Raw genomic sequence first — 44,512 nt, 5'->3', positions numbered from 1 at the left:
CGACAAAGTCCTGGCCGTCACTTGATCCCATGCAAGGTTGGGGGCCGGGGTGACCCCTCATGGCAATAGATGGGTTACCGCCGTGAGGGGTCACCCCGGCCCCCAACCGTCCAAGCGCAAGCAAGCCGCCGACCCCACAAACGCAAAGATCCCGCGCCCGTTAGACGGGAACGCGGGATCAATGGGAGAACCCCGGAGAATCAGGGATTGTCGGTAGCCTCAGCCGTAAGGAGGCCAGCGTTGATCTCGCGCATGGCGATCGACAGCGGCTTCTCCTGCGGCGTCGTCTCGACCAGCGGCCCGACGTACTCGAGGAGGCCCTCGCCGAGCTGGCTGTAGTAGGCGTTGACCTGGCGGGCGCGCTTAGCCGCGAAGATCACCAGCGAGTACTTCGACGAGGTCTTGTCGAGCAGCTCGTCGATCGGCGGGTTGGTGATTCCTTCGGGGTTCGCGATGGTTCCCACAGTCTCTCAAATCCTTAGTGTTCTGGGGCTTGCGCGGGCGTCAGAAATGACGAACCGAGCAATCCTACCAGTTCATCGGCCGCCCGCTCGACGAAGTCGTTGACGACGGTGCGGTCGAACTCCTTCTCGGCCGCCAACTCCTCGTCTGCGTGGGCCAGCCGGCGGCGGATGGTTTCCTCGTCGTCGGTGCCTCGTCCGATGAGCCGGCGCTTCAGTTCTTCGACGCTGGGTGGGGCCAGGAAGACGAGCTGGGCGTCGGGCATCGAGGCCCGCACCTGCCGCGCGCCCTGCAGGTCGATCTTCAGCAGGACCGGCTGGCCCTGGCTGATCCAGCCCTCGACCTGGGCGCGGGGCGTGCCGTAGAGGTTCCCGGCGAACTCGGCCCATTCGAGCAGCTGACCGCCGTCGATCAGTCGCTGGAAGTCCTGCCGGCTCACGAAGTAGTAGTGCTCGCCCTCGGTCTCGTAGTCGCGCATCTTCCGGGTCGTCACGGAAACGGACAGCTTGATCCAAGGCGAGCGCGCCCGGATCAGCTCGATCACGCTGTCCTTGCCGACCCCGGAGGGGCCGGACAGGACGGTGAGGCGGGCTGCCGGGCGCGCGTCGTCATCCATGCTCACAGGCTCATTCAACACGAGCCCATGAGTCAGTTCGCAGCGAACTCCCCCAGGAGGGCCTTGCGCTGCTGGTCGCCGAGACCGCGCAGCCGGCGGCTGTCAGCGATCTTGAGCTTCTCCATGATCTGGGTCGCGCGGATCTTGCCGATGCCCGGCAGCGCCTGAAGCACGGCCGAGACCTTCAGCTTGCCGACGACCTCGTCCTCCTCCGCGCGGTCAAGCACAGCGGCGAGGGTGGTCTTGCCGGACTTGAGCTGTTCCTTCAGCTCAGCCCGAGCCTTGCGTACTTCCGCGGCCTTCTCCAGCGCGGCAGCGCGCTGCTCGGGGCTCAGTGACGGGAGCGGCACCAGTTCTCCTCAGGTCCCTATCGCGGCGGCGGTAAAAAGCCGCCGCTTCTGTGAAACGTGGTGTGCCAGGGAACCAAAGGGGCATGTGGTTCCCGGCGCCGGGAAAACTAGCGGTCAACGGCGCTTTCGGCAACGTGGGGGTACCCCCGATCCGCCTGTCCTACTGCCTGATAAGCAGGCGCGTTTCACCCGAGAGCGGTCTCACAGTCGGCCGCGGCGCGCTCTGCGGCGGCCCGCAACTCGACCACTGAAGGTCCCGCGGCGAGAACTTCCCGTGAGTACGACGGCAGCACGTTGCGCAGGCTTTCGCCGAAGACGGACCGCAGGTCGGAGGGGGTCGCGCCCTGCGCGCCGAGCCCCGGAGCGAGCAGCGGACCGTTCACTCGGGACAGATCGTGGCCGGTATCGCCGATCGTCGCTCCGATTACGAGCCCGACGCTCCCGAGAGGCTCCGCACCCACATTGAGCTGGGAAATCTCGTCGATCACAGTCTGTGCCACGGTCCTTTTGTCCGATGCGACAGCATGCTGGACGGAGGGTCCCTCCGGATTGGACGTCAGGCCCAGAACGAAGACGCCTCCGCCGTTGGCGGCCGCGACGTCGAATGCCGGCTGCAACGAGCCGACTCCGAGGTAGGGACTCACAGTAATCGCGTCAGCACACAGAGAACTGGCCGGATCGAGGTAGGCGCTCGCGTACGCGGCCATCGTCGAGCCGATGTCGCCGCGCTTCACGTCGAGAAGGACGAGCGCACCGGCCTCGCGGGACTGTCGGATAGTTGACTCAAGAATTCCGATGCCACGTGACCCAAATCTCTCAAAAAACGCGGACTGTGGCTTCAGCACCGCCACCCGATCGGCCAGGGCCTCGACCACCGTACGGGCGAAGCGTTCCAGGCCGGCGATGTCGTCGGAGAGGCCCCACCTGGTCAGCAGGGCGGCGTGCGGATCGATCCCGACACAGAGCCGGCCCCGCTTGTCCATGGCCTCCGCGAGGCGCTTGCCGAAGGTCTCCATGCGGCTCCCTCTTTCGTGAAAGTCGGTCAAGTGGTCAGTCAGGTTGCCGCCACCGCGGCGGCGATCCCCGAGGTGATCAGGGCGACGTCTTCGGGCCCGGTCACAAAGGGGGGCATCGCGTAGATCAGGTCGCGGAACGGGCGCAGCCATACGCCCGCCTCGACGGCCGCTGCCGTCGCCGCGCCCATGTCGACGGGATGGTCGAGCTGGACGACCCCGATCGCGCCCAGGACGCGCACGTCGGCGACGCCCGGGGTGCCCCGCAGCGGCTCCAGCCCCGCTCGAAGTCCGCTTTCGATCACCCGTACGCGGGAAGCCCAATCGCCCGACCGCAGGAGGCCCAGCGAAGCGTTGGCCACCGCGCAGGCCAGCGGGTTGCCCATGAAGGTCGGGCCGTGCGCGAGCCCGCCGCCCTCTCCCGCCGAGATCGCCTCGGCGACCTCGGACGTGCACAGGGTGGCGGCCAGCGTCAGATAGCCGCCCGTGAGCGCCTTGCCGACGCACATGATGTCGGGCGCCACCCCGGCCAGGTCGGCCGCGAAGAACGATCCGGTGCGCCCGAACCCCGTCGCGATCTCATCGAAGATCAGGAAGATGCCGTGCGCGGCCGTCACATCGCGCAGGACGCGCAAGTACGAGGGATCGTGGAACCGCATACCCCCGGCGCCCTGCACGACCGGCTCGACGATCACAGCGGCGATCTCGTCGGCGTGCCTCTCCACCGTCTCGACAAGCGTCGCCGCGTAATCCGCATCGAACGAAGCCGGGGGCGGCGGCGCGAAGATCTGCGCCGGCAGCACCCCGGTCCACAGCGAGTGCATGCCGCCGACCGGGTCGCAGACGCTCATCGGGTGGAACGTGTCGCCGTGGTAGCCGCCGCGCCACGTCGCGAGCCGGCGCCGGCCGGGCCGCCCGAGGGCGAGCTGGGCCTGCAACGCCATCTTGATCGCCACCTCGACCCCGACCGAGCCGGAGTCGCAGAGGAAGACGTGCTCGAGTCCGTCGGGGGCGAGCTCGACCAGGGTGGTGGCGAGGCGGATCGCGGGTTCATGGGTGAGCCCGCCGAACATCACGTGGCTCATCCGCTGCGACTGCTCGATCAAGGCGGCGTCGAGCACCGGGTGGCGGTAGCCGTGGATGGCCGCCCACCACGACGACATGCCGTCGACGACCTCGCGGCCGTCCTGCAGCCGGAGCCGTACGCCCTGCGCGCTCTCGACCAGGTAAGGCTCGCTGCGCCCGGGCATCGGCCCGTACGGGTGCCAGACGTGCGCCCGGTCGAGAGCGAGCAGGTCGCTCACCGGGAACGCGCCACCCCTCGTACGAGGGAAGGCCCGTGATAGATGAAACCGCTGTAGAGCTGGACCAGCGTGGCGCCCGCGTCGAACAGCCGGGTGGCGTCGTCGGTGCACATGATCCCGCCGACCCCGATGATCGGCAGCTTGCCGTCGGTCTCGGTGTGCACGAAGTGGACGACTTTGCGGGCCTTCTCGGTGAGCGGCGCCCCGGAGAGCCCGCCCGCCTCGGTCGCACGCGGCTGATCGGCGGCGGCCAGACCCTCGCGGGCCAGCGTGGTGTTGGTCGCGATCACGCCGGCCGCGCCGTGGCTGAGGCAGACCTCGAGCAGTTCGGCGATGGCCGGCTCGGTGAGATCGGGGGCGATTTTCACCAGTACGGGGGTCTCGCCGCGCAACGCGCCCAGCAGATCCGCGACCGCGTCCTTGTCCTGCAGCGTCCGCAGCCCGGGCGTGTTGGGCGACGAGACGTTGACCGCGATGTAGTCCGCGTACGGGTGCAGCAGGCGGTACGAGGTCAGGTAGTCCTCGACGGCCTCACCCAGCGGGGTGACCTTGGACTTGCCGAGCGACACACCCAGCGGGACCCCGATGGGGCCCAGCGCTCGCAACCGCTCGGCCAGCGCGGCCGCCCCGGCGTTGTTGAAGCCCATCCGGTTGATGATCGCCTCGCTGTCGCGCAGGCGGAACAGGCGCGGCTTGTCGTTGCCGGGCTGCGCGTGCGCGGTGACCGTGCCGACCTCGACGAAACCGAACCCGAGGGCGGGCCACGCCGGCAGGGCGACGCCGTTCTTGTCCATCCCGGCGGCCAGGCCGACCGGGTTGGGGAACCGCACACCGAACGCCTCGACCGGGCGGTCGGTCGCGTAGCGGGCCCGCATCAGCGAGCGGACCGGGGCGGGCAGCCCGGCCAGGCGCCCGAGCGTGAACTCGTGCGCCTTCTCGGCGTCGCCGCCGCCCACCCGGAACAGGACCGGGCGGACGGCGGACTCGAACAAGGTCACTTCGTGCCCCGCAGGACGGCGTGCAGCTCCTGCAGCGGACGCACGGTCATGTCGCCGCGCATCAGCGCCTCGATGCCCATCACCGCGGCCGCCGCGCCCGGCACCGTGGTGATGCTCGGGATGTCGGCGGTGACGGCCGCGCTGCGGATCTCGTAGCCGTCGTTGCGGGCGTGCGCGCCGGACGGCGTGTTGATGATCATCGCGATCTCACCGGCCAGGATGAGCTCGACCGCGTTCTTGCCGGGGCTCTCGTAGTGCTTGGGCACGATCTCGCAGACCACGCCGTAGCGGCGCAGCACCTCGCCGGTGCCGGCGGTGGTGACGATCGTGAAGCCGAGGTCGGCCAGCCGCTTGATCGGGAAGACCATGGCCCGCTTGTCGCGGTTGGCGACCGAGACGAAGATCTTGCCCTTGGTCGGGAGCGACCCGTAGGCGGCGGCCTGCGACTTGGCGAACGCCTGCCCGAAGCCGGCGTCGATGCCCATCACCTCGCCGGTCGACTTCATCTCGGGGCCGAGCAGGCTGTCCACGCCCTGACCGGCCGGGGTGCGGAACCGCTTGAACGGCAGCACCGCCTCCTTGATCGCGATCGGGGCGGTGTCGGGCACCGTGCCGCCGTCGCCCTCGGGCAGCAGCAGGCCCTCGGCCCGCAGCTCGGCGATGGTCGCGCCGAGCATGATGCGGGCGGCCGCCTTCGCGAGGGGGACCGCGGTCGCCTTGGAGACGAACGGGACGGTCCGCGACGCGCGCGGGTTGGCCTCGAGGACGTACAGCGTGTCGTCCTTCAGGGCGTACTGCACGTTGAGCAGGCCGCGCACCCCGACCCCGCGGGCGATCGCCTCGGTGTAGCGGCGCACCTCGGCCAGGTGCGAGCCGGCCAGGGTGATCGGCGGCAGCGAGCAGGACGAGTCGCCGGAGTGGATGCCGGCCTCCTCGATGTGCTCCATCACGCCGCCCAGGTAGACCTCGCCGGTCTCGTCGCAGAGCGCGTCCACGTCGATCTCGATCGCGTCGTCGAGGAACCGGTCGACCAGCACCGGGTGATCCGGTGAGATCTCGGTGGCCCGCTCGATGTAGCCCTTCAGCGTCGCCTCGTCGTAGACGATCTCCATGCCGCGGCCGCCCAGCACGTACGACGGGCGGACCAGAACCGGGTAGCCGATCGTGTCGGCGATCGCCTTGGCCTCGTCGAAGCTGGTCGCGGTGCCGTGGTCGGGCGAGCGCAGGCCGGCCCGGCCCAGCACCGCGCCGAACAGGCCGCGGTCCTCGGCCAGGTCGATCGACTCGGGCGAGGTGCCGACGATCGGGACGCCCGCCGCCTTGAGCCGGTTGGCCAGGCCGAGCGGGGTCTGACCGCCGAGCTGCACGATCACCCCGACGACGCCCGGGCCGCCGGCCGCCTTGCCGCTGCTGTCCTCGGAGTGGAAGACCTCGTACACGTCCTCGAACGTCAGCGGCTCGAAGTAGAGCCGGTCGGCCGTGTCGTAGTCGGTCGAGACCGTCTCGGGGTTGCAGTTGACCATGACGGTCTCGAAGTTGACCCCGCGCAGCGCCATCACGGCGTGCACGCAGGAGTAGTCGAACTCGATGCCCTGGCCGATGCGGTTCGGACCCGAGCCGAGGATGAGCACCTTGGGCCGGTCCGACGGCGCGACCTCGGTCTCCTCGTCGTAGGTCGAATAGTGGTACGGGGTGTCCGCCTCGAACTCGGCGGCGCAGGTGTCCACGGTCTTGTAGACCGGGCGGATGCCGAGCCGGTGCCGCAGGGTCCGCACGCCGTCCTCGCCCGCCAGCTCGGGGCGCAGGGCGGCGAGCTGCTTGTCGGAGACGCCCGAGCGCTTGGCCCGGCGCAGCAGCTCCCCGTCGAGCACGGGGGCGTCGATGATCTCCGCGCGGAGATCGACCAGCGCCTTGATCTCGTCGAGGAACCAGGGGTCGATGCGGCCGCTGGCCTCGTGCACCTGCTCGACCGTGGCGCCCAGCCGCAGCGCGCGCTCGACGGTGTAGAGGCGGCCGTCGTGCGGGACCCGCAGAGCGGCCAGCGCGTCTTCCACCGAGTCCGATTTATCCGATGCGGTCCAGAAGCCCGCCGCCGACGTCTCCAGCGAGCGCATCGCCTTGTTCAGCGCCTCGGCGAAGTTGCGGCCCAGCGACATGGCCTCGCCGACCGACTTCATCGTGGTGGTCAGCTCGGGGTCGGCGCCGGGGAACTTCTCGAACGCGAACCGCGGGATCTTCACGACCACGTAGTCGAGGGCGGGCTCGAACGCGGCCGGCGTCTTCAGCGTGATGTCGTTCGGGATCTCGTCGAGGGTGTAGCCGATGGCCAGCTTGGCCGCGATCTTCGCGATCGGGAACCCGGTCGCCTTCGAGGCCAGGGCCGACGAGCGCGACACGCGCGGGTTCATCTCGATCACGACGAGCCGGCCGTTGTCCGGGTTGATCGCGAACTGGATGTTGCAGCCGCCGGTGTCGACGCCGACCTCGCGCAGCACGGCGATGCCGAGGTCGCGCAGGCTCTGGTATTCGCGGTCGGTCAGGGTCATGGCCGGGGCCACGGTCACCGAGTCGCCGGTGTGCACGCCCATCGGGTCGACGTTCTCGATCGAGCAGACGACCACGACGTTGTCGTGCTTGTCGCGCATCAGCTCGAGCTCGTACTCCTTCCAGCCGAGCACGCTCTCCTCGATGAGCACCTCGTGCACCGGGGAGGCGGCCAGGCCGGCGCCCGCGATGCGGTTCAGGTCCTCGTCGGTGTGGGCCATGCCCGAGCCGAGGCCGCCCATGGTGAACGAGGGCCGGATGACCACCGGCAGGCCGAGCTCGGCGACCGTCGCGTTCACCTCGTCCATCGAGTGGCAGACGCGCGAGCGCGGGGTCTCGCCGCCGGCCTTGGCGACGATCTCCTTGAACAGCTGGCGGTCCTCGCCGCGGCGGATCGCGTCGACGTCGGCGCCGATCAGCTCGACGCCGTACTTCTCCAGCACGCCGCTCTCGTGCAGCGCGATCGCGGTGTTGAGCGCGGTCTGGCCGCCCAGCGTGGGCAGGATCGCGTCGGGGCGTTCCTTGGCGATGATCAGTTCGACGAACTCGGGGGTGATCGGCTCGACGTACGTGGCGTCGGCGAACTCCGGGTCGGTCATGATCGTGGCCGGGTTGGAGTTGACCAGCGAGACGCGGATGCCCTCGGCCCGCAGCACCCGGCAGGCCTGGGTGCCCGAATAGTCGAACTCGCAGGCCTGGCCGATGACGATCGGGCCGGAGCCGATCACCATCACGTGCTTGAGATCTTCACGCTTCGGCATGGTGTCAGCCCTTCTTTTCCACGAGCTCGACGAACCGGTCGAAGAGGTAGTCAGCGTCGTGCGGGCCCGCCGCCGCCTCGGGGTGGTACTGGACGGTGAACGCGGGGACCTCGAGCCCCCGCAGGCCCTCGACCACGTTGTCGTTGAGGCAGACGTGCGAGACCTCGACGCCGCCGAACTCGGTGTCGATCACGGTGTTGAGCGGCGCGTCGACCGCGAAGCCGTGGTTGTGGCTGGTCACCTCGACCTTGCCGGTGGTCTTGTCGAGCACCGGCTGGTTGATGCCGCGGTGGCCGTAGCCCAGCTTGTAGGTGCCGAAGCCGAGCGCGCGGCCCAGGATCTGGCTGCCGAAGCAGATGCCGAACAGCGGCTTCTGCCGGCGCATGACCTCTTGGGCGAGCGCGACCGGGCCGTCGGCCGTGGCCGGGTCGCCGGGGCCGGGCGAGAAGAAGACCGCGTCGGGCGAGACCGCGAGCAGCTCTTCGATCGAGGAGGACGCCGGGAAGACGTGCGTGGTCACGCCGCGCGCGGCGAGCCGCTGGGAGACGTTGCGCTTGATGCCGAGGTCGAGCGCGGCGACCGTGTAGCGGTGCTCGCCGACGGCCTCGACCGTATAGCGGGACGAGGTGGTCACCTCGGCCGACAGGTCGGCGCCGACCATCTGCGGCGACGCCTTGACCCGCTCCAGCAGCGACTGCGGGTCGAGGTCGACCGATGAGATGCCGACCCGCATCGCGCCGCGGGACCGCAAGTGCCGCGTCAGCGCCCGGGTGTCGATCCCGCTGATCCCGACGACACCCTCGGCCGCCAGCCGCTCCCCCAGGTCACCGGTCGAGCGCCAGTTCGAGGGCCGGCGAGCCGGATCCCGTACGACGTAGCCCGCGACCCACATGCGAGAGGACTCGTCGTCCTCGTCGTTGACGCCGGTGTTGCCGATCTGCGGCGCGGTCTGCACGACGACCTGCCGGTGGTACGACGGGTCGGTCAGCGTCTCCTGATAACCCGTCATGCCGGTGGTGAACACGGCCTCGCCGAAGGTCTCGCCGGTCGCGCCATAAGCGTCTCCGGTAAAGATCCGTCCATCTTCGAGGACCAACTGAGCTTTCGTCACTTAACAGCCTTCCCGTCCAGGACCGTCGGCTCTCCCCGGAGGAAGGTCGCGACGATGCGACCCGGCAGGGTGGTGCCCGCGTACGGTGTGTTGCGACTGCGGCTCGCCAGCTCGGCCGGGTCGACGACCCGCCGGGCGGACGGGTCCACCAGCGTGAGGTTGGCCGGGCTCCCGACGCTGAGGTCGGTGCCGTGGCCGGTCAGACCCGCGATCCGCGCGGGCGTCCGGGACATGCGCTCGGCGATCAGATCCCAGCGCTCCCCCAACACCGAGAGCACGACCGGCAGAGCGGTTTCGAGCCCGACCATGCCGGGGCGCGCGTACGCCCATTCGCACTCCTTGTCCTCCACGGCGTGCGGGGCGTGGTCGGTGGCGACGATGTCGATCACGCCCTCGACCAGCGCGTCGCGCAGGGCCTGGACATCGGACGCCGTACGCAACGGGGGGTTGACCTTGTAGACCGGGTCGTAGGAGGCGGCGAGCTCGTCGGTCAGCAGCAGGTGGTGGGGCGTGACCTCGGCCGTCACCCGCACCCCGCGGGCCTTGGCCTGGCGCAGCACCTCGACCGAACCGGCCGTGGAGACGTGGCAGACGTGCAGGCGGCTGCCCACGTGCTCGGCCAGCAGCACGTCACGCGCGATGATCGCCTCTTCGGCGACGGCCGGCCAGCCGGTGAGCCCGAGGCGGGTGCTGACCTCGCCCTCGTGCATCTGCGCGCCCTCGGTGAGCCGGGGCTCCTCGGCGTGCTGGGCGATGATGCCGTCGAACGCCTTCACATATTCCAGGGCGCGCCGCATCAGGCGGGGGTCGGCGACGCAGTGGCCGTCGTCCGAGAAGATCCGCACGCCGGCCGCGGAGCTCGCCATCGCGCCCAGCTCGGCCAGCTGCTTGCCGGCCAGGCCGACGGTGACGGCGCCGATCGGCTGCACGTCGACCAGGCCGGCCTCGCGGCCGAGGCGCCAGACCTGCTCGACCACGCCCGCGGTGTCGGCGACCGGGGAGGTGTTGGCCATCGCGAAGACCGCCGTGTAGCCGCCGAGGGCCGCGGAACGAGAACCCGTCTCGACCGTCTCGGCGTCTTCGCGGCCCGGTTCGCGCAGGTGGGTGTGCAGGTCGACCAGGCCGGGGAGCGCGACAAGGCCGGCGGCGTCGATGATCTCCGGATCGGATGATCTGTCCGAGATGCGCCCGTCGACGATATGCACGTCAGTCGGCGCAGCGCCGAGAAGCGACACCCCGCGCAGCAGATAAGAGGTCATGCCTTGCCCCCAAGCAGCAGATAGAGAACAGCCATCCGGGCGCTGACCCCATTGGCGACCTGTTCGACGATCGTGGAGCGCGACGAGTCCGCCACCTCGGGCGTGATCTCCATGCCGCGGTTCATCGGGCCGGGGTGCATCACGATCGCGTGCTCCGGCAGCTTGCGCATGCGCGCGAGGTCGAGACCGTAGCGGCGGCTGTACTCCCGCGCGGACGGGAAGTACGAGTCCTGCATGCGCTCGGTCTGCACCCGCAACATCATGACGACGTCCATATCGGGCAGGACGCTATCCAGGTCGTACGACACTTTGGTCTTCGGTGAGAGCGCGGCGGCGATGTCCACCGGGATGAGCGTCGGCGGCCCGACCAGAGTGATCTCGGCGCCCAGCGTCGTGAGCAGCAGAACGTTGGAGCGGGCGACCCGGCTGTGAAGCACATCACCCACGATGGCCACGCGCAGACCGTCGAGGCGGCCCAGACGCGAGCGCATCGTGTAGGCGTCGAGCAGCGCCTGCGTCGGGTGCTCGTGGGTGCCGTCACCGGCGTTGACCACCGACCCGTCGACCCAGGCGGCCAGCCGGTGCGGCGCGCCCGAGGCGGGGTGCCGGATGACGACCGCGTCGGCGCCCATCGCCTGCAGGGTGAGCGCGGTGTCCTTGAGGCTCTCGCCCTTGGACACGCTGGAACCCTTGGCCGAGAAGTTGATGACGTCGGCCGAGAGCCGCTTGGCCGCCGCCTCGAACGAGATGCGGGTGCGGGTCGAGTCCTCGTAGAAGAGGTTGACCACCGTACGGCCGCGCAGCGTCGGCAGCTTCTTGACCTCGCGGCCGGCCAGCGCGGCCATCTCGCCCGCGGTGTCCAGGATCAGGGTCGCGGTGGCCGCGTCGAGGTCGGCGGCCGAGCGCAGATGCTTGATCACTTGTCACCCCCGGTCAGTTTGACCTCGTCGAGGCCGTCGATCTCGGTCAGCGAGACCCGGACGCTCTCGGACAGCGAGGTCGGAATGTTCTTGCCCACGTAGTCGGCGCGGATCGGCAGTTCCCGGTGGCCGCGGTCGACCAGCACCGCGAGCTGCACCGAACTGGGACGGCCCTCGTCCTTCAGGGCGTCGAGCGCGGCCCGGACCGTACGGCCGGAGAACAGCACGTCGTCGACGAGGACAACCCGCCGTCCGTCGATGCCGCCGCCCGGCAGTTCGGTCTTGCCGAGCGCGCGGGTGGCGTGCAGGCGCAGGTCGTCGCGGTAGAGGGTGATGTCGAGCGAACCGACCGGGACGTCGATGCCCTCGAAGGCGTGAATGCGGGCGGCCAGCCGGCGGGCCAGCGGCACTCCGCGGGTCGGAATTCCAAGAAGCACGGTGCCGGTGGCGCCCGAGGTCTTCTCGAGAATCTGATGAGCGATGCGGTCGACGACCCGGTGCAGGTCGGACTCGCTCAAGATGATCTTGCTGGACGCGTCGGCGCGTGGCGATGCCACGGCGGACCTCCTTCCCCGCCTCACGGGACGGGTCGTTAAAGGACGTCTTCGGAACAACCCCGGGAGGGGCCGCCCCTATGGCTGACGCTACGTTACCAGTGGACGTGGCGATGACCATGGTGACGTGGCTGACCTCAGAACACGACGGGCGAAACAGACAACTCGCCCCGGGTAGGCGCGACTCATCGGTAACCGACACTTGACCAGGGGTCGCAAACTCCGTACCGTCACGCTGCGTAGCGATCGCGGAGGGGAACCCCCTCCGGGCCAGCACAGTGGGAGTGTTCCGAATGCCGTCTGAGTACGCCAAGTCGCTGGGCGCGCGCCTGCGCTCCATCCGACAGCAGCAGGGTCTGTCCCTGCAGGGTGTGGAAGAGAAGTCGAACGGCCGGTGGAAGGCCGTCGTGGTGGGCTCGTACGAGCGCGGCGACCGTGCCGTCACCGTGTCGCGCCTCGCCGAGCTGGCCGACTTCTACCGGGTGCCCGTCTCGGAGCTGCTGCCCGACGGCAGCGGTGTCCGCCTCGAGGCGACCAACAAGATCGTGCTGGACCTCGAGAAGCTGTACGACACCACCGGCGAAGACCTCGCCTACGTGGCCCGTTATGCCCGCGCCATCCAGCAGCAGCGCGGCGACTACAACGGCCGCGTCCTCTCCATCCGCGCCGACGACCTGCGGGCGCTGGCCATCGTCTACGACATCTCTCCGTCGGGCCTGATCGAGCGCCTGACCGAGCAGGGCGTTCTCGTGGCCGACCCCCGGGCCTTCTTCGCCAGCTGAAGTTCCGCTCCACAACGCCGGCCCCCAACCGGCCACATCCCCTTTCCCCGACCACGCCGAATCCACCATCGGCGCGTGTCCCTATTCCGAAAAGCCCGCGTCTTTCGCGGGCTTTTTCGTTTCCCTCGTACGGGACAGCCCCGCCCCCGACCGCAAGGGCGCGCTCGGCCGTGACGGCGGCCCGGGTGCGACACCGGGCCGTAGCGCCCGCGCGGGATGTTCCCGGTGGCTGGGCGCGGACCCGTGACGGCCGACATCACTGATCGTGTCGGCGTCGTCGACAAAGATCGTTCCGACCGCCGGAATTTGCACATTCCGTGAGCGCGCGAAGCTTTTCAGGTCGGGTTGTGCCACGGCAGTTCGACCGGCATGGCGGGAATCTGTCCGCCGACGATCCGGGTGAGCAGTTCGGCCAGGCCGAACGGGAAGACGGTCTCGCCGGTGGTTTCGAGGTCGGCGACGCTCCACCACCGGAATCCGGCGTAGTTCCGGCGTTCGAGGTCGGTCTGCCCGGCGACGTCCACCTCGTGTGCGTCGACCCGGTGCAGGAAGAAGTCGTCCCGGAACAGCCCGTTGGCGAACCCGAGGTCGGCCCGCCCCGTGGCGAACGCCACCAGGCGCAGCTCCCGCGGGTTGACCTGGAGGCCGACTTCTTCGCAGAGTTCGCGGGCCGCGGCGGCCGGCAGCCGTTCCCACCACTTGACGCCGCCGCCCGGCGTGAACCAGGCGAAGGCCTGCTCCGAGAGCAGCGCCGAGCGGAGGAGCAGAACCCGGTCCTGGGAGTCGATCAGAAGCACCCGGGCGGATCGACGTGCGTATCGAGGCATTACCTCATCCTGCCGATCAACGGGCGTTGTCCACAGTCCTCGGTTGTCCACAGCGGGCCGCTTCGGTGCCGGTGGAGATCCGTCCCGCTCGATAAAATGGTGGTGGCGGGGGCCCCCGGTGGAGGGCGGGCCCCTGAGGTGATCAACGGCATGTGCAGAACGTGACCGTTCCTGAGGGATCGGGCAGCGGCGGCGGTTATATCGGTGGACGGGGCTGACAGGCTGGGCCCATGTCGATTGAGGTTCGGGCGCTTGCCGAGAGTGACATCCCGGTCGTTGTCGAGTTCTCGTTGCGGGCGTGGACGCCGGTGTTCGCCTCGTTCGACGAGGTTCTGGGGCGGCGGATCTTCGAACGGGTCTACCCCGACTGGCAGAAGATCCAGGCCGAGGCCGTGGCCGACACGTGCCGGGAACTGACCGCGACCACATGGGTGGCCGTCGAAAACGGTCAGCCGCTCGGGTTCGTCGCCGTGGCCCATCACCGTGACGGGGCCAGCGAACCGAACACGGCCGAGATCGAGATGATCGCCGTCGACCCGTCGGCTCAGCGCCGTGGGATCGCGAAGACGCTGATCGAGTTCGCCCTGGAGCACATGCGCGCGGAGGGGTTCGCGCTGGCCGCCGTCTCGACCGGGGGCGACCCGGGGCACGGGCCGGCCCGCGCTGCCTATGAGCAGGCCGGGTTCACCGCGTTTCCGCTGGTGCGTTACTACCGGGCCTTGTGAGGGTGACCACCGGGAACATCCCGCGCGGGCGCTACGGCCCGGTGTTGCACCCGGGTCGCCGTCACGGCGGTGCGCGCCGTTGCGGTTGGGGGCGGGGCTGCCCCGTACGAAGGCATGAAAAAGCTCCGACCACCGTAAGCAGCGGTCGGAGCTTTTCGACGTCAGCGGGTGGCGAACTCCGCGATGCGGCCGAGGATGCCGTTGAGGAAGCGCGGGCTGTCGTCGGTCGACATCTGCTTCGCCAGCTCGACGGCCTCGGTGATCGCGACCGGGTCGTCGATCTCGGGGACGTAGAGCAGCTCGTAGACGGCGATGCGGGCCAGGTTGCGGTCGATCACCGGCATGCGGTCGATCGTCCAGCCCTCGGCGTAGCTGGCGATCAGCTCGTCGATGCGGTCGAGGTGCTCGGCCACACCCTCGACCAGGCCGATCGCGTAGGCGAGGTGGTCGGGGTGCGGCTTGGCGATCCGCTCGAGGTAGGTCGCCAGCACCTGCCGAGGGGGCAGGTCGCGCAGGTCGGCCTCGTAGAGAACGTCGAGGGCCCGCTTGCGCGCCTTGCGGCGCGCGGGCATCTGCGTCTTGGGACCTTCCGACATCTCAGGAACGACCGAGGTAACGGCCGTCGCGGGTGTCGACCTTGATCTTCTCGCCGGTGGAGATGAACAGCGGCACGTTGACCGTGGCGCCGGTCTCGACCGTGGCCGGCTTGGTGCCGCCGGTCGAGCGGTCGCCCTGCAGGCCGGGCTCGGTGTAGGTGACCTCGAGGAAGACGCTGGTCGGCAGCTCGATGTAGAGCGGGACACCCTCGTGGGTGGCGACCGTGGCCTCGGCCTCGGGGAGCAGGTAGTTCGCGTTCTCGCCGACGGTGCCGGCGGGGACGGTGATCTGGTCGAAGGTGTCCAGATCCATGAAGACGAAGTCTTCGCCGTCGAGGTAGAGGTATTGCATCGTGCGCTTGTCGACCGTGGCCGTGTCGACCTTGGTGCCGGCGTTGAACGTCTTGTCGACGACCTTGCCGGAGAGCACGTTCTTGAGCGTGGTGCGCACGAACGCCCCACCCTTACCGGGCTTCACGTGCTGGAACTCCACGACGGACCAGAGGTCGCCGTCGAGGTTGAGCACCAAGCCGTTCTTGAGGTCGTTCGTGGAAGCCATACCCTGCCCTGAGTTATGAAGGAACTGTTCGGTGACCGTCCGAGTTTACCGGCGGTCAGCCGTTACCGGCTAATTGGGCCAGGTGCGACAACGCCAACCGGTAACCATCGACACCCAGACCAGCGACGACTCCGGTGGCGACGGCCGAGATGACCGAATGATGCCGGAATTCCTCGCGTGTGTGGATGTTCGAGATGTGTACCTCGATGAGCTTTCCGCGCAGCATGGACGCGGCGTCCCGGATCGCGATGTTGTAGTGGCTCCAGGCGCCGGGGTTGAGCACCACGTCGGCGCTCTCGTCGGCGGCCGCGTGCAGCCACTTGATCATCTCGAACTCGGCGTCGGTCTGGCGCACCTCGACCTCGAGGCCCAACTGCTTGCCGGTCTCGAGGCAGAGCCGTTCGAGGTCGGCGTGGGTGGTCGAGCCATAGATCTCTGGCTCGCGGGTGCCCAGGCGGCCCAGGTTGGGTCCGTTCAGCACATAGATCATCGGGTCACCTCGGCGTACGCCCGCTCCAGCAATGATTCTTCGGGTCCGGCCAGGATGCCGGGCTTGGCCAGGCCGTCGAGCACCACAAAACGCAGGGTCGCGGCGCGGGTCTTCTTGTCGACGCGCATCGCGCCGAGCAGCTCGGGCCAGGCTTCTTCCGCGTACGAGGTGGGCAGCCCGACCAGCTCCAGAACCGCTCGGTGCCGGGCGTGCGTCTCGGCGTCGAGCCGGCCGGACAGGTGCGACAGGGCCGAGGCGAAGATCAGGCCCACCGAGACGGCGTGGCCGTGCTTCCAGGTGTACTTCTCGCGCTTCTCGATCGCGTGGCCCAGGGTGTGACCGTAGTTGAGGATCTCGCGCAGCCCCGACTCCTTGAGGTCGACGCCGACCACCTCGGCCTTGACCCGGATGGCCCGTTCGACCAGCTCGCGCAGCACCGGGCTCTCGGGGTCGACGGCGGCCGCCGGTTCGCGTTCGACGAGGTCGAGGATGACCGGATCGGCGATGAACCCGCACTTGATCACCTCGGCCAGGCCGGCCAGCAGGTCGTCGGCGGGCAGGGTGCGCAGCGAGTCGAGGTCGCAGAGCACGCCGGCCGGCGGGTGGAAGGCGCCGACCAGGTTCTTGCCGGCGGCGATGTTGACGCCGGTCTTGCCGCCGACCGCCGCGTCGACCATGCCGAGCAGCGAGGTCGAGCAGGGCACCCAGCGCACGCCGCGCAGCCAGCTCGCGGCCACATAACCGGACAGGTCGGTGACCGCGCCGCCGCCGACACCGATGACCACGTCCGTACGGGTGAAGTTGTGCTCGCCCAGGCTGTCCCAGCACATGGCGGCGACCTCGACGGTCTTGCCGCGCTCGGCGTCGGGCACCTCGATCAGCAGGGCGGGGACGCCGGCCGCCTCAGCCACCTGTTCGGCCCGTGCCCTCAGCGGGGCCGCGAACAGCACCGCGACCTGGGCGGCGCCCTCGACCAACGAGGGCAGATCACCGGCGAGATCACGGCCGACGAGCACGTCGTAGGGGCGGTCGCCGCCCACCTGAATCCGAGTCACCACGGGCGTCACCCTATCGGCGGCGGAATGGGGTTATATCTTTCTACCCCCACAGGGGTTACAAAGACTGCATGCCGAAAATCAACGTGTACCTGCCCGACGATCTGGCCGACTCCGTGCGTGAGAGCGGCATCCCCGTCTCGGCCATCTGCCAGCGCGCCCTGGAGCAGGCCGTGCAGCGGGTGACCGCGATCCGGTCGGCCATCCTCGACGACCTGGACGAGGGCGGCGAGCTCATCGAGCGGCTGCCCAGCTTCACCGCCCGCCTGGTCACCGTGCTCAAGCTGGCCGCGGCCCGGGCCCGGGTGGCCGGCGCCCCGACCGTGACGACCGGCGACCTGCTGCACGGCATGCTCGCCGAGGGCGACAACCTGGCGTTGCAGATTTTGACCGCGATGGACGTCGCGCCGACCTCGCTCACCGCCCCGACCGGCCGCGAGCCCGGCGGCAGCGCCGACGAGGGCCTGCGGTTCAGCCGTCCCGCGGCCATCGCCCTGGAGCAGGCGGTCGGCGAGGCGATCGGTTTCGGTCACAACTACGTGGGTTGCGAGCACCTGCTGGTGGCCCTGGCCGGCGAGCAGGACGGCGTCGCAGGCAAGGTGCTGCGCGAGCGCGGCGTCGACGCCAAGGCCACCCGACGCGCGGTCTCGGTCGCCATCGCCGGCTACGCCCACCTGCGCGCGAACCTCCGCCGTCAGGGTCACCAACCGGGCACCGCCGACATGGCCGGCATCCTCACCGCCGTCCGGGCCGAGCTGGCTCCCCTGGTCACCCGGCTCGAACAGCTGGAGGCGCGGATCAGCTGACCCGGCCGTGCTGGTCAACCCCGCAGGATGCCGGCGACCTCCGTCGCGATCTCGTCGGGCTCGCGACCGTCGGTTTTGATCGTGTGGGTGGCGACCTCGGCGTAGAGCGGCTTGCGCTGGTCGAGCAGGTATTTCAGGGTGGCCCTCGGGTTGATCGCCAGCAGGGGGCGGCCCGCGCCGAGGCCGACGCGCTTGACCGCGTCGCTCAGCTCGACCGACAGGTAGACCACGGTCTGCTTGCGCAGCAGCTCACGGGTGCCGTCGTCGAGGATCGCGCCGCCGCCCAGGGCCAGCACGCCGTCGAAGGACTCCAGGGCCTCGGCGATCGTGCGGCGTTCCAGGGCGCGGAACGCCTCTTCGCCGTCGTCGATGAAGATCTCGGGGATGGGCTTGCCCGCATCGACCTCGATGATCGCGTCGGCGTCGGCGAACGGCACGCCCAGCAGCTGGGCGACCGCGGCGCCGATGGTCGACTTGCCGGCGCCGGGGGCGCCCACGAACACGGCCCGCGGCGCCATCAGCGGATGACCAGGGTGTCGAGGTAGCTCGCGAGGTTGCGGCGGATCTCGCCGACCGAGTCGCCGCCGAACTTCTCGACCGCGGCCTCGGCCAGGGTCAGCGCGACCATCGCCTCGGCCACCACGGCTCCGGCCGGCACGGCACAGACGTCGGAACGCTGGTTGATCGCGGTGGCGGGCTCGCCGGTGGTGATGTCGACCGTCTGCAGCGCCCGGTTGAGCGACGAGATCGGCTTGAGCGCGGCCCGCACCCGCAGCGGCTCGCCGTTGGTGATGCCACCCTCGAGGCCGCCGGCGCGGTCGGTGATCCGCTTGACGCCGTCGGCGGTGGGGATGATCTCGTCGTGGGCGACCGAGCCGCGCGAGCGGGCCTGGGTGAAGCCGTCGCCGATCTCGACACCCTTGACCGACTGGATCGACATGAGTGCGGCGGCCAGACGGGCGTCGAGCTTGCGGTCCCACTGCACGTGCGAACCCAGGCCCGGCGGTACGGCGTAGGCCAGCACCTCGACGATGCCGCCCAGCGTGTCGGCGTCGCTCTTGGCCGCGTCGACCTCGGCCACCATGCGCGCGCTGGCCTCGGGGTCGAGGCAGCGCAGCGGGTCGGCGTCGATGCGGTCGAAGTCTTCGGGGGTCGGGATCAGGCCGCTCTTGGCCGCGACCGAACCCAGCTCGATCACGTGCGAGACGATCTCGATGCCGAGCGCCTGCTTGATCAGGGCCTTGGCGACCACGCCGACGGCGACCCGCGCGGCCGTCTCGCGGGCGCTGGCGCGTTCGAGGATCGGGCGGGCGTCGGTGTGCGCGTACTTCTGCATGCCGGCCAGGTCGGCGTGACCGGGGCGCGGGCGGGTCAGCGGCGCGTTGCGGGCCTGCGCGGCGAGCTCGTCGGGGTCGACCGGGTCGGCCGCCATGACGGTCTCCCACTTGGGCCACTCGGAGTTGGCCACCCGGATCGCGACGGGGCTGCCCAGCGTGAGCCCGTGCCGGATGCCGCCGATCACCTCGACGACGTCCTGCTCGAACTTCATGCGGGCGCCGCGGCCGTAACCCAGCCGGCGGCGCGCGAGATCACGGCCGATCTCGGCGGTCGTCACCTCCACCCCGGAGGGAACGCCCTCGAGCAGGGCGACGAGAGCCGGGCCGTGCGATTCACCTGCGGTAAGCCAGCGCAACACGGGTCACAGTCTGGCATGCCGCCGACACGCGTCGCTGCCCCGCCCCGCCCTCATCCCGCCTGACGAGCAGCGGCGGCGGCGAACAGGGCGGCGCGCATGGCCTCCTCGGGGGCCGGGGTGACGCCGGTGAACTGTTCGAACTGGCTGAGGGCCTGGGCCAGCAGAAGGTCAAGACCGGACAGCACGGGTACGCCGTGAGCCTGCGCGTCGGCCGCCAGAGGTGTCGGCCACGGGTCGTAGATCGCGTCGAACAGCACCGTGCCGTCGCGCCACGCCACCTGTCCGGCCAGGTGGTCGGCGGCGCCCTTGGGCACGGTGGAGACCACCGCGTCGGCCCCGAACGCGGCTCCCGCAAGATCCCAGGACACCCCGAGAAGGGCGATGCCGAGGGTTTCCGCCACGGGCACCAGTTCCTCGCGGGCCGAGGGGCGACGGGTCACCACGGTGACAGCCGACGCGCCGAGCTGAGCCGCCGCGGCCAGGGCGGCGCGAGCGGTTCCGCCGCCGCCGAGCACCGTCACCGACGGGGACGGCTTGAGGCCGGCGTCGCGCAGCACACGCACCATGCCGGCCACGTCCGTGTTGTCGGCCTGCCAGGTGCCGTCGTCACGGCGTACGAGGGTGTTGGCCGCACCGACCGCCACCGCGACCGGGGTCGCCACCGCGGCCAGGCGCAGGCCCTCCTCCTTGAGCGGCATGGTCAGTGACAGCCCGGCCCACTCGGGGCCGAGGCCGCTCACCAGCGAGGCCAGGCCGGCCTCGGCGCACTCGAAGGACGAATAGGCCCAGTCCGGCAGCCCCGCCGCCGCGTAACCGGCGTTGTGGATCACCGGCGACAGCGAGTGGGCGATCGGCTGACCGCACACGGCGGCGCGGTGGGACGGGGTCGCGGTCACGCCGACAGGCTACTTCCGGTTCTTGCAGTTCAGGTCGATGCCGTTCGCGCACGCCTTGGTGATGTTCTTCTCGTGCTCGGCGTCGGTGACGGCGAAGGCCGAGTTGCCCGCCTTGTCGACGGCCACGAAGAACAGCCAGGGTCCGCTCGCCGGCTTCATCGCGCCCTCGAGCGCCGCCTTGCCCGGGTTGTCGATCGGGCCCGGCGGCAGGCCGGACTGGCTCACCGAGTTGTACGGGTTCTTCGGGTCGTTGAGCTCCTGCGGCGAGAGCTGGCCGGAGTGCTTGGCCGCGCTGCCCTTGAGCTGGAGCCAGTAGTTCGCCGTCACGTCGAACTGCAGCGGCATGGCCGGTTCCTGCTTGTACGTGCGGTTGTAGGCGACCCGGGCGATCTTCGGCAGGTCTTTGGCGACGCCGGACTCGGCCTCGGCCAGCGACGCCACGATCAGCGCCTCGAACGGGGAGACCGACAGGTTCTTCTGCACGGTGTCGACGAAGCCGAGCTCGGTGACGGTGTCGACGAACCGTCCGACCATCACCTCGAGGATCGCCTGCGCGTCCATCTTGGGGTCGAACTCGTACGTGTCGGGGAACAGGAAGCCCTCGACCGTCTTCTTGGCTGCCTTGCCGTCACGGCGGTTGAAGAAGTAGTCGGGGACGCCCAGCCCGACCGGGTCCTTCGCGGCCTGCACGAAGTCGTCTTCCGGGATCTTGGTGGCCTTGGAGAGCAGCTCGAACGTCTGCATCATCGTCAGGCCCTCGCGGAACGTGACGCCCTTGGTGACGCGGGCCTTGGGGTCGAGAAGCAGGGTCACGGCGCTCTCGGCCGACATCTGCTTCTTCATGTTGTAGGTGCCAGACTGGATGTTCTTGCCCTTGGGGTTCGCGTCCGCGGCGTTGACGAAGGCCTTGGTGCTCTTGACGACGTCGACGTCGACCAGGCTGTTGCCGATCTCGGTGAGCGTCGAGTTCTGCTCGATCGTCACCTGAACGGCCTCGCCGCCCGTGCCGTCGTAGTCGGCGGCGGTGAAGAAGCCCTTGACCTTGTTGTAGCCGAAATAGACACCACCACCGAGGGCAGCAAGCAGGACAAAAGCCATCACGAAGGCGATGCCGGACTTACCCGTGCTCTTCTTGCCGCCGCGACCCCGGCGATGCCGGGGTTTCGTCTTGTCGGCGTGCTCATCGAACGCCAGGTCCAGCTCGTCGATCATCTCTGCCTCCGCTGCGCGTCCAGCCAGCTCTGCAGGATCTCCACCGCGGCCGCCTGGTCGACGACCGCGCGTTGGCGCTTCCCACGGACGCCACGTTCGGCCAGCCTACGGGTTGCGACCACCGTCGACATCCTCTCGTCCGCCAGAACGACCGGAACCGCGCCGGCCGTGGCCGCCAGTCGCCCGGCGTACGCACGAATGTCGATGGCGGCGGGTCCCTCGGCTCCGTTGAGGCGAACCGGGAGCCCCACCACGATCTGCACCACCTCGTGTTCCCCCACGAGGCGAACGAGCTCAGCTATATCGCCAGGCACGGCATCATCGGCCGCACCCATGTCACGGGGCACCGTGACCAGGGGGGTGGCCAGGATCCCGTCAGGGTCGCTGATCGCGACCCCGACGCGCACCTTACCGACATCGACGCCCAGTCGCCTACCCCGCGACAGCGCGCTCATCTGGCCAACCTCCCCCGTACGGCCGCCCTGACCACCGCCCCTAAAGCGGAATTAAGGCAGCCATTCCACCACTGTCACGCGGTGGTTTCGCCCACCGCCTTCTCCACCGCCGCCAGGAGCGAGGGAACCTGGTCGGCCGGAACGCCGCCACCCTGCGCCAGGTCGGCGTTGCCGCCACCCCGGCCGGACAGGGCGCCCTTGACCAGATCGGCCGCGGAGAGCCCGCGGTCCTTCGCCGCTCCGTTGAGCGCAACGATCAGCGACGCCTTTCCGTTCGCCCGGGCCGCCACCGCGACGACCGCGGGACGAACCGTGTCGATCTTGCCGCGGATCTCCTGAGCCAGCGTACGCACGTCGTTGCCGGCCGCGCCCTCGGGAGCCTCGGCACCGACGAACGCCACACCGCGCAGGTCCTTGGCCTGGGCCGCGAGCGCGCCGGCGCCACCGAGGACCATCTGCGCGCGCATCTTCTCGAGTTCCTTCTCGGCGTCGCGCAGCGCGGTGACCGTCTGCTCGACCCGGTCGGCGACCTGGTCGCCGGGCACCCGGAACAGCTCGGCCAGACGGGCCACCAGCAGGTGTTCCTTGGCCAGGAAGCCGAACGCGTCGATGCCGACGAGCGCTTCCACGCGACGTACGCCGGAACCGATCGACGACTCGTTGAGGATCTTCACCAGGCCCAGCTGACCCGAGCGTGACACGTGGGTGCCGCCGCAGAGTTCACGCGCGTAGTCGCCGACTTCAACCACACGGACCTCGTCGCCGTACTTCTCACCGAACAGCGCCATCGCGCCCAGCCGGCGCGCTTCCTCCTGGGAGGTGATGAACGCGTGCACCTCGAGGTCACGCAGCAGCACCTCGTTGACCTGCTGCTCGACGTCGTGCAGCACCGTGGGCGAGACGGCCCCGGGCGTGTTGAAGTCGAACCGCAGGCGGCCCGGCGCGTTCAGCGAACCGGCCTGGGTCGCCGACTCGCCGAGGAACGCGCGCATGGTCTGGTGGATCAGGTGGGTCGCGGTGTGCGAGCGCGAGATGGCCCGGCGCCGGGTCACGTCGATCTCGGCCTCGGCCGATTCGCCCGTCCGCACCTCGCCGCGGATCACCCGCGCCTTGTGCACGATCAGGCCCGGCAAGGGCTGCTGCACGTCGACGACCTCGAGCTGACCGCCGCCGACCTTGATCACACCGGTGTCAGCCTGCTGACCGCCGCCCTCGGCATAGAACGGGGTGGTGTCGAGCACCAGCTCGACGAAGTCACCCTCGCCGGCCACCTCGAGCGCGCCCCCGCCACCGATCAGCGAGCGGACCCGCGATTCCCGGGTGACCTCCTGATAACCGGTGAACTCGACCGGGCCACCAAGATCAAGCGCGTTCCGGTACGCACTGAGGTCGGCATGCCCCGTCTTGCGCGCGGCCGCGTCCGCCTTGGCGCGGGCCCGCTGGTCGGCCATCAGACGGCGGAACCCGTCCTGGTCGACCTCCAGGCCCTGCTCCTGCGCGATCTCGAGGGTCAGGTCGATCGGGAAGCCGTACGTGTCGTGCAGCTGGAACGCCTGGTCGCCGCTGAGCGCCTTGCCGCCCTTGGCCCGGGTGTCGCTGATCGCGGTGTCGAGGATGGTCGTGCCCGCCCGCAGCGTGGACAGGAACGCGTCCTCCTCGGCGTACGCGTACGTGGAGATGCGGCCGAACTCCTCGGCCAGCTCCGGGTAGGACGGCGCCATGCAGTCCCGCGCCACCGGCAGCAGCTCGGGCAGCGCCCGCTCCTGCCAGCCGAGCAGGCGGATCGCCCGGATCGCGCGGCGCATGATCCGGCGGAGCACGTAGCCGCGGCCCTCGTTGGCGGGCGTGACGCCGTCGCCGATCAGCATCAGCGCCGTGCGTACGTGGTCGGCGATCACCCGCAGCCGTACGTCGTCGGGGTGGGACTCGCCCGCGATGTGCCCGGACTTCGCACCGTACTGCTTGCCGGTCATCTCGGCCGCACGGTCGAGAATCGGGCGGACCTCGTCGATCTCGTACAGGTTGTCGACGCCCTGCAGCAGCGCCGCGACACGCTCCAGACCCATGCCGGTGTCGATGTTCTGCTTGGGCAGGTCACCGACGACCGTGAACTCCGACTTCGACTTCACGTCGGTGATCTCGTACTGCATGAAGACCAGGTTCCAGTACTCCATGAACCGGTCCTCGTCGACCTCGGGGCCGCCGTCCTTGCCGTACTCGGGGCCGCGGTCGTAGAAGAGCTCCGAGCACGGGCCGGCCGGGCCCGGGATGCCCATCGACCAGTAGTTGTCCTTCTTGCCGCGGCGCACGATCCGCGACTCCGGGACACCGATCGCCTTCCAATAGCCGAAGGCCTCGTCGTCGTCGAGGTAGACGGTCGGCCAGATGCGCTCGGGGTCGAGCCCGAAGCCGCCCTGCTCGATCGGATTGGTCGACAGCTCCCAGGCGAGCTTGATCGCGCCCTCTTTGAAGTAGTCGCCGAACGAGAAGTTGCCGTTCATCTGGAAGAACGTGCCGTGCCGGGACGTCTTGCCGACCTCGTCGATGTCGGGCGTGCGGATGCACTTCTGCACGCTGACCGCGCGCTTGAACGCGGGGGTGCGCTGGCCCAGGAAGTAGGGCACGAACTGCACCATGCCGGCGTTGATGAACAGCAGGTTGGGGTCGTCGATAGCGGGCAGCGGGGCACTCGGCACGACCGTGTGCCCGTTGGCCTCGAAATGCGCCAGATAGCGCCGCTTGATCTCCGCCGTCTTCATCGGTTCCCCTCCTGGCCGTCCTGGCCGTCCTCGTCCTCGTCGACGTAGAGCTCGCCCTCGGCGAACGCCTTGTTGATCTGTTCCTCGCGTTCGGCCGCGTTGATGCGCACGTCATCCACGAAGCTACGCACCGACTCGACCAGGCCGCCAGCGGATTGCGACAGCGAGGTGGCGATGCCGGTGGGGGTGAACTCGTTCGCCTTCTGGGTGAGTTTGCGAACGACGATGGCGCCGACGGCGAGGCCGACACCCAGCCAGAGCAGCCGCTTCATGGCGGGTTGGTTCCCTTCTGACGTCTCAGGGTTGTTCCGGGCGGCGGCGACCCGCTCGGGCCGCGGCCGTTAGCGGCGAGCGGCCTTGCGGCGCTGCTTCATGGTCTCGCGGATCTCGCGGGCCTCGTCGGCGTTGCGGCGCGCCTGGACGGTCTTGCGCAGGCCGTACCCGAACGAGGCCACCTTGACCAACGGGTTGGCCGCGGCGGCGGCCACGACGGTGGACAGGTTCGCCACGTTCGCGGTGACGTGCGCGGCGTGCTCGGTGATCGTGTCGACCTTGCCGAGCTGGACGTTGACACCGTCCAAAGAGACCTGCACCTGGCCCAGCGCGACGTTCACGCCCTTGACGGTCTCGTTGACGTCGCTCAGCAGCGGGCCGGTGCGGTCGGTCACGTCATTGATCGCCCTGGTCGCGGCGTCGACCGTGCGCCCCAGCTTGAGCAGCGGAACGGCGAGCACGATGACGAGCATCAGAAAGGCGCCCGCCGCGATCAGGCCTGCAATTTCTCCGGCGTCCATCAGGCGCTTCTCCCTTACAAGGTCACGGGTGGGCGGGTCAACGTGCAGACCCTACCGTCCGTGACCACAGCCCGCGTCACGACGCCGTGGGTGTCGGCTCCAAGAGGGGATCATTCGACAGCACCGGGTCGGGTGTCTCGCCGGTGAACGGGCTCACGTCGGTGTCCGGCTTGCCCCGGGTGTCGGCGATCGCGGTCTGCACCTTGATGCTCACGGCCGACCCGTCGCACTCGCCCTTGGCCGGCACGGTCGGGGCCACCGAACCCGCCACGGCCGGGTCGTTCGCGGCGACCTGGTCGACCGCGCAGTCCGGCGGGCTGACCCGCAGGTCCAGTGTGAACTCGTCGCGGCGGAAGCAGGTGTAGGTGGTGTTCTTGGGGTCTATCGCCTGCTCCGGGCAGTCCCCCACCTTCCACGGCTTCCACCCGGCGGCGGTCAGGGCCGAGGTGTAGACGGCGGTCGTCTCGGTGAACGACTTCTGCGAGTCCGCGGTGCGTTCCCGGAACGTGCAGTCCTCGAAGCACCACCGGCTGCCGTAGCTCTGGTCGTCGACCTTCTGCTCGGCCCACGAGGGCACGTCGAGCGAGTCGAGCGAGCCGAAGACCGGGTCGTTGCTCGCGGCGCGCATCCCGAAGAAGGCCGGCAGCACGACCAGCACCACGACGGCCAGGGAGACCAGCGTCACCACGCGCAGCTTGCGCTGGGAGCGCATCTGCTCACGGATGCCGCTGACGCCGCCCGAGGTCGTGGCCGGCTTCTCGTCGTTGTTGAGGGCGGCCTTGGCCGCGGCCGCCTTGGCGCCGACAACCGGGGAACTGGCCTCCGGGTGCGGGCGCACGGGCGTGTCGACGGCGGCGCGCCCGGGGGCGGCGGGGCGGGCTCCCGGGGGTGGGGCCACCTTGGCGGCCCCTACCGGCGCTACCGAGGCCGCGCCGGCCGAGGCGCCGACCGAGGCCGCACCGCTTGCGACGCGCGCCGAAGCCGCGCCTACCGAAGCCGCGCCGGCGGCGCCCACTGAGGCGGCGGCGCGCACCTGGGCGGCGCCACTGGCACCGCGGGCCGGTGCCGAGCCGGTGGGGTCCTCGGACCCGTGCCGCGAGACCGCGCCTACGGAGGCGGCGCCGCTCGCAGCCCGTGCGGGGCCGTCGGAGTCGTCCGAACCATGCCGTGAGGTGGCGCCGCCCGGGCCACCGGAATTGTCCGAGCCATGCCGCGAAGCGTTGCCGCCCGCACCACGCCCGGGGCCGTCGGCGTTGTCCGAGCCGTGCCGCGAAGTGGCGCCGCCCGCGCCGCGCGGCGGGCCGTCGGCATCGTCGGATCCGTGGCGCGACGCGCCACCGCGCACCGGCGCGGAAGCGCCGGAATCATCGGACCCACGGCGTGACGCACCGCCGACCGACGCGGCGCCACTCGCACCGCGGGCCGGGTCTTCTGAGCCGTGCCTCGAAGCAGCGCCGTTCGCACCGCGCGCCGGGCCGTCGGAATCGTGTCGTGATGCGGCGGCACCGGCCATGCCGCCCACCACTGCGGCGCCGGCTGCTGCTGCCCGCCCTCCGCGGCCGCCCGGGGCCATGCCACCGGCCCCGGCGGCGTTCGGGTTACGGCCCTGACCGCGACCACGCGGACCACGCGCAGGACCGGTCGAGTTTCCCGGTTCGAGCTGCGGCTGCCCCGGGACGGCCTGGGCCCGCGACAGCTGCCCGTACTCCCCCGGAACCTGGTCGGCGTCGCTCTGCTGGGGCGGGCGCGGAACGCTCTGGGCACGGGAGAGCTGCCCGTACTCGCCCGGAACCGGCGGCTGCTGCCCGTAGACGTTCTTCGAGGGCTGCCCCGGCGAGACCGGACCCGCGGGCGACTGCCCATACACGCCCGGGCCGGACTGTCCCGGCGTGCCTGACCCGGACGGGGGCTGACCGTAGGGGCCGGACTGTCCCGGCCCAGTTGAGGGCTGACCGTAGGGGCCGGACTGTCCCGGCCCGGACGGGGGCTGGCCGTAGGCGGTCGGGCCGGACTGTTCCGGCCCCGCCGGGGGCTGGCCGTAGGGGCCCGGCTGGCCCGAAACCGGTCCGGCCGGGGACGAGCCGTACGTGCCGGGGGCCTGACCGGGTTGCGGCTGCCCGTAGGCGCCGTGCGGCTGACCGGGCGAGACCGGGCCGGCCGAGGGCTGTCCCGGGGAGACGGGCCCGGCCGGGGACTGACCATAGACGTTCTGGCTGGGTGAGACCGGGCCGGCCGGCGGGCGGCCGTAGACGTTCGGGGACGGCTCTTCCGATGGAGGCGGCGAGATCTGACCCGTGCCCCCGCGGCCGCCCTGCTGGCCGGGGCTCTGCGGGCGAGGCTGCCCCGGCGGCGGCCCGCTGCGCTGGGGAACGCGGCCCGAGCCTTCGCCGGGCCGAGGGATCACTCCCGAGGTCTGCCCGGCCATGGCGCCGGCCCGACCGGGGACGGCCGGGGTCCGCACACCTTCACGACCCGGCACCACCGGCGGCACGACGGCGGCCGCGGCGCGCACGGGCCCGGTCGACCCGGGTGCGGCCGCCGGGAAGCTGCCGGTGTGTCCCGACATGCCGGTTCCGCCTTGGGAGCCGCGTCCGCCCTGTCCACGACCCGGGGGGTTGCCCTGACCCGGACCGTCCGGCTGACCACCACGACCCTGCGGACCGCCCTGACCTGGACCGCCCGGGTGGCCGCCTCGCCCCTGCGGACCGTCCTGTCCTGGACCGCCTGGGTAGTCGCCACGACCTTGAGGGCCAGCCTGTCCCGGCACGCCTGGCTGGCCGCCACGGCCCTGCGGCCCGTCCTGGGGGCCGACCTCGGGCCCGGAGCCGCCGTGGCGCGAGATGTTCTGGCTGGTGCCGCCTGGTTCCGGCGCTCCCGGGCGCGGGCCGCCCTGGGCAGGCGCGCTTCCCCGCCCACCCCGGCGGCCACGCTCGCCCGGCTCGCCACCGGCGCGGCGGCTGCGGTCGCTCGATTCGAGGGTGCCGTGCCGGCCGGTGTGCTCGCCCGGCTCGTTCTCGCCGCGGCCGTGTCGACCGCCGGGGCCGGAATAGCCCGGACCGCCTCCGGGGGCACCGGAAACCGGGCGGCCGGAACCGCCGTATTCACCCGGCGCCGAACCGCGCCCACCGTAAGCGGCCCCATCTGGAGCACCAGAAACCGGACGACCAGAAGCGCCGTACTCACCCGGGGCCGAACCGCGCCCACCATAGGCAGCCCCATCCGGAGCACCTGAGACCGGACGGCCAGAAGCGCCGTACTCACCCGGCGCCGAACCGCGCCCACCGTAAGCAGCCCCATCCGGGGCACCGGAAACGGGACGCCCGGAGCCGCCGTATTCGCCCGGCGTCGAGCCGCGCCCGCCGTAGGCGGCCCCGCCCGAAACCGGACCGCCGAAGCCCGCAGCCCCGGGCGCACCGGGATCGGGGTGACCGGCGCCGCCGGGGGCGCCGGAAACGGGACGGCCCGCACCGGGGGCGCCGGAGACCGGGCGGCCGGCGCCGCCGTCGCTGTGGAAGCGGTCGCGGCCGCGGGTCGGAACGCCGGGAGACACCGGGCGTGAGGCCGGGGAGACCGGTCGCACGGCGGGAACTTCGGGCGCGTTGCCCGAGAGCGGGACGACCGCGGCCGCGCCGGAATCGCGCGGGTCGGGGTTGTGCCGGCCCGGGGCGGCAGCCCGGCCGCCCTGCGGCGGAGCGCCGTAGGGCGTGCCGCCCTGCGGCGAGCGGCCGTATGCCTGCGGGTCGCCCGGCGGGGAATCCTGCGGAGGAACTCCGGCCCGGCCCGGAACCGGGGCGCCGGGGCGGCCTCCGGAAACCTGACCCGGCTGCGCGGGTGGAACAGCGCCAGGGCCGCCGACCGGGCGACCTCCAGACATCTGGCCCGGCTGCGCGGGCGGAACAGCGCCAGGGCCGCCGACCGGGCGACCTCCAGACATCTGGCCCGGCTGCGCGGGCGGAACAGCGCCGGGACCGCCGACCGGGCGGCCCCCAGAGATCTGGCCCGGCTGCGCGGGCGGAACAGCGCCGGGACCGCCGACCGGGCGGCCTCCCGAAATCTGGCCGCGCGAGGACTGGCCCGGGCCTTGGCCCGGCTGCGCTGGTGGAACAGCACCCGGAGCACCGGGCGGAACGGCGCGCGCACCAGGCGGAACAGCGCCGGGAGGACCGGACGGGGCAGCGCCGGGACGCGGGACGGCACCGGAGCGCTGACCGGGGCGGCCGGGACCGGGACCGGCGGCGGGGAACTCGCCGCTGTCACCCTCCCAGCCGGGCGCGGGAAGGTCGTCGGCGGGCGCGTCGTCGGGGCCGGGCGCGACGCGGCCCGACTTGCTGTAGCGCGTCTCGCCCGCGAGGGTGCCGGGGCCGATGGCGGAACGCTGCGCCTTGGCCGTGCGCAGGTCGTCGAGCCAGCCTGTCTCCTCCTGGGAGACGACCTCGGGCTCGGCCGGCTCGGGCCGTCCACGGCCGAACCGGCGCCCCTTCCGCCCGCCGCCCTGCTCGTTGCGCAGGTCAGCGTCGTCGTCGGGCCGTTCGGCACCGCGCGGGGTCACGGCTGTTCCTCTCCGGCTGCTGAGCCGCTGTCTTCGGCCGGCGGGGGCTTCCCCGCCGGGGCTTTCGGATCGGCGAGACTACCAGCCTCGCCTGTGGGCGCGCTCCCATCGGAAGCGTCCTCCACGGGAGCGGCGTCCGTCGATGCCACCCTGTCCGGCTCCGGATCAGCGCCGACGGGGGGATCGGTCTTCTCCGGTGTGATGCTCGCGGCAAAGCGTCCCTCATCGCGGCCCGCCGCACCACCCGCCGCGCGGTCCTGGGCGATCACCTGAGCGTCCCCCGTACGCGGTGTAGCCGCGCGACCACGGACGATGCGCCGGAGCCGCGGCACCCGCTCCCCGATCGCCCGTTCCGCGCCGTGATCGGTCGGCTGGTAATACTCCGCGTCCGCCAGATCGTCGGGCAGATACTGCTGCGTCACCACCCCGCGGGGGTCGTCGTGCGGATAGCGATAACCTCGGCCGTGCCCTAATCCGCGCGCGCCGGGGTAGTGCGCATCGCGCAGCGCCGGCGGCACCGATCCCCCGCGGCCCGCCCGCACGTCGGCCATGGCGGCCCCGATCGCGGTGGTGGCGCTGTTGCTCTTGGGGGCGGTGGCCATGTGGATCACGGCCTGGGCCAGGTTGAGCCCGGCCTCGGGCAGACCGATCAGCTGGACGGCCTGAGCGGCCGCGGTGGCCACGAGCAGCGCCTGCGGGTCGGCCATGCCGACGTCCTCGCTCGCGAAGATGACGATGCGCCGGGCGATGAACCGCGGATCTTCCCCGGCGACCAGCATGCGGGCCAGCCAGTGCAGGGCGGCGTCGGGGTCGCTGCCGCGCATGCTCTTGATGAACGCGCTGGTCACGTCGTAGTGCGCGTCGCCGTCCCGGTCGTAGCGCACGGCCGCCACGTCGACCGCCTTCTCGGCGGTGGCGAGGTCGATCTCCTTGACGCCCTGGGCCACGGCCGAACCCGCCGCGGCCTCGAGGGCGGTGAGCGCCTTGCGGACATCGCCGGAGGCCAGCCGTACGAGGTGCTCTTCGGCCTCTTCGGAGAGGGTGACCGCCCCGCCCAGCCCCCGCTCGTCGGCGACCGCGCGGCGCAGCAGGCCGCGGACGTCGTCGTCGTCGAGCGCGCGCAGGGTGAGCAGCACACAGCGGGACAGCAGGGGCGAGATGACTGAGAAGTACGGGTTCTCGGTCGTCGCCGCGAGCAGGGTGACCGTCCTGTCCTCGACGGCGGCGAGCAGCGAGTCCTGCTGGGTCTTGCTGAACCGGTGGACCTCGTCGATGAACAGGACCGTGGGCGCTCCGCCGTAGCGGCGCTCGCGACGGGCCGTGTCGATCACCGCCCGGACGTCCTTGACGCCCGCCGACAGCGCCGACATGGCGACGAACTTGCGGTTGGTGGCGCCCGCGACGAGGTGGGCGATCGTGGTCTTGCCGGTGCCGGGCGGCCCCCACAGGATCACCGACATCGGGCTGGCCCCGGTGACCAGCTGACGCAGCGGCGCGCCGGGGGCGAGCAGGTGTTCCTGGCCGACCAGCTCGTCGAGGGAGGCGGGCCGCATCCGCACCGGCAGGGGCGAGTCGGCGGCGGGCCGGGTGAAGCCGTCGGCCGGGCCCGGGGCCGGGGCGGAGGAAGCCCCCGGCTGCGCCACGGAGAAAAGGCCTTCAGCTGGTTCAGTCATCGGCGGAAACAGTACCGGCCCGCCTCTACGTGCCGGAAATGCACGTGGAGGGCGGGCCGGTGGCTCGGATGCTGACGCTCGGGAGCGCGTTCAGCCGCGGCCGGGGCGACGGCCGTAGAAGCGGCGGCCCGAGGAGCCGGTGCCCGTACGCGGGCCGCTGCCCACGCCGGCCAGGTAGAGCGCCAGCAGCAGGAAGCCGATCGAGGCCATGGTGGGGAAGTTGAACAGGTCGGGGGCGCCGAGGTTGGTGTCGAGCAGGTCGAGCAGGAGCCAGATACCGAAAACGACGGCGGCGGCGATGGCAAGCATTTATATCCTCCGGGGGTGAGAGCTCTGCCACGTCAGATACCCAGGAGGCGGTTCCGCCCAAACTCGCCGGTCAGGGCAACAAATTGATCGTGGTCAGTCGGCGAGCCGGAAGAACAGGTCGGTGCGCCACCTGTGCATGTCGGGCTCCTCGGCCGGGTTCGACATCAGCACCTCGAGGCGGCAGCCCCAGACCTCGCCGGTCGGGGTGGGCTGCATGTCGAACGCCAGGCCCTGGTCGCGGGCCCAGTCGAGCAGGCGGGCGGTGACCGCCATCAGCTCGTCGGGGTGGCCGACGTGGGTGACCGTGGCGTAGCGGCCCGCCGGCAGCATCTCGACGAACATCGGGGACGCCACCTCGACCGGCGCGGTGATCGGGATGCCGGCCTCGACGACCAGGTCGGCCGACATGTCGATCACGCGGTAGCGGAAGAACGGCGCCCCGGCGACCGGGACGCCGCGCTCGCCGAGACGGGCGAACATCGTCGGCAGGTGGTCGGCGACCCGCGCGAACTGGGTCATCGTGATGTTCTCGCGACGACCCACGTACGGCTGGGCGCCCAGCTCGACAATCTTCGGCTCCACCCGGCCAGTCTCACACGGCCGGCGGAACCGGGCTGGGTTCACACGATGGAGGAGACCGGCCGGAACGGGGTGCGCAGGATCGAGCGGGCCAGCGACGTGTCGAGCCGCACGTCGAGCGGGCGGGGCCCGAGCCCGCCGTCGGCGCTGAGCCCGACCGGCAGCGCGTCGGGGTCGAGGCCCCGGGCGCGGGCGACCAGCCGGCCGAACTCGGCCCGGTTGATCGCCTCGGGGCCGGCCACGTTGATGATGCCGGCGAAGCGCGAGTCGGCCAGTTCGAGCAGGGCCGCGGCCAGGTCGGCGACGTGGATCGGGCAGCGGATCTCGTCGCTGAACAGCATGCCGCGGTGACCGTTGAGCAGGCCCAGCACGAACGACTCGTGCCCGCTGGTGTCACCACCCCAGATCAGGGAGGTACGCACGATGACCGCCGACGGGTCGATCGCGGCCACCGCCGTCTCGGCCGCCGCCTTGGCCGCGCCGTAGAGGGAGACGGGGGTGGGCTCGTCGCTCTCGGTGTACGGCGTCGGGCGGCCGGCGTGCAGCGCGTCGGTCGAGACGTGCACGAGCCGGGCCCCGACCGCGACCGACTCGGCGGCCACTGTGCCCGCCCCGTCCGCCTCGACCCGCCAGCCGCCCCGTGTGCTGTTGATCACAAGCTTGGGCCGTACGGCGGAAATGAGCGCCCGCACCGCTTTGCGATCGGTGATGTCGACCGGCACCCACCCGCCCGCGGCGGTGGTGGCAGTGCCCACCACCGCCTGGTCGGTGGCCGTCGCCTGACGGGCCACTTCGGAACCAAGAAAACCGGAAGCGCCGAAGATGAGAGTGCTCATGGTCCGATCAGATCAGTTCGAGCGCTCCACGGGAACAGCCTGGCCGTCGGTGCCGGGGGTGCCGGCCGTCGGCTTGGGCTTGGCGTCGATGCCGGCCTCGAGCCGCTGCTGCGCGGTGATCGGGGTGGGCGCCGTGGTCAGCGGGTCGTAACCGCCGCGCGTCTTGGGGAACGCGATGACCTCGCGGATCGAGTCGTTGCCGGACAGCAGCATGCAGGTGCGGTCCCAGCCCAGGGCGATGCCGGCGTGCGGCGGCGGGCCGTACTTGAACGCCTCGAGCAGGAAGCCGAACTTGTCCTGGGCCTCCTCGGGCGAGATGCCGAGCAGGTCGAAGACCCGGCTCTGCACGTCGCCGCGGTGGATACGGACGCTGCCGCCGCCGATCTCGTTGCCGTTGACGACGATGTCGTACGCGTAGGCGAGGGCCTGGTCGGGCGCCTCCTCGAAGCGGTCCACCCACTCGTTGTTGGGCGAGGTGAACGGGTGGTGGACCGCGGTCCAGCCGCCCTCGTCGGTCTTCTCGAACATGGGCGCGTCGACCACCCAGCAGAACGCCCAGGCCGACTCGTCGATCAGGCCGGACCGCTTGGCGATCTCGATGCGGGCCGCGCCCAGCAGCTCCTGGGCCTCGCGGCGCTCGTTGGCGGCGGCGAAGAAGATCGCGTCTCCGGGCTTGGCGCCGACCGCGTCGGCCAGGCCGGACAGGTGCTCGGCGGAGAGGTTCTTGGCGACCGGGCCGCGGGCCTCACCGGTTTCGGCGTCGAGCACGACGTAGGCCAGGCCACGGGCGCCGCGCGCCTTGGCCCAGTCCTGCCAGCCGTCCAATTCCTTGCGGGTCTGCGAGGCGCCACCGGGCATGACGACCGCGCCCACGTAGCCACCGGCCGCGATGGCGCCGGCGAACACGCGGAACTCCGTGCCGCGCAGGTAGTCGGTGAGTTCGTTCAGCTCGACGCCGTACCGCAGATCGGGCTTGTCGGAACCGTAGCGGTTCATCGCGTCGGTCCAGGTGATGCGCGGGATCGGCAGCTGGACCTGGTAGTCGGCGAGCTCGCTCCACAGCTTGGAGACGATCTCTTCGCCGAGGGCGATGATGTCGTCCTGCGTGACGAACGACATCTCGATGTCGAGCTGGGTGAACTCGGGCTGCCGGTCGGCGCGGAAGTCCTCGTCGCGGTAGCACCGGGCGATCTGGTAGTAGCGCTCCATCCCCGCCACCATCAGCAGCTGCTTGAACAGCTGAGGCGACTGGGGCAGGGCGTACCAGGTGCCGGGCTGAAGGCGTACGGGAACCAGGAAGTCACGCGCACCCTCGGGAGTCGACCGGGTCAGGGTCGGCGTCTCGATCTCGTTGAAGTCACGGGCGTGCAGCACCTCGCGGGCGATCTGGTTGGCCCGCGACCGCAGCCGCAGCGCCTTGGCCGGGCCGGAGCGGCGCAGGTCGAGATAGCGGTACTTCAGGCGCAGGTCGTCGGAGGCGGTGACGGCGTCGTCGACCGGCAGGGGCAGCGGCGCGGCCTCGGAGAGCACGGTCAGCTGGGACGCCACGACCTCGATCTCGCCGGTGGCCAGCTCGGGGTTCGCGTTGCCCTCGGGGCGGGCGTTGACCTCGCCGACGACCAGCACGCAGAACTCGTTGCGCAGCGCGTGCGCGTCTTCCTCGCGGAAGACCACCTGGACCACGCCCGAGGCGTCGCGCAGATCGACGAAGATGACCCCGCCGTGGTCGCGCCGCCGGGCCACCCAGCCGGCGAGCGTCACCGTCGTGCCGGCGTCGCTCGCGCGAAGGGTGCCGGCTTCATGGGTACGGATCACGGGAAGGTCTCCTCACAGCTGTCACAGGGCCACCCGACATTCTGTCAGGGACGCCCGGCGCGACCGCCGTCAGCCCGCCACTTTCCAGGACGTAGCCCGCATACCAGCGGTCCCGGTCCGGCCCACATCGGTGATCTCGACCAGCGCCATGCGGGCCGGGGCGGCCGCGGTGAGCACGCAGAGCACGGTCCCCTTCCGTACGGGAATGCTCGCCCCCGGCCCGATGGGACTGGTGCGGATCGCCTTGGCGCACCCGGCGGCGTCAGTGTCGTTGCTCTTGACCTGGCTGCCGGCGGCCGCGCCCGCCCCCAGGGTCAGGCTGGGCGGCTGATCACCGCAGCGGCTGTCGTAGCGCAGGTCGCTGACCTTCTCGGCGGCGTTCGACCGGGGTTCGTCGAGGTCGAGGAAGAGCACCGCCGAGCAGCCCACCTGCACCCGGAGCGGTTCCTGGGCGTACGAGACGTCGAAGCCGTCCCCCGTAGGCGCGACGGCGGCCGGGGGCGGTGGCGGCGGCTGGAGCGCGGCCCGGGCCAGGTAGGACGCCCGCCAGGCGACGAAGATGGCGACGCCGGCGACGTTGAGGGCGAACAGCGCCACCAGCGTGGCCAGGAAGACACCCCAGTTGCGGCGCTTGACGACACGGCGGGCCCCGATCGGTTCGGTCGGGCCGTCCGGGATGGGTGTCTCGGCCTCCTTGGCGGTCCGGTTCATCGGGTAGGGGTTGCGGGGCTTGGGCGGGGTGCTGTCACTGGCCGTGCGGAACGTGGACATCGGGCGGCTCCGAGGGGTCGGCAAACCGGGTGCAACGACCCTAAAGCGGCCACCGGCGGCGGACCCATCCCCCGGCGAGGGGACAAGGTCATCGGCGCCTCCGGTCGTAGTATTCCCTGGTGGCGCCCGACCGGATCGATCAACAGATCCTGCACGCGTTGCAGTTGTCCCCGCGGGCACCGTTCGCCCGCATCGCCTCGGTGATCGGCGTCTCGGAGCAGACCGTCGCCCGCCGCTATCAGCGCCTGCGCACCACCGGCGTGGTCCGGGTGCTGGCCCGGGCCAACCCGACCCGGCTGCCCGGCAAGTCGTACTGGACGCTGCGCATCGGCTGCCGCCCCGGCACGGCGGCGACGCTGGCCGACGCGCTGGCCCGCCGCGACGACACCTCCTGGGTCAGCATCGGGGCGGGCGGCGCCGAGATCACCTGCCAGGCGCTGGTCGACGACCAGCAGGCCGGCCTGCTGCACCACCTGCCCCGCGCGTCCAACGTGCTCACCTTCACCGCCCACCAGCTGCTGCACCGGTTCGTGGGCCGCGGCGAGTCCGACTGGATCGCCCCCGGCCACGAACTCGACGACGCCCAGCGGGCCGCCCTGCTGGAAGGCGTCGCCACGGTCACGCACGACCGGTCGGTGCAGGTCGAGGAGGCCGACGCCCCGCTGCTGGACGCCCTGGCCCGCGACGGCCGGGCCAGCTGGGCGGCCCTGGCCGCGGCCACCGGCTGGACCCAGCGCCAGGTCGCGCTGCGGGTGGCCACGCTGACCACGGCCGGGGCGGTCTACTTCGACCTCGACGTGGCCAGCTCGGCGGTCGGCATCCACACGGTGGCCAACCTGTGGTTCACGGTCGCGCCGGCCGACCTGGCCGCGGTCGGCGCCCAGCTGGCCGACCACACCGAACTGGCGTACGCGGCGGCGGTCACCGGCCGAACCAACCTGATGGCGTCGGCGATGTGCCGCGACGCGGCCGCGCTCTACCACTACCTGACGACCAAGGTGGCGGCCATCCCGGGCGTGCAGGCGGTCGAGACGGTGCCGCTGCTCACCCGGGTGAAGCAGGCCCACTTCCTGATCCAGAACGGCCGCGTCCACGAGCCGCGGCGGCCAGCACCATGACCGCCCGCGGAACCGCGGCGTCGCTGATGTTGCCGTAACCGAGCACCAGACCCGGCGGCCCCGGCGCGACCCGGTAGTCGGCCAGCGTCATCACGTCGACCCCGGCGGCGCGGGCGGCGGCGGCCGTCGCGCCCTCGTCGAGCCCGGGCCACGAGCAGACCACGTGCAGGCCCGCCGAGACGCCCTGCGCCGAACCGTCCGGCAGGTGCCCGGCCAGGGCTTCGATCAACAGGTCACGGCGGGTCCGGTACCGCTGACGGGCCCGGTGCAGATGCCGGTCGTACCGTCCGGCGGCCACGAACCCGGCGAAGGCCGCCTGATCGATCGCGGCCGCCCCGACGCCGTCCTCCAGGGCCGGCCGCCATCGGGGCGGCGCGACCGCCCAGCCGACACCGACCGCCGGCGCCAGGGTCTTGTGGGCCGAGCCGACCAGCACCACACGGGACGGGTCGAGGCCCTGCAGACAGCCGACGGGCTTGCGGTCGTAGCGGAACTCGCTGTCGTACTCGTCCTCGACGACCACGCCGTCCACCGACCGCGCCCAGTCGATCAGGGCCGCGCGGCGCGACGGCGACAGGACCGCGCCCGTCGGGAACTGGTGGGCCGGCGAGAGCAGCACCGCCCGTACGGGGGAAGGGATCTCGGCCACCCGCATGCCGTCACCGTCGACCGGAACCGGCCAGGGCCGCAGGCCCGAGGCCGTCGTTATGTCCCGCAGGGTGCCCCAGCCCGGATCCTCGACGGCGATCGACGTGTGTCCGGCGGCGGCCAGGCCTCGGCACAGCCGGCCCACCGCGTCGCGGATGCCCCCGCACACCACCACCGAGCCCGGATCGGCGACGGCGGACCGGGACCGGGTCAGATACTCGGCCAGGACGGCCCGGAGCTCGGGGTGGCCGCCGGGTGGCAGATAGCCGAGGTCAGCCGTGGCGGCGGCCCGGGCCAGCGCGTCGGCCCACTGGCGGCGCGGGAAGAAACGCAGATCCGGAAGGCCGGGCGCGAGATCAAGAGAGGGTCGGGATGGTCGGGATGGTCGGGATGGTCGGTGCGGAGGCCCGGAGGCGGTTCCGGGCGACCACCGCACCCGGGTCGCCGAGCCGGTGCGGCCCTCGACGTAGCCCTCGGTCGCCAGCTGTGCGTACGCCTGCGTGACCACCCACCGCGAACAGCCGAGGGACGCGGCCAGCGCTCGGCTCGGCGGCAGCGCCGCGCCTGTCGGCACCCGGCCGGAGCGGATGGCCGACCGCAGTGCGGACGTCAAGGCGGCGTGCCGCGGACCTCGGGAGGGCAGTTCGAGCAACGTCTCCCAGGCCAGATTGGTATGGGAATCCGGCATGAAATCGGATCGTAGAGACAGACCGATCCGGACGTACGGTCGGCTCATGCGCTATCGATTTCTGGGCCGTACGTCGCTGGCCGTCAGCGAGCTCTGCCTCGGGGCGATGACCTTCGGGCGGGAGGCCGACGAGCAGGTCAGCGTCCGCATGATGGACCGCTTCGCCGAGGCCGGGGGCACCTTTCTCGACACCGCCGACGCCTACGGGGGCGGTCGGAGCGAAGAGATCGTGGGCCGCTGGCTCAAGGGCCACGACCGCGCCGACTGGGTGATCTCGACGAAGGTGCGCTGGGGTCCCGGCGGCAACCGGGAGGGCCTGGGCCGCAAACACGTCATGGCCGCCGTCGAGGGCAGTCTGCGGCGGCTCGGCACCGACCACATCGACCTCTACCACGTGCACGGCTGGGATCCGGCCGTGTCCGTCGAGGAGGTGGTGCGCACACTCGACCTGCTGGTGACCAGCGGCAAGGTGCGTCATCTGGCGGTGAGCAACTGGGCCGCCTGGCAGATCCAGAAGGCCCTTGGCGTCGCCGACAAGCGCGGCTGGGAGCCGTTCTCCGCGATCCAGCCGCGGTACAACCTGCTCGACCGTGAGTTCGAATGGGAACAGGGCCCGCTCGCGGCCGACGCCGGGCTGGGTGTGCTGCCGTGGAGCCCGTTGCGCGGCGGATGGCTCACCGGGCGGTACGTCCGCGGTGGTTCGGCGCCGGCGGGCAGCCGCGTCGGCATGGCCGAGGCCGAGAACTGGGGCGAGAGGTGGGGCGTCTACGACAACGACCGCACGTGGCGGATCCTCGACGAGCTGGCCGCGGTGGCTCGGGACGCCGGACGGGAGCAGGCTCAGGTGGCTCTGAACTGGCTGCTCGGGCGACCGACGGTCACGGCCCCGATCATCGGGGCGCGCGACATGGCGCAGCTGGAGTCCAACCTGGGCGCGGTCGACTGGGATCTGGACGCGGCACTGGTCAAGCGCCTGGACGATGTCACCGTGATCGATCCACTGCCGTTCCCGTACGACACGCTGGCGAACAGCGGTCACAGCCCGGCCCGGGAGTAGAAGCGCCCGAGCCGCCCCTGTGGACAACCAGGGGCGGCTCGGGCGGCGGCCGGTAGGGTGTGCCCACCCTCGATGGGAGGGGGTGGGGGTGGCGGTGGCGAGACCCCGTAACAGCAAGATCAAGCGGCCACCGGTACGGGTTTGGAAGCTGGCTTGACCAGCAGGAACACGGCCAGCGCGCCCACCAGGCCGATCCCGGCGGCCACGGCGAAGCCGGCGTCCAGACCAGCCGCGGCGGCACCGGCCGGGACCTGCCCGGAGGCGAGTCCCTGCGCCACATCGGACGAGCCCAGAAAGTCCGCGGTCCGGTCGGCGAACACCGACCCGATGACGGCGACCCCGATCGCGAACCCCAGCTGCCGCGCGGTGTTGAGCGTGCCGGCGGCCATCCCGCCCCGGTCGGCGGGCACGGCGGCCATCGCCGACTCGGCCAGGTTCGGCATCACCAGGCCCACGCCCAGGCCGATCACCGCGTAGCCGGGCAGCAGCGAAGGCCAGCTCGAACCGGCGTCGATCAGGAACGCGGAGAGCAAGCCGCCCGCGGCGATCAGCAGCATGCCCACGCCGATCAGCACGCGTGGGGAGCGGCCGTGCAGGCGGGCGCCGGCCACCCCGGAGACGACCAGCGACAGCACGCCCATCGGCAACGCGGTCAGGCCGGCCTGCAACGGGGTCAGGCCGATCAGGGTCTGCAGCCAGATCGACGTGTAGGTGAGGACGGCGAACGCCGCGAAGTTGACCAGCAGGCCGGCGACCAGGACGCCGGTGAACGTCGGGTTGCGCAGCAGCGAGAGGTCGATCATGGGTTGGGACGACCGGCGCTCGATCAGCACGAAGGCGGCCAGGGCGACGGCGCTGACCACGTACAGGGAAGGAACTGAACGGATCACCGCGAGCGTCAGGGCGGTGGCGGCGACGGTGAAGGTCAGGAAACCCGCCACGTCGAACCGGCCCCGTCGAAGCAAGCCGTCGGAAGGCAGCGCGGAGAGGCACAGCACCAGGGCGGCCACGCTGATCGGCAGGTTGACCAGGAAGATCCAGCGCCAGCTCAGCGAGTCGGTGAGCACGCCGCCCAGCACGGGTCCGATCGCGGCCGCGGCGCCCGAGACACCACCCCAGATCCCGTACGCCACCCCGCGCTCACGCCCCTGATAGGAGGAATTGAGCAGCGCGAACGTGGTCGTGAAGAGGGCGGCCCCGCCGATGCCCTGCACCACCCGGGCCGCGATCAGCAACCCGTCGTCGCCGGCCACACCGCACGCCAGCGAGCTGAGCGCGAAGAGGACGAGCCCGGCCGCGTAGAGGCGGCGGTGCCCGACCCGGTCGGCCAGCGCGCCCGCCCCGAGCAGCAGAACGCCGAGCGACAGCGCGTAGCCGTCCACGACCCACTGCAGCGAGCCGAACGAGGCGTGCAGGTCGCCGGCCATCCGTGGCAGGGCCACGTTCACGATGGTCACGTCGACCAGCAGCATGAAAGTACCGAGGCAGACCGTCACGAGCGGCCACCACTTACGCATGGGATTTCCTCCGGATGCCGTTGATCCAACGGCTCCACGGTCGGTCATCGGCCCGGCATCACCCCAGCCAGAACCGGGAAGGCGTCGGATTCCGCCACCCGAAGGGCGAACACCTAACAGGATCCGCCAGGAATAAACCAGCCGTCGTGCAGAACCGGCACGACCGGGCTCGCCCCGACGTCGGCGGCCACGGTCACGTCCCCCTCGAAGCCGTTGGCCCGCAGCTCACGCCCGCTCTCCGACTCCGGCAGGGCCACCCCGATCGACCCGGCCACGCCCTGGTACGCCGCCAGGGCCGTGAGCGCCTCGGGCGACCACCCGCTCGTCCCGTCGAGGTCGGCCAGCCGGGCCAGGAACGCGCCCGCGCCCCACAGGTCCTCGACCGCCGGTCGCAGCGACCCGTCCGGCCAGCGCTCCCCCGCCGCCACCACGGCCACCGGTTTGTCCCCGGCCCGCTCCCACACCCAGGCCGCGGCGGCCGCCGCGTTGCGCAGACACACCCCGACCACGGTCGACCCGGCGTCGGCGAGCCGCACCGAGATCGCCGACCCGTTCGGCGACGGCAGCACCAGGCGGTCGATCTTGGCCGCTTCCAGGTCGGTGCGCAGGATGCTCTCGGGCGAGAGCGTGACCTGGCCCGGGCCGGCCTGCGAGCGCAGCACCGCCAGCGCCGCGCCGTGCAACCGGGCCACCGCCACCGCCGATTCGTCGCGCCACCGGTACGGCAGCACGCTGATCCCCTGTTCGACGGCCACGGTCAGGGTGGTGGTGAAGGACAGCACGTCGACCACCGCGACGTACGCCGCGCCGGGCGCTATCGCGTCCGCACCCACCGGCCCCCAGTCGAATCGAACCCGGAAGATGCCCATGGCCGCAGTCTGCCAGCGGCGGGCGGATCAGAAGTAGGTGGCGAGCACCTCGACCACGCGTCGGTCGTCGTCAACCACCGGAATGTGCCGCCATTTGTCGAAAGCCGTGCAGGGATGGGAGATCCCGAACCGGATCAGGTCGCCCGGCGACAACAAAAGATCCCCTGAGGACAGATACGTGTGGTGGTCGTTGAGTTTGGTCACCTCGAGGCCGGTGGTGGCCGCGTACGTGCCGTCGGTCCGCCGGATCTCCATCGGCACCGGCAGCCCCTCGTCGAACGGCGCGTCCCGCTTGCCCATCCCGGCCAGCACCAGCCCCGGCTCGGGGGTCGAGATCACCTGGGCCCAGATGTCGAGCGCGGCCGCGAGCGGGCCCTCCTGAGGCACGCGCAGGAACGGCGTACGTTCGCGGTAGAAGCCGTCGTCGTGGGTGACCGAGGCGCCGCTGCGCATTACGAGCGTGGCGTCGGCGGCGACGGGCGCGATCCGTTCGACGACGCGGTCGAACCACGCGCTGCCGCCCGCGGACAGAAGGGGCCGGTCGGGAAGCAGCCCCGCGCCCTTCAGCCGCTGGAATCCGGCCACCACCCGGTCGAGGAAATCGTCGACGGCCGGCTCGTATTGGAGCTGCCCTTCGTACGCGGTGAGGCCCGCCAGTTCCAGGCCGGGAGCTTCGGCGACGACCCGGGCGACCTCCTCCAGCTCGTCGAGCGTGCGGACTCCCGTACGGCCGTGGTCATGTCCCAACTCGATGAGGACCCGCAAAGGGCCCGCCGAAGCCGCGATTCTGGCCCCGGCCACCGAATCGACCTGGAAGTAGACCTCCCAGCCGGCCGCGTTCTCCTGCGCGAGCCAGCGCAGGGTGGTCGGGTCGAGCACCTCGTTGGCGATCAGCACCCGTGGCACGCCGAGGCGGCGCAGGACGAGGGCCTGGTTGGCGGTGGCGACGGTGAGCCCCCAGGCCCCGGCCGCCATCTGCCGCGCCAGCAGCCCGGGCGCCATGGTCGTCTTGGCGTGCGGGGCGAACTCCCAGCCGTGGCGGCGGCAGTATTCGGCCATGGTCGCGATGTTGGCCTCGGCCGCGTCCCGGCGCAGCACCAGCAGCGGCCAGGTGAACTGCCCGCCGAACAGGTCGGCCGGGAGGTCGAGTTTCCCCTCGGGGAGCCAGAAACCCTTGCTGCGCCAGTCGACGACCACCTCAGGCACGTTCATCCGCCACCTCGATCCCTAGATCACCCATCGGCTCCAAAGCGTTGAGCACCGACACGAGGCGTTTCTCCTCGCCGATGAAGTGGGTCTCCAGCACGGCGGCGACGGCGTTCAGCTCCTCGTGCGTGGTCGACCGTTCCAGGCGGCCCAGCATGTGCGCCAGCATGTTGTGGTCGCTCCTGAGCCCGCGCAGAAAATCCTCCAGCTCGGGGTGCCGCTCGGCCAGCAGCGGGAAGACGTTCACATCTTCGGCCGTGTGATGGCTGGTCACCGCCTCGCACAACGTCATGCAGTAGACGTGGAGGTCGCGGCCCTCGTCCAAGGCGTCGTAGAGATCGTCGATCATCTCGCGCAGGCGTATGTGGGCGCCGATGAGCTGACTGCCGTACGCACGGAAACGCGCTGTCTCATTGGTGTAGCTGTTGTCCACGGAAGTCCCATGGTTCCACGCCTCCATGCCCGCGGCGGCCTGTTTGCCGGGTACACGCGACGCTGCTGGCAGCTCACCAGACTCACCCGCCGGAAGGCAAGCGCCGGGTCATCTCACGCAGCTCGGCGAGCCGGTCGGGCAAACTCCGCGGGTTGCCGGGCGCGTCGGGCCGGGCGTCCCAGGGCCGCGGCCCGCTCATCGGCCGGTAGTTGACGCCGAGCGCATCCAGCCGGGCCAGGTGATCCGGCAGGCGGCGTTCGAATTCCCCGTACGACCGTGGGCCCCACACCGCCTCGGCGAACGCGCTGATCCGCGGGTAGGTCATGTAGTCGACGGCCCGGGCCGAGTCCATGTGCTCGGTCCACACGTTCACCTGCCCGCCGAGCACCAGTTCCCGTTCGGCGTCGGACAGCCCCTCCGGTACGGGGTCGAAGTCGTACACGTCGGCCAGCGTGAGCCGGGTCCCGACCGGGGTCGGCTCGCCCGGGTCGTCCGACTGGCGGTAGTCGAGGTAGGCCCCGATGTCGGGGCACGACACCACCGGATGCCCGAGCCGGGCGGCGACGGTCGTCGGCTCGGGCCCGCGCCAGGCGGCCACCACCGCCCCGGCCGGAGCGCCGCCTTCGAGGATCTCGTCCCACCCGTAGATGCGCCGGCCCCGGGCGGCGAGATGGTCGGCCATCCGCGCGGTGAACCACGGCTGCCGGTCCGCGCCGTCCCACTCGTCGGTCGGGCACTCGTCGCCGCCGATCCCGATCAGCTCGGACGGGAAGACGTCGCAGAGGTGGTCGAGCACGGCCCGGCAGAAGTTCATCGACTCCTCGCCCAGGTTGAGCACGTGCGACGAGATCCCCCAGCTGGTCCGGGTCGGCTGCGGACCCGCCCCGAGCGACGGGTAGG

The 44,512-nt window shown here is 71.2% G+C and carries 43 protein-coding genes; 6 read left to right on the top strand and 37 right to left on the bottom strand.

Features of this window, described 5'->3' with window-relative positions; genetic code table 11:
• Nucleotides 1–200: 200 nt before the first annotated feature.
• The 11 genes from rpoZ to pyrR all read right to left on the bottom strand — a co-directional run bounded on the left by rpoZ (nt 201) and on the right by pyrR (nt 11,895).
• Complete coding sequence (gene rpoZ, locus JIG36_RS50415) at nt 201–464, bottom strand: DNA-directed RNA polymerase subunit omega (RefSeq protein WP_015623990.1); 264 nt, start codon at nt 462–464, stop codon at nt 201–203.
• Between the two features lie 14 nt (nt 465–478).
• Nucleotides 479–1,078, bottom strand: a complete 600-nt coding sequence (gene gmk, locus JIG36_RS50410; protein ID WP_203384082.1) for a guanylate kinase — start codon at nt 1,076–1,078, stop codon at nt 479–481.
• A gap of 32 nt (nt 1,079–1,110) precedes the next feature.
• Nucleotides 1,111–1,428: an integration host factor, actinobacterial type gene (gene mihF, locus JIG36_RS50405; RefSeq protein WP_020517554.1), complete on the bottom strand. Its 318-nt coding sequence runs from the start codon at nt 1,426–1,428 to the stop codon at nt 1,111–1,113.
• A gap of 185 nt (nt 1,429–1,613) precedes the next feature.
• On the bottom strand, nt 1,614–2,444 hold the full coding sequence (gene pyrF / locus JIG36_RS50400; protein WP_203384081.1) for an orotidine-5'-phosphate decarboxylase: 831 nt from the start codon (nt 2,442–2,444) through the stop codon (nt 1,614–1,616).
• Nucleotides 2,445–2,482: 38 nt separating this feature from the next.
• Nucleotides 2,483–3,745, bottom strand: a complete 1,263-nt coding sequence (locus JIG36_RS50395; protein WP_203384080.1) for an adenosylmethionine--8-amino-7-oxononanoate transaminase — start codon at nt 3,743–3,745, stop codon at nt 2,483–2,485.
• Complete coding sequence (locus tag JIG36_RS50390; protein WP_203384079.1) at nt 3,742–4,743, bottom strand: quinone-dependent dihydroorotate dehydrogenase; 1,002 nt, start codon at nt 4,741–4,743, stop codon at nt 3,742–3,744. Before JIG36_RS50390 ends, JIG36_RS50395 begins: the two co-directional genes overlap by 4 nt.
• A complete protein-coding gene (carB, locus tag JIG36_RS50385; protein ID WP_203384078.1) occupies nt 4,740–8,048 on the bottom strand; it encodes a carbamoyl-phosphate synthase large subunit in 3,309 nt (1,102 codons plus the stop codon). Before carB ends, JIG36_RS50390 begins: the two co-directional genes overlap by 4 nt.
• A gap of 4 nt (nt 8,049–8,052) precedes the next feature.
• Nucleotides 8,053–9,159 (bottom strand): glutamine-hydrolyzing carbamoyl-phosphate synthase small subunit, encoded by a 1,107-nt coding sequence (carA, locus tag JIG36_RS50380; protein ID WP_203384077.1) that lies wholly within the window; start codon nt 9,157–9,159, stop codon nt 8,053–8,055.
• Nucleotides 9,156–10,418 (bottom strand): dihydroorotase, encoded by a 1,263-nt coding sequence (locus JIG36_RS50375; protein ID WP_203384076.1) that lies wholly within the window; start codon nt 10,416–10,418, stop codon nt 9,156–9,158. Before JIG36_RS50375 ends, carA begins: the two co-directional genes overlap by 4 nt.
• Nucleotides 10,415–11,338: an aspartate carbamoyltransferase catalytic subunit gene (locus JIG36_RS50370; protein WP_203384075.1), complete on the bottom strand. Its 924-nt coding sequence runs from the start codon at nt 11,336–11,338 to the stop codon at nt 10,415–10,417. The genes JIG36_RS50375 and JIG36_RS50370 overlap by 4 nt, the downstream gene beginning before the upstream one ends.
• Complete coding sequence (gene pyrR / locus JIG36_RS50365) at nt 11,335–11,895, bottom strand: bifunctional pyr operon transcriptional regulator/uracil phosphoribosyltransferase PyrR (protein ID WP_203384074.1); 561 nt, start codon at nt 11,893–11,895, stop codon at nt 11,335–11,337. Before pyrR ends, JIG36_RS50370 begins: the two co-directional genes overlap by 4 nt.
• A 290-nt stretch (nt 11,896–12,185) precedes the next feature.
• On the opposite strand from pyrR, the gene bldD reads away from it, so the two are divergent.
• A complete protein-coding gene (gene bldD / locus JIG36_RS50360; RefSeq protein ID WP_020517563.1) occupies nt 12,186–12,674 on the top strand; it encodes a transcriptional regulator BldD in 489 nt (162 codons plus the stop codon).
• 335 nt (nt 12,675–13,009) lie between these two features.
• Here the strand turns inward: bldD and JIG36_RS50355 are convergent, their stop codons facing one another.
• Nucleotides 13,010–13,501 carry an NUDIX hydrolase gene (locus JIG36_RS50355; RefSeq protein WP_203384073.1) on the bottom strand — a complete coding sequence of 164 codons (492 nt, stop codon included), beginning with the start codon at nt 13,499–13,501 and terminating at the stop codon, nt 13,010–13,012.
• 230 nt (nt 13,502–13,731) lie between these two features.
• Here JIG36_RS50355 and JIG36_RS50350 point away from each other — a divergent pair, with 230 nt between their 5' ends.
• Nucleotides 13,732–14,226 (top strand): GNAT family N-acetyltransferase, encoded by a 495-nt coding sequence (locus JIG36_RS50350; protein WP_203384072.1) that lies wholly within the window; start codon nt 13,732–13,734, stop codon nt 14,224–14,226.
• Nucleotides 14,227–14,387: 161 nt separating this feature from the next.
• Here JIG36_RS50350 and nusB read toward each other — a convergent pair whose 3' ends face one another.
• From nusB to aroB, 4 genes are read right to left on the bottom strand one after another with little or no spacing between them, the layout of a single operon-like run.
• The gene (nusB, locus tag JIG36_RS50345; RefSeq protein ID WP_203384086.1) at nt 14,388–14,798 is read right to left on the bottom strand and encodes a transcription antitermination factor NusB; all 411 of its coding nucleotides are present in this window, start codon (nt 14,796–14,798) and stop codon (nt 14,388–14,390) included.
• Nucleotides 14,799–14,823: 25 nt separating this feature from the next.
• On the bottom strand, nt 14,824–15,381 hold the full coding sequence (gene efp, locus JIG36_RS50340; protein WP_203384071.1) for an elongation factor P: 558 nt from the start codon (nt 15,379–15,381) through the stop codon (nt 14,824–14,826).
• Nucleotides 15,382–15,436: 55 nt separating this feature from the next.
• Complete coding sequence (gene aroQ / locus JIG36_RS50335; protein WP_203384070.1) at nt 15,437–15,871, bottom strand: type II 3-dehydroquinate dehydratase; 435 nt, start codon at nt 15,869–15,871, stop codon at nt 15,437–15,439.
• The gene (aroB, locus tag JIG36_RS50330; protein ID WP_438870821.1) at nt 15,868–16,929 is read right to left on the bottom strand and encodes a 3-dehydroquinate synthase; all 1,062 of its coding nucleotides are present in this window, start codon (nt 16,927–16,929) and stop codon (nt 15,868–15,870) included. The genes aroQ and aroB overlap by 4 nt, the downstream gene beginning before the upstream one ends.
• Nucleotides 16,930–16,997: 68 nt before the next feature.
• Here aroB and JIG36_RS50325 point away from each other — a divergent pair, with 68 nt between their 5' ends.
• Nucleotides 16,998–17,732 carry a Clp protease N-terminal domain-containing protein gene (locus JIG36_RS50325; protein ID WP_203384068.1) on the top strand — a complete coding sequence of 245 codons (735 nt, stop codon included), beginning with the start codon at nt 16,998–17,000 and terminating at the stop codon, nt 17,730–17,732.
• Between the two features lie 14 nt (nt 17,733–17,746).
• Here the strand turns inward: JIG36_RS50325 and JIG36_RS50320 are convergent, their stop codons facing one another.
• The 9 genes from JIG36_RS50320 to JIG36_RS53000 form a co-directional block, all read right to left on the bottom strand.
• Nucleotides 17,747–18,250 carry a shikimate kinase gene (locus tag JIG36_RS50320; RefSeq protein WP_203384067.1) on the bottom strand — a complete coding sequence of 168 codons (504 nt, stop codon included), beginning with the start codon at nt 18,248–18,250 and terminating at the stop codon, nt 17,747–17,749.
• Nucleotides 18,250–19,428 (bottom strand): chorismate synthase, encoded by a 1,179-nt coding sequence (gene aroC, locus JIG36_RS50315; protein ID WP_203384066.1) that lies wholly within the window; start codon nt 19,426–19,428, stop codon nt 18,250–18,252. Before aroC ends, JIG36_RS50320 begins: the two co-directional genes overlap by 1 nt.
• A gap of 50 nt (nt 19,429–19,478) precedes the next feature.
• A complete protein-coding gene (locus JIG36_RS50310; protein ID WP_307873249.1) occupies nt 19,479–20,324 on the bottom strand; it encodes a shikimate dehydrogenase in 846 nt (281 codons plus the stop codon).
• A gap of 9 nt (nt 20,325–20,333) precedes the next feature.
• Nucleotides 20,334–21,536 (bottom strand): endolytic transglycosylase MltG, encoded by a 1,203-nt coding sequence (mltG, locus tag JIG36_RS50305; protein ID WP_203384065.1) that lies wholly within the window; start codon nt 21,534–21,536, stop codon nt 20,334–20,336.
• A complete protein-coding gene (ruvX, locus tag JIG36_RS50300) occupies nt 21,533–21,991 on the bottom strand; it encodes a Holliday junction resolvase RuvX (protein WP_203384064.1) in 459 nt (152 codons plus the stop codon). Before ruvX ends, mltG begins: the two co-directional genes overlap by 4 nt.
• 74 nt (nt 21,992–22,065) lie before the next feature.
• Nucleotides 22,066–24,750: an alanine--tRNA ligase gene (gene alaS, locus JIG36_RS50295; RefSeq protein ID WP_203384063.1), complete on the bottom strand. Its 2,685-nt coding sequence runs from the start codon at nt 24,748–24,750 to the stop codon at nt 22,066–22,068.
• Nucleotides 24,747–25,022: a hypothetical protein gene (locus JIG36_RS50290; RefSeq protein WP_203384062.1), complete on the bottom strand. Its 276-nt coding sequence runs from the start codon at nt 25,020–25,022 to the stop codon at nt 24,747–24,749. The genes alaS and JIG36_RS50290 overlap by 4 nt, the downstream gene beginning before the upstream one ends.
• 69 nt (nt 25,023–25,091) lie before the next feature.
• Nucleotides 25,092–25,544 carry a DUF948 domain-containing protein gene (locus JIG36_RS50285; protein ID WP_203384061.1) on the bottom strand — a complete coding sequence of 151 codons (453 nt, stop codon included), beginning with the start codon at nt 25,542–25,544 and terminating at the stop codon, nt 25,092–25,094.
• A 76-nt stretch (nt 25,545–25,620) separates the two neighbouring features.
• Nucleotides 25,621–28,110, bottom strand: coding sequence for a hypothetical protein (locus JIG36_RS53000; RefSeq protein ID WP_236050158.1), 2,490 nt, complete (start codon nt 28,108–28,110; stop codon nt 25,621–25,623).
• Between JIG36_RS53000 and JIG36_RS50275 the strand changes: the two genes are divergently transcribed.
• Nucleotides 28,099–28,776 carry a hypothetical protein gene (locus JIG36_RS50275; RefSeq protein WP_236050156.1) on the top strand — a complete coding sequence of 226 codons (678 nt, stop codon included), beginning with the start codon at nt 28,099–28,101 and terminating at the stop codon, nt 28,774–28,776. The two genes, JIG36_RS53000 and JIG36_RS50275, sit on opposite strands and share 12 nt — an antisense overlap.
• A gap of 1,313 nt (nt 28,777–30,089) precedes the next feature.
• Here JIG36_RS50275 and JIG36_RS50270 read toward each other — a convergent pair.
• The 6 genes from JIG36_RS50270 to JIG36_RS50245 all read right to left on the bottom strand — a co-directional run bounded on the left by JIG36_RS50270 (nt 30,090) and on the right by JIG36_RS50245 (nt 36,076).
• Entirely contained in the window at nt 30,090–31,766 is a 1,677-nt protein-coding gene (locus JIG36_RS50270; protein ID WP_203384059.1) for a replication-associated recombination protein A, read from the bottom strand.
• A gap of 90 nt (nt 31,767–31,856) precedes the next feature.
• Nucleotides 31,857–32,075, bottom strand: coding sequence for a hypothetical protein (locus tag JIG36_RS50265; protein ID WP_203384058.1), 219 nt, complete (start codon nt 32,073–32,075; stop codon nt 31,857–31,859).
• A 93-nt stretch (nt 32,076–32,168) separates the two neighbouring features.
• Complete coding sequence (locus tag JIG36_RS50260) at nt 32,169–32,657, bottom strand: GyrI-like domain-containing protein (protein WP_203384057.1); 489 nt, start codon at nt 32,655–32,657, stop codon at nt 32,169–32,171.
• 38 nt (nt 32,658–32,695) lie between these two features.
• Nucleotides 32,696–33,490, bottom strand: coding sequence for an SDR family oxidoreductase (locus JIG36_RS50255; RefSeq protein WP_203384056.1), 795 nt, complete (start codon nt 33,488–33,490; stop codon nt 32,696–32,698).
• 12 nt (nt 33,491–33,502) lie between these two features.
• Nucleotides 33,503–35,305 carry an aspartate--tRNA ligase gene (aspS, locus tag JIG36_RS50250; protein ID WP_203384055.1) on the bottom strand — a complete coding sequence of 601 codons (1,803 nt, stop codon included), beginning with the start codon at nt 35,303–35,305 and terminating at the stop codon, nt 33,503–33,505.
• A 69-nt stretch (nt 35,306–35,374) separates the two neighbouring features.
• Nucleotides 35,375–36,076, bottom strand: a complete 702-nt coding sequence (locus JIG36_RS50245; RefSeq protein WP_203384054.1) for a hypothetical protein — start codon at nt 36,074–36,076, stop codon at nt 35,375–35,377.
• Between the two features lie 119 nt (nt 36,077–36,195).
• Here JIG36_RS50245 and JIG36_RS50240 point away from each other — a divergent pair, with 119 nt between their 5' ends.
• On the top strand, nt 36,196–37,194 hold the full coding sequence (locus tag JIG36_RS50240) for an Lrp/AsnC family transcriptional regulator (protein ID WP_307873248.1): 999 nt from the start codon (nt 36,196–36,198) through the stop codon (nt 37,192–37,194).
• On the opposite strand, the gene pdxR is transcribed toward JIG36_RS50240, so the two are convergent.
• The gene (gene pdxR / locus JIG36_RS50235) at nt 37,121–38,530 is read right to left on the bottom strand and encodes a MocR-like pyridoxine biosynthesis transcription factor PdxR (RefSeq protein WP_203384053.1); all 1,410 of its coding nucleotides are present in this window, start codon (nt 38,528–38,530) and stop codon (nt 37,121–37,123) included. The two genes, JIG36_RS50240 and pdxR, sit on opposite strands and share 74 nt — an antisense overlap.
• 46 nt (nt 38,531–38,576) lie before the next feature.
• Here pdxR and JIG36_RS50230 point away from each other — a divergent pair, with 46 nt between their 5' ends.
• A complete protein-coding gene (locus JIG36_RS50230; protein WP_203384052.1) occupies nt 38,577–39,587 on the top strand; it encodes an aldo/keto reductase in 1,011 nt (336 codons plus the stop codon).
• A gap of 119 nt (nt 39,588–39,706) precedes the next feature.
• Here the strand turns inward: JIG36_RS50230 and JIG36_RS50225 are convergent, their stop codons facing one another.
• The 5 genes from JIG36_RS50225 to JIG36_RS50205 all read right to left on the bottom strand — a co-directional run.
• Nucleotides 39,707–41,104 carry an MFS transporter gene (locus tag JIG36_RS50225; RefSeq protein WP_203384051.1) on the bottom strand — a complete coding sequence of 466 codons (1,398 nt, stop codon included), beginning with the start codon at nt 41,102–41,104 and terminating at the stop codon, nt 39,707–39,709.
• A 113-nt stretch (nt 41,105–41,217) separates the two neighbouring features.
• Nucleotides 41,218–41,973: a 2-phosphosulfolactate phosphatase gene (locus JIG36_RS50220; protein WP_203384050.1), complete on the bottom strand. Its 756-nt coding sequence runs from the start codon at nt 41,971–41,973 to the stop codon at nt 41,218–41,220.
• A 27-nt stretch (nt 41,974–42,000) separates the two neighbouring features.
• Entirely contained in the window at nt 42,001–43,185 is a 1,185-nt protein-coding gene (locus tag JIG36_RS50215) for an alanine racemase (RefSeq protein ID WP_203384049.1), read from the bottom strand.
• Nucleotides 43,172–43,612, bottom strand: coding sequence for a hemerythrin domain-containing protein (locus tag JIG36_RS50210; protein ID WP_203384048.1), 441 nt, complete (start codon nt 43,610–43,612; stop codon nt 43,172–43,174). The genes JIG36_RS50215 and JIG36_RS50210 overlap by 14 nt, the downstream gene beginning before the upstream one ends.
• 82 nt (nt 43,613–43,694) lie before the next feature.
• A partial coding sequence (locus JIG36_RS50205) for a family 20 glycosylhydrolase (protein WP_203384047.1) occupies nt 43,695–44,512 on the bottom strand: 818 nt, incomplete at its 5' end.

The organism is Paractinoplanes ovalisporus (assembly GCF_016834655.1).
Classification (GTDB): domain Bacteria; phylum Actinomycetota; class Actinomycetes; order Mycobacteriales; family Micromonosporaceae; genus Actinoplanes; species Actinoplanes ovalisporus.
Note: the sequence above shows the minus strand (reverse complement) of the source record. Positions and strands in the feature narration are given on the sequence as shown.

Coding starts and splice junctions, on each gene's coding strand:
- gmk (WP_203384082.1), bottom strand. CDS start 1,078: ATGGATGACGACGCGCGCCCGGCAGCCCGCCTCACCGTCCTGTCCGGC.
- pyrF (WP_203384081.1), bottom strand. CDS start 2,444: ATGGAGACCTTCGGCAAGCGCCTCGCGGAGGCCATGGACAAGCGGGGC.
- carB (WP_203384078.1), bottom strand. CDS start 8,048: ATGCCGAAGCGTGAAGATCTCAAGCACGTGATGGTGATCGGCTCCGGC.
- JIG36_RS50375 (WP_203384076.1), bottom strand. CDS start 10,418: ATGACCTCTTATCTGCTGCGCGGGGTGTCGCTTCTCGGCGCTGCGCCG.
- bldD (WP_020517563.1), top strand. CDS start 12,186: ATGCCGTCTGAGTACGCCAAGTCGCTGGGCGCGCGCCTGCGCTCCATC.
- JIG36_RS50355 (WP_203384073.1), bottom strand. CDS start 13,501: ATGCCTCGATACGCACGTCGATCCGCCCGGGTGCTTCTGATCGACTCC.
- JIG36_RS50350 (WP_203384072.1), top strand. CDS start 13,732: ATGTCGATTGAGGTTCGGGCGCTTGCCGAGAGTGACATCCCGGTCGTT.
- nusB (WP_203384086.1), bottom strand. CDS start 14,798: ATGCCCGCGCGCCGCAAGGCGCGCAAGCGGGCCCTCGACGTTCTCTAC.
- efp (WP_203384071.1), bottom strand. CDS start 15,381: ATGGCTTCCACGAACGACCTCAAGAACGGCTTGGTGCTCAACCTCGAC.
- aroQ (WP_203384070.1), bottom strand. CDS start 15,871: ATGATCTATGTGCTGAACGGACCCAACCTGGGCCGCCTGGGCACCCGC.
- JIG36_RS50325 (WP_203384068.1), top strand. CDS start 16,998: ATGCCGAAAATCAACGTGTACCTGCCCGACGATCTGGCCGACTCCGTG.
- JIG36_RS50320 (WP_203384067.1), bottom strand. CDS start 18,250: ATGGCGCCGCGGGCCGTGTTCGTGGGCGCCCCCGGCGCCGGCAAGTCG.
- mltG (WP_203384065.1), bottom strand. CDS start 21,536: ATGATCGACGAGCTGGACCTGGCGTTCGATGAGCACGCCGACAAGACG.
- ruvX (WP_203384064.1), bottom strand. CDS start 21,991: ATGAGCGCGCTGTCGCGGGGTAGGCGACTGGGCGTCGATGTCGGTAAG.
- alaS (WP_203384063.1), bottom strand. CDS start 24,750: ATGAAGACGGCGGAGATCAAGCGGCGCTATCTGGCGCATTTCGAGGCC.
- JIG36_RS50290 (WP_203384062.1), bottom strand. CDS start 25,022: ATGAAGCGGCTGCTCTGGCTGGGTGTCGGCCTCGCCGTCGGCGCCATC.
- JIG36_RS50285 (WP_203384061.1), bottom strand. CDS start 25,544: ATGGACGCCGGAGAAATTGCAGGCCTGATCGCGGCGGGCGCCTTTCTG.
- JIG36_RS53000 (WP_236050158.1), bottom strand. CDS start 28,110: ATGTCGGGACACACCGGCAGCTTCCCGGCGGCCGCACCCGGGTCGACC.
- JIG36_RS50270 (WP_203384059.1), bottom strand. CDS start 31,766: ATGACTGAACCAGCTGAAGGCCTTTTCTCCGTGGCGCAGCCGGGGGCT.
- JIG36_RS50265 (WP_203384058.1), bottom strand. CDS start 32,075: ATGCTTGCCATCGCCGCCGCCGTCGTTTTCGGTATCTGGCTCCTGCTC.
- JIG36_RS50255 (WP_203384056.1), bottom strand. CDS start 33,490: ATGAGCACTCTCATCTTCGGCGCTTCCGGTTTTCTTGGTTCCGAAGTG.
- JIG36_RS50245 (WP_203384054.1), bottom strand. CDS start 36,076: ATGTCCACGTTCCGCACGGCCAGTGACAGCACCCCGCCCAAGCCCCGC.
- pdxR (WP_203384053.1), bottom strand. CDS start 38,530: ATGCCGGATTCCCATACCAATCTGGCCTGGGAGACGTTGCTCGAACTG.
- JIG36_RS50230 (WP_203384052.1), top strand. CDS start 38,577: ATGCGCTATCGATTTCTGGGCCGTACGTCGCTGGCCGTCAGCGAGCTC.
- JIG36_RS50225 (WP_203384051.1), bottom strand. CDS start 41,104: ATGCGTAAGTGGTGGCCGCTCGTGACGGTCTGCCTCGGTACTTTCATG.
- JIG36_RS50220 (WP_203384050.1), bottom strand. CDS start 41,973: ATGGGCATCTTCCGGGTTCGATTCGACTGGGGGCCGGTGGGTGCGGAC.
- JIG36_RS50215 (WP_203384049.1), bottom strand. CDS start 43,185: ATGAACGTGCCTGAGGTGGTCGTCGACTGGCGCAGCAAGGGTTTCTGG.